Here is a 55750-nt window from a genome sequence, read left to right as displayed (position 1 = left end):
GCTCTGGCAGGCCGGGCGGGTCAGTGCCGGCGACGTCGCGGCGGCGATGGCGCTGCTGCTGCAGATCCACACCCTGTCGCGCATCGCGATGTTCAACCTCGGCGACCTGTTCGACGCCGTCGGCACGCTCGAGGACAGCGTGCAGGCGCTGTCGAAGCCGCAGACCGTGCTCGACCGGCCGGGGGCGCAGCCGCTCGCGGTGACCCGCGGCGAGATCGCCTTCGAGGCGGTGCGGTTCGACTACGGCCGGGAGCGCGGCGCCGGGCAGGACGGCGACGGGCAGGACGGCGACGGGCAGGACGGCGCCGGGCCGGCGGCGCTCAACGGCGTCGACCTGGTGGTCCGGCCGGGCGAAAGGATCGGGCTGGTCGGCCCGTCCGGCGCCGGCAAGTCGTCGCTGATGATGGTGCTGCTGCGGCTCTACGACCTGCGGTCGGGGCGGATCCTGATCGACGGCCAGGACATCGCCGCGGTCACCCAGGACTCGCTGCGCGACGCCGTCGCCGTGGTGACCCAGGACCCGTCGCTGATGCACCGCTCGATCCGCGACAACATCGGCTACGGCCGGCCCGACGCCACCGCGGCGGAGATCGTCGCGGCGGCCAGGATGGCGCGCGCCGACGACTTCATCACCGGCCTGGTCGACGCGCGCGGCCGGCGGGGCTACGACGCCTTCGTCGGCGAGCGCGGCGTCAAGCTGTCCGGCGGTCAGCGGCAGCGCCTCGCGGTGGCGCGGGCGCTGCTGAAGGACGCCCCGATCCTGGTGCTGGACGAGGCGACCTCGTCGCTCGACTCCGAGGCCGAGGCGGCGATCCAGGAGAGCCTGAAGACCTTGATGGCCGGCAAGACGGTGATCGTGATCGCCCACCGGCTGTCGACCATCGCCCGCATGGACAGGCTGGTGGTGATGGACCGGGGACGCGTCGTCGAGACCGGCACCCACGCCGAGCTGGTGGCGCGCGGCGGTCTGTACGCCCGGCTGTGGGAGCGCCAGTCGGACGGCTTCCTCGACCTGGACGCCCTGCGCGAGGACGCCGCCGACTGACGGGGAACGGTTCGCCTCAGTCGACCAGCGCCTGATAGACCAGGTTGCGCAGCTCGCGGCGGATTGGCCAGGACGAGGACGGCATCAGCTGGGTGACGATGATCGCCGAGATGCCCTCGGCGCGGTCGACCCAGAACCCGGTGCTGGCAAGGCCGCCCCAGGCGAACTCGCCCTCGCTGCCGAGCACCTGGGCCTTGGCCGGGTCGAGCAGGATCGAGCCGCCGAGCCCGAAACCGAGCCCGACCATCGGCATCTCCGAGAACGTCGCCACCCCCATCGACGCGATGTCGCCCGGCAGGTGGTTGGCCATCATCAGCTCGACGGTCTTGCGCCCGAGCACCCGGGTGCCGCCGAGCGCGCCGCCGCGGCGCAGCATTTCCAGGAACCGCAGGTAGTCGGGGATGGTCGAGACCAGCCCGCCGCCGCCGGAGAAGATCGCCGGGGTGCCGCTGAACCGGGAGTCGCCGCCGCCATCGACCCGCTTCATCAGCACCGAGGCGGTCTTCTCGTAGCAGGCGACCATGCGCCCGGCCTTGCCGGCCGGCACGCCGAAGGCGGTGTCGACCATGCCGAGAGGCCCGAGGATGCGTTCCTGGAACACCTGGTCGAGCGGCTTGCCGGCGACCACCTCGACGACCCGGCCGAGCACGTCGGTCGCCACCGAGTAGGTCCACTTGGTGCCGGGCTGGAAGCACAGCGGCACCGAGGCCGCGGCCACCGCCATCTCGGCCAGGCTGCCCTTGGACGCGCCGAAGTTGACCGGGGTCCGGCGGTAGGCCTCGCCGACCGGGCCCGGGTCGAACAGCCCGTAGGTCAGGCCCGCGGTGTGGGTCATCAGGTGCCGCACGGTCATCGGGCTCTGCTGCGGCTCGGTCTTCATGTCCGAGTACGGGCCCGAGACGTAGACCCGGGTGTCGGCGAACTCCGGGATGTACCTGGCCACCGGGTCGTCGAGCTGCAGCAGCCCCTCCTCGAGCAGGGTCATCGCCGCCACCGTCGTGATCGGCTTGGTCATCGAATAGAAGCGCGCGATGTGGTCGACCGGCGGGGTCGGCGCCTGGTTGTCCGGGTCACCGCTGCCGCAGGCGTCGAGGAACGCGATCTCGCCGTCGCGGGCGATCAGGGTCGTCAGGTACGGCACCTTGCCGGCGTCGACGTACCGCCGCATCCAGGCCGACAGCCGGGCCAGCCGGTCGGGCGCGAAGCCGAGCGCCAGCGGCTCGGCGGTGCGATCGGCGAACGGGGCGAGCGACGGATGCGAGGCGAGCGGGGTCATGGCTGATCCGGGAAGGTCGACGACGAGGATGGCGAACGGTAGCGCGGATCGCCGGACAGGGCGAGCAGCCGGTGCCGACCGGCCGCGGCGCCGGGCTCACCCCCCGGTTCCGGCGAATCCCTGGAGCCGGGTATACAGGTCGCTCGGTATCGCGATCCCGTCGCGCCGGGCCGCGGCGGCCTTATCGGCCCGCGACCGGCCCGGGACGTAGGCACCGTAGGCAGCCTCGATGCGCTCCAGATAGGCCGCCAGCCGCTCGGCGAAGCCGCCGCCGAACAGAGCGTCCGGGTCGAGCGCCTGGACGAATAGCCCGACGCCGGGGCTGCGGTCGCCCGCCAGGAACGACGGTGCGTCGAGCGACCAGTTGGCGCCGGTCAGTCCGGCGGCCAGCACCTCGACCATCAGCGCCACGTTGCCGCCGCGCGCACCGCCGAACGGTAGCAGCACGCCGGCCATCGCCGCCGCCGGGTCGGTGGTCGGGGCGCCGTCGCGGTCGAGCGCCCAGCCCTCGGGGATCGGCTCGCCGCGCGCCGCCGCCAGCGCGATGTTCACGAAGGCGGTGGCGCTGCTCGACTGGTCGATCAGCAGTGGCGGGCGGCCGGCGACGGGGGCTGCGAACGCCATCGGGTTGGTGCAGAACACCGGCCTGGTGCTGCCGGACGCCGCCAGCAGCGCCGGGCCGCCGTTGGTCGCGGCCATTGCGACGAGGCCGCGCTCGGCGAGCCGGGCGGCGAACCAGCCGAGAGCGGCGTTGGTGAAGCCGTTGCGGCAGGTGAACACCGCGACGCCACAGGTCCGAGCGGCGGCGGTCAGGTCGTCGAGCGACCGCCGGAACGCCAGGTGGCCGACTCCGCCGCGGGCGTCGGCGCGGAGCAGGGCCGGCGCGGGGCGTTCGACCGCCGGCTCGGCACGGCCGTCGATCCGGCCGTCACGCAACGCCTCGCAGTAGGTCACGAGATGGGCGAGGCCGACGCCGGCCAGGCCCTCCGCCTCGGCCTCGACCAGGGCCTCGGCGGTCACCTCGGCGGTCTCGTGGCCGGCACCGCTGGCGGCCAGGGCCTGCCGTGCGAGGGCGAGCGCATCGTCGAAGGCGAGAGTTACCGTCCCGGTCATCTCAGATCCCCAGGGCGATCTTGCGGCCGTCGTGGATGGCGTAGGCCGCCTGGCGCGGGGCGGCGGCGTCGCCGACCAGATGCACCGCGAAGCCGGAACCGTCGAGCTCCCGGGCCAGCCCGTCCTCGGCCCGGTTGGCGGTCGCCGTCACCAGGTCGTCCGCCGGCACCAGCGCCTCTTCGCCGGTCAGGAACGACACCACCCGCGCCCCTTCGGCGGTCCATTCCAGGATGCCGCTCTCGCACACGAACCGGACGCCGAGCTGCGCGAGGCGCCGACGCAGCGGGAAGTCGGCGGCGGTGCGCTGCAGCTCCTTGGCCACCAGCGGGTCGGGGGTGACGATCGTCACCGCCTTGCCGTCCTCGGCCAGCTTCCAGGCGGTGCCGCAGCCGCGCCAGTTGCCGCCCTCGTCGAGCACCACGACACGGTCGCCGAGCCCGGCCGCCCGGCCCATGACCTCCTCCGCCGACCATACCCGGCCACGCTCGATCCCGGGCAGTGCGAGAAGGTGTGGCAGCCCCCGCTGGAAGCCGTCGCCGGCCGGCTGCGAGCCGGTGGCGACCACCACGACCTCGGGCGCGAGCGCGCGAACCTCGTCGGCCTCGACATAGGCGTTCAGCCGGACCTCCACCCGCAGCCTGGCGAGCTGTCGCTCGTACCATTCGATCAGGTCGAGGATCTGGGCCCGGCGCGGCTGCAGGCCGGCCAGCCGGAACTGCCCGCCGAGCCGGCCGCTGGCCTCGGCCAGGGTGACGCTGTGGCCGCGCTCCGCCGCCACCCGCGCCGCCTCCAGCCCGGCCGGGCCGCCGCCGACCACCAGCACCCGCCTCGCCGCGCGGCTCGGCGTGAAGCGGTCGCCGCCCCATTCCCACTCGCGGCCGACCGACGGGTTGACCACGCAGGAGATCCAGTAGTCGCGCGACCGCCGGCCCCAGCACATCTGGTTGCAGGACAGGCAGCCGCGGACGTCCTCCGGCCGGCCGTCGCGGGCCTTGTTCGCCAGGTGCGGGTCGGCGATCTGGCCGCGCACGATCGACACCAGATCGGCCTGCCCGGCCGCCAGCACCGCCTCGGCGTTGTCCGGGGTGCGGATGTGGCTCTCGGCGGTCACCAGGGCGTGTCGGACCACGCCTTTCAGGGTCTCCGCCAGGTCGGCGCCGAGCCTCTCCGGATACAGGAAGGTCGGCATCAGCTTGGTGAAGTCGAAATAGCTGCCGGAGCCGCAGGTGATGTAGTCGACCAGGGCGTCCCGTTCGTGCCGCTCGACGATCTCGGCCAGCGACTCCCGCGAGAGCGCCACGTCGAAGTCCGGCTCGTCGTTGACCGCCAGCCCGACCACGAAGTCGTCGCCGCACAGCTTGCGGATGCGGGTGCAGATCTCCCGCGACATCCGGGTGCGGTTCTCCAGGCTGCCGCCCCAGCGGTCGTCGCGGCGGTTCGACCACGGCGTCCAGAACTGGTCGACCATGCCGTGATAGGCGGCCCACACCTCGACTCCGTCGAACCCGGTCTCTCGGCAGCGCCGCGCCGCCTGCACGAAGCCGTCGATGGTCTGCTCGATTTCGGCTTCGGTCATGGCGTGGCTGCCGTCGCTGTCGTGGTAGCTCGGCAGGCCGGAGGGCGACCAGTTCGGATGCCAGGAGTTGTCGGCATCGCCGTGCTGGCCGACGTGGTAGAGCTGCTGGAGCACCACCGCCCCGTGCTCGTGCACCGCGTCGGTGAGCCGGCGGAAGTGCGGGATCACCGCGTCGCTGGAGTGCCGGAAGTTGCCGCGGGTCAGCACCGCGGCGGCGTGCACCGGCATCGGCTCGACCACGATCATCGCCGCCCCGCCGAGCGCCCGCTCGCGGTAGTAGGCGACGTGCTGGTCGTCCGGCAGCCCGTCGCGCGCCATGTTGGCGGTGTGGGCGCCGAACACGATGCGGTTGCGCAGAGTGTGGCCGCGCAGGCTGGCGGGCGTGAACAGGCGGGGGTAGGCGCCGGTCGCGGTCATCGAGCGGCCAGGTGTCGGTAGTTCGCTCTCCCACCCCATCCCTCATCCCGGACGCGCGCAGCGCGAGCCGGGACCCAAGCGCCGCATCCGGCTAGCCGTCTCCCGAGCATCTGTCGCCCGCTGGGTCCCGGATCTCCGCGGCCTTGCCGCTCCGTCCGGGATGAGGTCTGGGGTGGGAGAGCAGCCCTCACCGCTACACCGCCACGCACAGCCGCAAGGCGTCGTAGATCGCTGCGTGCACGTTGCGCGAGGCGACGGCGTCGCCGATCCGGAACAGCTGGAACCGGCCGTCCGGGTTGCGGTCGACCGCCTGGGGCGCCACCGCGATCAGGGCGTCGTGGTCGACCTCGCCGAGGTTGCGGCTGTGCGGCTTCAGGTCGAAGTACAGCTCGTCCAGCGGCAGGGTGCCGTGCTCGACCACCACCAGGTCGGCCTCGCGCTCGTCGACCCGCTCGCTGTAGTCGGAGCCGAGGGTGGCGACCAGCCCGTTGCCGGCACGGCGCACGCCCAGCACCCGCTTGTTGATGGTGATGCGCACGCCGTGGCGGTCGAAGGCGGCGGCGTAGGGGACATGGTTCAGCCCGCCGATGTCGGCCGCGAAGAACCGCTCCGGGGTGACCAGCTCGAGCTCGCAGCCGGCGTCGGCGATCGCCTCGGCCGCCATCAGCCCGGGGTGCGAGGCGTTGTCGTCGTACACCAGCACCCGGCCGGCCGGCTTGACGTCGCCGGACAGGATGTCCCAGGAGCTGGCGACCAGCTCGGCGCCCTCGACGATGCCGGTATTCGGCAGGCCGCCGGTGGCGACGATCACCAGATCGGGCTCCAGCGCCAGCACGTCGGCGGCCTCGGCGTAGGTGTTGAAGCGCATGTCGACGCCGCGCCGCGCGCACATCTCGGCCCGCCAGTCGACGATGCCGATCAGCTCGCGCCGCCGCGGCAGGCGGGCGGCGAGCCGGACCTGCCCGCCCGGCCGGTCGGCCGCCTCGAACAGGGTGACCGCGTGGCCGCGCTCGGCCGAGACCCGCGCCGCCTCCAGCCCGGCCGGCCCGGCGCCGACCACCACCACCTTGCGGGCCGGGCCGTCGGTCCGGGTGACGACGTGGGGCATGCTGCGCTCGCGCCCGGTCGCCGGGTTGTGGATGCACAGCGCCTCGTGGCCCTCGTAGATCCGGTCGAGGCAGTAGGTGGCGCCGACGCAGGGCCGGATCTCGTCCTCGCGGCCCTCGGCGATCTTGCGCACGATGTGCGGGTCGGCGATGTGCGCCCGGGTCATCCCGACCATGTCGAGCTTGCCCTCGGCAATTGCGTGTCTCGCCGTAGCGACATCACTGATTCGGGCGGCGTGCAGGATCGGGAATTTCGTCTCGGCCCGGACCTCGCCGCAGAAGTCCAGGTGCGGACTGGCCGCCATGCCCTGGACCGGTATGACCTTCGAAAGCGCGGCGTCGGTGTCGATGTGGCCGCGGATCAGGTTCAGGAAGTCGACCTTGCCGGAGGCGACCAGCCGGCGGGCGATCTCCACGCCTTCCGCGCGGCTGAGGCCCTTGTCCCAGTCCTCGTCGGCGACCATGCGCAGGCCGACGATGAAGCCCGGCCCGACCCGCTCGCGGATCGCGTCCAGCACCCGCCAGGTGAAGCGCAGGCGGTTGTCCAGGCTGCCGTTGTAGTCGTCGTCCCGGGTGTTGGTGGCCGGCGACCAGAAGCCGTCCAGCAGGTGGCCGTAGGCCTCGATCTCGATGCCGTCGAGGCCGCCCGCGGCCATGCGCTCGGCGGTGGCGGCGTAGTCCCGCACGATCCGCTCGATGTCCCAGTCCTCGGCGGTCTTCGGGAACGAGCGGTGGGCCGGCTCGCGGATCGGCGAGGGCGCCAGCACCGGCAGCCAGTCGGCCTTGTTCCAGTTGGTGCGGCGGCCGAGGTGGGTGATCTGCATCATCACCGCGGTGCCGTGCTCGTGGCACGCGTCCGACAGCTCGCGCAGCCACGGCACGATCTCGTCCTTGTAGGCGTGCAAATTGCCGAACGCCGCCGGGCTGTCGCGCGACACGATGGCCGAGCCGGCGGTCATGGTCAGCGCGATGCCGCCCTTGGCCTTCTCGACGTGGTACAGGCGATAGCGCTCCTTCGGCAGCCCATCCTCGGAATAGGCCGGCTCGTGCGCGGTCGACATGATGCGGTTGCGCAGGGTCAGGTGCCTGAGCCGGTAGGGCTGGAGCAGCGGGTCGGTGGTCATGCGGTTCTCCCCCTGGTTCCGCGGTCGAAGGGCTCCCCGATCAGTACCACGCGTCCGGCATCGATCCCTTGCGCCGGGTCACGAAGTCTCGCAGCGCCTCGTCGACTGCGGGGTCGATCGGCGGGTCCTCGACCTCGGCCAGGATACGCTTCCAGCGCTTGTTGGCACGAACCATCGAGTCCTCGCCGCCGGCCTCGCTCCACTGCTCGAACGTAGTGTTGTCGGACAGCTCGGAGTCCCAGAACGCGGTCTCGTAGTTCGCCATGGTGTGGGCGCAGCCGAAGAAGTGGTTGCCCGGCCCGACCTCGCGGAAGGCGTCGAGCGCCAGCGTAGTGTCGTCGACCGTCACGCCGGCGAGATAGGTGTGCAGCGCCCCGCAGAAGTCGGCGTCGAGCACGAATTTCTCGTAGGACATCGACAGCAGGCCGTCGAGGAAGCCGGCGGCGTGCAGGATGTAGTTGGCGCCGCACTGCACGGCGGCGTGCATCGAGGTGACGCTCTCCATCATCGACTGGGCGTCGGGCAGCTTCGAGGTGGTGAAGGCGCCCGAGCAGCGCAGCGGCAGCCCGGCGCGGCGGGCGAGCTGGCCGACCACCAGCGAGCCGAGCGCGGGCTCCGGCGTGCCGAAGGTCGGCGAGCCCGAGCGCAGCGACATCGACGACAGGAAGTTGCCGTAGATGGTCGGCGCCCCCGGCCGCTCGAGCTGGCTCAGCGCGCAGCCGACCAGGGTCTCGGCATGCGCCTGGGCGATGGCGCCGGCATTGGTGACCGGCCCCATGGCGCCGCCCAGGATGAACGGCACGATGATGGTGCCCTGGTTGGCCCGGGCGTAGGCCCGGATGCCCTGGGTCATGGTGGCGTCCCAGACCAGCGGCGAGTTGACGTTGAAGTTGCCCATTATCGCGCAGTTCGACTCCAAGAACCCGGCCCCGAACAGGATCCGGGTCATCTCGACCGAGTCCTCGGCCCGTTCCTCGGCGGTGACCGAGCCCAGGTAGGCCTTATCGGAGTGCCGGATGTGGGCGTAGACCATGTCCAGGTGGCGCTTGTTCACCGCCACGTCGGTCGGCTCGCACACCGTGCCGCCGGAGTGGTGCAGCCAGGGCGAGGCGTAGGCGAGTTTCACGAAGTTCCGGAAGTCGTCCATGGTTCCGTAGCGCCGGCCCTGGTCCAGATCCATGACGAACGGCGAGCCGTAGGCCGGCGCGAACACCACCGCGTCGCCGCCGATCCTGACCGAGCGGGCCGGGTTGCGGGCGTGGTGGACGAACTCGGCCGGCGCCGTCGACAGCACCTGGCGGACCAGGCCGCGCGGGAACCGCACGCGCTCGTCGTCGACCTCGGCGCCGGCCTCGCGCCACAGCTCGATGGCGCGGTCGTCGCCGCCGCGGAAGTCGATGCCGATCTCCTCCAGGATCCGGTCGGCGGTGTCCTCGATGCGGGCGAGCGCCTCCTCGCCGAGCAACTCGTAGGTCGGGATCCGGCGGGTGATGTAGGCGGGGGCGGCGGCGCCGGCGCGGCGCTCCGGCCGGCGCTCGCGGCGGCGGCTCCGGGTGGGCGCGGCGGTAGTGTCTCCCATCGGCTCGGCAACGCTCATGGCGAACCTCCCTGTCGACCGTATCCTGCAGCGTAGGCGACGCCGGCGGTCGCCGTGACGACGGAAAATTCTGGCCCGTCAGATAATCAGGGCTTATGGCAACCCTGCGTTCACTGCTGCCCTCGGCGAACGCCCTGATCGTGTTCGAGGCGGCCGGCCGGCTCGGCAGCTTCACCCGCGCGGCCGAGGAGCTCGGCATCAGCCAGGCGGCGGTCAGCTTCGCGATCCGCAAGATCGAGGCGGAACTGCGCACTCCGCTGTTCCGCCGCCAGCACCGCTCGGTGGCGCTGACCGAGGCCGGCAAGCGGTTCCACGCCGACGTGGCGCTCGGCCTGACCTACATCCGCAAGTCGGCCGAGGACCTGACCGCCGGCGCCGACCGCCACGTGACCCTGTCGGCCTCGACCGCGTTCGCCAGCTTCTGGATGCTGCCGCGGCTGGCGCGGTTCCGGGCCGACCTGCCGGGCATCGACCTGCGCATCCAGACCTCCGACCGCGACCTCGACCTGGTGGCGGAGAGTCTGCCGCTCGGCATCCGGGTCGGCCCGGCGGGATCGTGGCCGGGTTGCGAGGACGCTGTGCTGGCCGAGGAGGAGATCACGCCGATCGTCGCCCCGGCCTATGTCGAGCAGTTCGGCTGCCCCGCCTCGGCCGCCGAGTTCGCGGAGCACCGCCTGATCCACCTGGAAGAGCCGTTCCGCCCGACCGCCGACTGGGACGACTGGTTCGCCGGCCAGGGGGTGCCGCCGCCGTCCGGCGACCGGGGCCTGCTGATCAACGACTACGTCCTGGTGGTGCAGGCGGTGCTTGGCGGCCAGGGCATCGCGCTCGGCTGGCGCCACCTGATCGACCCGATGGTCGAGACCGGCCTGCTCGAGCGGGTCTCCGACCACGTGCTGCAAACCGGGCTGGCGTTCCGCGTGGTCTGGCCGGCCGACCGCGACATCGGCGCGAACGCCCGAAGGGTGCGCGACTGGCTGCTGTCGGGGGTGGCGGCCTGAGGGTGTCGGCGGCTGTCGGCAGCGGCGGGTGGGTTCCGGCTCCGTGCCGCCCCGGCGCGGGCGAGCCGGAACCCACCCGCCACCCTACGCCGTGTCCTGCGCCACCAGCGCCTTGTACAGCCCCTGGATCCGCCGCGTGACCGGCCCCGTCTCGCCCTCGCCGATCGCCCGGCCGTCGATCTCCGCGACCCGGGTCTGGCCGCCGAAGGTGCCGGTGACGAACGCCTCGTCGGCGCCGTAGGTGTCGACCAGCGAGAAGTTGCGCTCGAACACCGGGATGCCGTCGGCGCGGCAGACTTCGATCACTTTCTTCCTTGTGATGCCGTTCATGCAGTAGTCGCCGGTCGAGGTCCATACCTCGCCCCGGCGGACGATGAAGAAGTTGCAGGAGTTGGTGGTGTTGACGAAGCCGTGCGGATCCAGCATCAGCGCCTCGTCGGCGCCGGCCTTGATGGCGTGGATGCCGGCCAGGATGCAGTTCAGCTTGGAGTGCGAGTTCAGCTTCGGGTCCTGGGTGACCGGCAGGCCGCGCACGATCGGCACGGTGTGCAGGCGCAGCCCGCGGTCGGCGGTCGCGGCGCTCGGCGTCGAATGCTCCATGATGATCACGACGGTCGGGCCGGAGCGCGACAGCCGCGGGTCCTGGAACGGCTTGGCCTTGACCCCGCGGGTCACCATCAGCCGGGCGTGGGCGTCGTCGCGCATGGCGTTGGCAGCGGCGGTTGCATCGAGCGCGTCCTTCAGCTCGGCCCGGGTCATGCCGATCTCCAGGTCGATCGCCTTGGCGGCCTCGAACAGCCGGTCCAGGTGCTCGCCCAGGAACGCCCAGTTGCCGTTGTACAGGCGCAGCCCCTCCCACACCCCGTCGCCCAGCATGAATCCGGCGTCGTAGACCGACACCACCGCTTCCGAGCGGTGCACGATGCGGCCGTTGACGTACAGGCGCAGGTCGTCGTTGCGCGGATCGGCCTCGGCGTCGTGGGCGGAATGGTGGCTGGGATCGGTCGGCATCGGACGGCCTCGTGGCGGTGGCGGGCTCGGAACGATACCGTAGCCGGATCCACGCGGAACGCGACCATGTCGGCGGCGGCGAGCGCAGGCAACACGGCGGATCGGGAATGGGCAGGAAGCACGAACCGGCCGGGATCGGCGGGCGGCTGGGCGACCGGGTCGGCGCCGCCCGCCAGTCGGTCCGAAATCTATACGCGGGCGGGTCGCGGCGGGCCCAGGCGTTCCGCTACGGCGTGCTGGCGCTCGACCTGGCGACCCTGCTGTACATCGTCGTCTCATCGTTCCTGGAGGCGGGCGCGGTCACCCGGGTGGTCGACCCGGTGCTGGGCACGGTCTTCCTCGCCGACCTGCTGGCCCGGCTGTGGATCGACCCTCGGCCGCTCGCCATGCTGGCCAACCCGATCGTGCTGGCCGAGCTGGCGGCGATCGTGTCGTTCCTGGCCCCGGCCCTGGGCGGCGCCGCCGGTTTCCTGCGGGTGCTGCGGACGCTGCGGTTGATGCACGCCTACCAGATGCTGCGGCGCCTGCGCGCCGACCTGCCGGTGTTCCGCCGGCACGAGGACCTGCTGATGGCGATCCTGCACCTGGTGGTGTTCCTGTTCGTCACCACCGGGCTGGTCTTCGAGACCCAGGCGGGGCGCAACGACGACATCAACAACTACGTCGACGCGCTGTACTTCACCGTCGCCGCGCTCACCACGACCGGTTTCGGCGACATCACCCTGGAGGGATCCGGCGGCCACCTGCTGGCCGTGGTCATCATGATCTTCGGCGTGACCCTGTTCCTGCGGTTGGCACAGGTGCTGTTCCGCCCGCACAAGGTCCGCCACGAGTGCGAGCATTGCGGCCTGAACCGGCACGAGCCCGATGCGGTGCACTGCAAGCACTGCGGCAACCTGATCCACCTCGATACCGAGGGCGAGGGATGAGCCGGCCGTTCAGGCCCGCCCGAGCGCCGGGATGATGTCCTCGGCCAGCATCGTCTTCAGGTCGCCGGCATAGCCCTCGGAACGGGCCGGCCGGGTCGGGTCGGAGGTCACCGCCACGGTCAGTCCGAGCGAGGGCACCACGTAGAGCATCTGGCCGCCGTAGCCGCGGGCGTAGCTGACGGCGTGCCCGCCCGCCTCGGTCAGGAACCAGCCGTAGCCGTAGTCGTCGCCGGAGAACACCGAGGTCGTGCGCGGCGTCCATGAGGCCTCGACCCAGGCCCGGCTCAGCACGCGCCTGTCGTTCCAGAGCCCGCCCGAGCGCCACATCTCGCCGAACCGGTACAGGGCGAGCGGCGACAGCGCCATGTTGTTGCCGCCCATGTAGCGGCCCTGCGGGTCGCGGGTCCACGGCGGCACGGCGATGCCCAGCGGGCCGCCCAGCCAGTCGCGGGCGAGCGAGAGCAGGTCCCGCCCGGTCGCCTCGGCGAGTGCCGCGCCCAGCAGGTGGTAGCTGCCGGTGGAGTACAGCATGCCGGCGCCGGGCTCTGCCACGAACGGCCGGGTCAGCGCGTGCGACACCCAGTTCCGGCTCCGCACCCAGCGGCCGTAGTTCGGGCCGGAGGTGCGCTCCAGCCCGGCCTGCATGGTCAGCAGGTCGGCGACCGTGATCCGGCGCACCCGCGGGTCGGCGCCCGCGGGGATCAGGTCGGGCGCCATTGCCGCGAACGGGACGTCGACGCCGTCCAGCAGGCCGCGATCGAGCGCGCAGCCGACCAGGCTGGCGACCACGGTCTTCGACACCGACTTGACGTTGACCGGCCGGTCGACCGGCGGGCCGCGGAACGCCTCGGCCAGCAGGATTTCGCCGCCGCGGCCGACCACCAGGGCGTGAAGCTGCTCGAACGCCGCCGCCCGGCGCCGAACGCTCTCGACGGCGGCCGTGGCGGCTGCCGTGGCCGGGCGGAGGCCGGTCGCGCCGGTGGCCGCGAGCCCGGCGAGCACCGCCCGCCGGCTGGGCGCGGGACGGATGGCGGGGAGGGAGGCGAGGCGTCCGGTCATCGGCCCCGATATAGGGGCGCGGTCCGGCCGCCGCCAGCCCGGCTCAGCGCACCAGCACGTTGCGGAACTGCCAGGGATCGGTCGGGTCCATGTCCTCGGGGAACAGGCCCGGCCGGTCGGTCAGCGGCGTCCAGTCGGTGTAGTAGCCCTTGACCGGGCCGAGATACCGGGTCTGGACCTCGAGGCAGCGCGCGAAGTCCATCTCGTCGGCCTCGACGATGCCGGCCTCCGGATTCTCCAGCGCCCACACCATGCCGGCCAGCACCGCCGAGGTGACCTGCAGGCCGGTGGCGTTCTGGTACGGCGCCAGCCCGCGGGTCTCGTCGATCGACAGCTGCGAGCCGTACCAGTAGGCGTTCTTGGCGTGGCCGTAGAGCAGCACGCCGAGCTCGTCCTCGCCGTCGATGATCTCGTCCTCGTTCAGCACGTGCAGCACCGGCTGGACCTTGCCGGCCCGCCCGAACAGTTCGTGCAGCGACAGCACCGCGTCGTTGCACGGGTGGTAGGCGTAGTGGCAGGTCGGCCGGAATTCCGGCGCCTCGGGGTCGCCGACGGTGAAGTAGTCGGCGATCGAGATCGACTCGTTGTGGGTCACCAGGAAGCCGTATTGCGGCCCCGGGGTCGGGCACCAGGTGCGCACCCTTGTGTTGGCGCCCGGCTGCAGCAGGTAGATCGCTGCCCGGCAGCCGTCGAGGTGGCGGCGGCCGTTCTCCGGCATCCACTTCTCGTGGGTGCCGAAGCCGAGCTCGGCCGGCTGGAAGCCCTCGGACAGGAAGCCCTCGACCGACCAGGTGTTCCAGAACACGTCCATCGGCTTCGGCCGCTTGGCGCGCTGGGTGTCGCGCTCGGCGATGTGCACGCCCTTGACGCCCAGCGACTGCATCAGCCGGCCCCAGCCCTCGCGGGTGGTCGGCACGGCGGTGTCGGCGCCGGTGTCGCGGGCGATGTCCAGCAGCGCCTGCTTGACCAGCCAGGACACCATGCCGGGGTTGGCGCCGCAGCACGACACCGCGGTGGTGCCGCCCGGGCTGGCCGCCTTCTCGGCCCGGATGGTCTCGCGCAGCGCGTAGTTCGAGCGGTCGGCCGGGCCGGCGTTCTCGTCGAAATAGAAGCCGAGCCACGGCTCGACCACGGTGTCGATGTACAGCACGCCGAGCTCGCGGCAGAACTTCATGAGGTCGAGCGAGGAGGTGTCGACCGACAGGTTCACGCAGAAGCCCCGGCCCTCGCCGGCGGTCAGCAGCGGCTCCAGCAGCTTGCGGTAGTTGTCGCGGGTGACCGACTGGTGGATGAAGCGGATGCCGCGCTCGTCCAGGATGGCGCGGTCGGAATCGTCCGGGTCGACGACCACGAACCGGCTGCGGTCGAAGCGGAAATGCCGTTCGATCAGCGGCAGGGTGCCCTTGCCGATGGAGCCGAAGCCGATCATCACGATCGGGCCGTCGATGGTGCCGTGCACGGGCCAGTGGGTCGAGGCGGTCATCAACGATCTCCCTCGCGACCGGCGCGGGTGGCGCCGTCGTACTGCGATGTGGTTGCCGGGGCGTGCGACCCGACGACCGGAGCTCACCCCGTGCCGTCGAACGGGCCGTCAATGATACGGGTCGCCGCTCAAATCAAGTCTCCAGTTGACGGGGCTACTGCCGTCGCCCAGCCGTCGCTTCGTGGGTTCCGGCTCCGTCCCGCCGTCGGCGGCCCGGTCCGGAATGACGACGGTATGGGACGACCATCGCTCCATCCCTCGCCCCCTTATCGTCATTCCGGACGGGCGCGCCGCTCTCGGCGCGGCCGAGCCGGAACCCACGAAGCGACGGGCCATCCCGTCAGGCCGCGATCAGCTCGAAGCGGTCGACGTCGACCAGCCCCCTGTCGGTGATCTTCAGGTGCGGGATCACCGGCAGCGGCAGAAACGCGACCTGCAGGAACGGCTCGGCCAGCGTGGTGCCGAGCGCCTTGGCCGCGCGGCGCAACGGGATCAGGGCATCGCGCACCTGCTCGTGGCTCATCAGGCTCATCAGGCCGGCGACCGGCAGGGCGATCTCGGCCAGCACGCGACCGCCCTCGGCCACCACGAAGCCGCCCTCGATCTCGGCGAGCCGGTTGACCGCCACCGCCATGTCGCCGTCGTCGGCGCCGACCACGCAGATGTTGTGGCTGTCGTGGCCGACCGTCGAGGCGATGGCGCCGCGCTGCAGCCCGAAGCCGTGGACGAAGCCGACGCCGATGTTGCCGTTCCTGCCGTGGCGTTCGACTACCGCGACCTTGATCACGTCCTGGCCGGTGTCGGCCCGGCGCGTGCCGTCGGCGAACGGCAGGGTGGCCTGCCGGCGCTCGGTGATGATCCTTCCGGGCACCACGCCGATCACCGGGGTCGAGGGACCGCCGCCGCGTGCCGCGAAGTCGGCGGCCGACACCCGCCGCGCCTTGACGCTGGCCAGCCCGACCGGGGAGACCGGCCGCCGGTCCGCGAACAGGGCGTCCTCGACCGGCCGGCCGCCGCAGATCACGCTGGCGACGCGGCATTCCGCCAGGTCGTCGAGGATCGCCAGGTCGGCCCGCCAGCCGGGGGCGACCAGGCCACGGTCGGCAAGCCGGAACGCCCGCGCCGCCGAGATGCTGGCGGCCCGGTAGGCGGCGAGCGGCGGCGCGCCGGCGGCGATCGCCGTGCGGATCATGTAGTCGAGATGGCCTTCCTCGGCGATGTCCAGCGGGTTGCGGTCGTCGGTGCACAGCGCGATGAACGGCGAGTGCCGTTCGGTGATGATCGGGATCAGGGCGTGCAGGTCCTTGGAGACCGAGCCCTCGCGGATCAGCACGTGCATGCCCTTGCGCAGCTTCTCCAGCGCCTCGTCGGCGGTCGTGATCTCGTGGTCGGTGCGGATGCCGGCGGCCAGGTAGCCGTTCAGGTCCAGACCGCGCAGCAGCGGGGCGTGACCGTCGATGTGCCGGCCCTCGAACGCCGCCAGCTTGGCCAGGCAGGCCGGGTCCTTGGCCAGGACCCCCGGGAAGTTCATGAACTCGGCGAGGCCGAGGACCCTGGGATGGTCCATGAACGGCACCAGGTCGCCGGCCTCGAGCCGGGCACCGGAGGTCTCCAGGTGGGTCGCCGGCACGCAGCTCGACAGCTGCACCCGCACGTCCATCACCAGTTCCTCGGCGGAGTCGAGGAAGTACCGCAGGCCGTCGGCCCCGAGGACGTTGGAGATCTCGTGCGGGTCGCAGATCGCCGTGGTCACGCCGTAGCGCAGGACGCAGCGGTCGAACTCGTGCGGGGTCAGCAGCGACGACTCGATGTGCAGGTGGGTGTCGATGAAACCCGGGACGACGGTCTTGCCGTTCAGGTCGATCTCCCGGACCCCGCGGTAGTCGCCGCCGGTGCCGACGATGCGGTCGCCGGCGATGGCGACGTCGGTGTCGACCAGTTCGCCGGTGACCAGGTCGAACACTCTCGCCCGCTTCAGGACGAGGTCGGCGGCCGTCGTCCCCCGGCCCTGGTCGATAGCCTGCGCCAGAGAGTCGATGGTCATCGTCTCCGTCCTCGATCGTCGCGTTCTGCGCTCGATATCCTATCCCCGCTGCCGGTCGCCGCCAAACCCCGCCCGGAACGACCGGTTGCACACCCGCGATGTCGGTCTACGCATGATGGGAATCGGTCGATTTCGGCCGTGACTCTCGCGCGGAGGCCTTGCACCGGCTTTTGACGAGAAGCGATCTGCGCTACCGGATGTTTGTCGGCAATTTCATTGAATTTGCTAAACAAAGGGTGGAGATCACTCATTTGTCTTACATTTCATCTGGTAATTGTCGCTTCCGAGTAATGAAAGTGTCTTGACATATGGTGGGCCTCAGCCAATTTTGCGGCATGGGGGTCGAACGACGCCGTAAACTTGGGAATTGAAAATGTCTGATGAAGCATCGCGAGAGAACGCCGGGTCGTCCGACCTTCTGCGCATGACGACAGAGGTGGTCGCCGCCTATCTCGGTAACAACAGCGTCCCTTCCACGCAGATCTCCGAAGTGATCAGCACGGTTCACGACGCGCTGAAGGGGCTGTCGGAAGGCGGCCGCGAGCCCGAGCCGGAGCCGCTGAAGCCGGCAGTGCCGATCAAGAAGTCGGTGACGCCCGAATACATCGTCTGTCTCGAGGACGGCAAGCAGTTGAAGATGCTGAAGCGGCATCTCCGGACCACCTACGACATGACGCCCGAGGAGTACCGGGCGAAGTGGGGGCTGCCGGCCAACTACCCGATGGTCGCCCCGAACTACGCCAAGCAGCGTTCGGAGTTCGCCAAGAAGATCGGGCTCGGCAAGGTCTCGGCGAAGCCGGCCGGCCGCCGCAAGAAGAGCGCCTGACCGGCAGCTCCGGCATCCTGCGACAAGAAAGGGGCGCCGCGACCGGGTTGCGGCGCCTCTCTTCTTTGCGCAGGCCGGTCGAGGGGCGGGGTGGAAACCGGCCGGCAAGTCGCCATGTATCGGGCCGCCGCGAATTGGTGCGGCCGCGCCGACCGTGTGCTAACCCGGGCGGCAGTCGCCGATCCGAGGAGAGAGAGCGCCCGCTCAATGCCGACCGTTCCCCCGCATCGCTTCTCCGTCGCGCCGATGATGGACTGGACCGACCGGCACTGCCGGGCCTTCCACCGTCATCTGACGGGTCGCGCGCTGCTGTACACCGAGATGGTGACGGCCGACGCCGTGCGCCTGGGAGATCGCGCGCGGCTGCTGGGGTTCTCGGCCGACGAGCACCCGGTCGCGCTGCAGCTCGGCGGCTCGGATCCGGCGGCGATGGCGGAAGCGGCCCGGATCGCCGAGGGTTTCGGCTACGACGAGGTCAACGTCAACGTCGGCTGCCCCTCCGACCGGGTGCAGTCAGGCCGGTTCGGCGCCTGCCTGATGCGCGAGCCGGAGCTGGTCGGCCGGGTGGTGGCGGCGATGCGCGCGGCGGTCTCGATCCCGGTGACCGTCAAGTGTCGGATTGGGGTCGACGACCAGGATCCGGGACCGGCCCTCGACGCCCTGGTGGACGCGGTCGCCGGTGCCGGCTGCGATTCCGTGATCGTGCATGCCCGCAAGGCCTGGCTGCAGGGGTTGTCGCCGAAGGAGAACCGGGACGTGCCGCCGCTGGACTACGGCCGGGTCGACGCGTTGAAGGCGGCGCGGCCGGATCTGGTCGTCGTCCTGAACGGCGGGCTGCAGGATCTCGACGCGGCCGAGGCGGCCCTCGACCGGGGACTCGACGGCGTCATGCTCGGCCGTGTCGCGTACCAGACTCCGTGGCTCCTGGCCGACGTCGACCGCCGCTTCTTCGGCGCGCCGGCGTCGCACCCGGACCGCCACACCGTGGTCGAGGCGATGGCCGACTACGCCGCCCGCATGCGGCGCGACCACGGTACCCCGGTCAAGTCGATCGCCCGCCACATGCTGGGCCTGTTCCAGGGCCTGCCGGGCGCGCGGGCGTGGCGGCGCCATCTCGCCGAGACCATGCCGGACCCCGATGCCGGGCCGGAGATCCTGGTCGATGCCGCCGCCCGGGTGGCGCCGCAACGCCGCGCCGCGGCCTGAGAGGACCGGCCGTGACCCGAACCCGCGCATTGACCGAGTACGGACCGCTGGTCCTGTTCTTCCTGAGCAACCTGGCGTTCGGCATCATGCCGGCGACGGCGGTGCTGATCGCGGCGACCGTCGTGGCGGTCGCCTGGGCGATGCTGCGCGAGCGCCGGGTGCCGTGGCTGGCGGTCGTCGGCGCCGTCCTGGTTTCGGTGTTCGGTGGCCTGACCCTGGTCTTCGACGACACCTTCTTCATCAAGATCAAGCCGACGGTCGCCACCCTGCTGTCGGCCTCGGCGCTCGGAATCGGGCTCCTGCTGCGGCGTAACCTCCTGAAGGCGCTGCTCGGCTCGATGCTTCAGCTCGACGACCGCAGCTGGCGTCACCTGACGCTGTACTGGATGGGCGTGTTCGTGGTCATGGCCGCCGCCAACGAGGTCGCCTGGCGGTCGCTGTCGACCGACGGCTGGGTGACGTTCAAGCTGGTCGGCCTGACCGCGATCGCGGTCGTCGGCTCGGTCGGCGCCGCCCCGATCATGCGGCGGGCTCAGAAGAGCGGCTGAGCTGCGAGCCGTCGCCACCGCCGAACCGTGCCAGCAGGGCCGCGGCTGCCAGGGTGACGAGCCCGAGCGCGCCCATGGCATGGTAGGCGCCCATGCCGACGGCGTCGTACAGCAGCCCGGCCGCCGGCATGCAGGCGCCCATCAGGACGCCGGTCACCAGGGCGTAGTACAGCGCCTGGGCGGTGGCCTCCAGGCCGGGCGGGGCGTTGTCCTGCAGGAACCGCATGGCGCCCAGATGCGCCGCTCCGAAGGTCAGCGCGTGCAGTACCTGCAGCGGTGCGGCCAGCGCGACGGCGTCGGCCACCGCGGTCAGCGGCCAGCGCACCAGGACCCCGACGCCGGCAACCGCCAGCAGCACCGGCGCGCTTCCGAAGCGCCCGAGCCGCCCGGCCACCCAGAACAGCACGATCTCGGCGAGAACGCCGATGGTCCAGAGCATGCCGATGACGGTGTCGTCGAAGCCGATCCGGCGCCAGGCGATGGTGCCGAAGCCGTAGAACACGCAGTGGCTGGCCTGGGCGGCTCCGGCCGCGATCACGAAGGTCACGAACCGCCGGTCGGCCACCAGCCGCCCGACCGCCAGCCACGACCATGAGCGTGCCGCCCGGGCCTTCCGGCGCGGCATGAGGGCGGCCGCCAGGACCAGGGCCGCCAGCGCGGCCAGCGCCATCGGCAGCACCGCCTCGGTCTGGAACACGTCGATCGTCCAGCCGCCGAGCCCCGCAGCCGCGATGAACGCGACCGATCCCCAGATCCGGATCCGGCCGTAGTCGAGCCCGCGGTCGCGGATCTCGGCCAGCGACAGCGCCTCGCCGAGCGGCATGATGGTCTGGAAGGTGACCCCGACCAGGGCGGCGAGCGCGAGGTAGTGCCAGGGTTCCTGCGCCCATGCGAAGCCGGCGTAGACCGCCAGGGCGGCGACCGACAGAAGGATCACCAGGCCGCGCAGCGCCCCGCTGGCGTCGGCCGCCGCCGCCATCGCCGGCTGGGCCGCCAGCTTGATCCAGAAGCCGACCGCCAGGACCGCCCCGATGGTCACCGGATCGAGGCCGCGACCTTCCAGCCAGGCCGGCCAGTAGGGCAGCAGGACGCCTGCAACCGCGAAGTAGGCGGTGTAGAACAGGGCCAGGCGGACCGCGACCGGGTCCGCGATACCATGGACGATCGCCATGCCCCTCGGTGCCTTCTCGAGCCGTTCCGGGTCGTTGCCGGCCGACACACTGGCCGAGTCGCGCCCGTTGTGCATCCTTGGAATCGTGCGGGCATGACGGCGCGGGTGTTCGACGCTTCGCTGTACCGCTACGGCGAACTCGAGCCGTCGTACTGGGAGGCCACGGTCGAGCGGCCGTCGGTCGCCAGGCTCGGCCGCGACGAGACCGCGGAGGTCGCGATCATCGGCGGCGGGTTCACCGGCCTGTCCTGCGCCTTGCACCTGGCGCGCGATCACGGCATCGGCTCGGTGGTGCTGGATGCCGGCGAGCCGGGCTGGGGGGCGTCGGGCCGCAACGGCGGGCTGGTGTGCATACCGCCGGCCAAGGCCTCGATCCCCGAGCTCGTGTCCCGCTGGGGCCGCGACGAGACCGCCCGGTTCTACCGCTGGGCCATCGACGGCTGCGAGCTCGCCCGGACGCTGCCGGCCGCGGAAGGGTTCGACGTGCGGGCCCAGGGCGACGGCAACCTGGAGGTCGCCGACCATCCGGCACGCCTGGCCGGGCTGATCGAGCATGCCCGCCACCTGGCCGAGCTGACCGGCGTTCCGGTCCGGACCCTCGACCGGGCCGGGTTCGCCGCGGTCGGGCATGGCGGTACCGAGCAGTTCGGCGGGGTCCACCTCGGCGTCGGGTTCGCCCTGCATCCGCTGGCCTACGCCCTCGGGCTGCTGGAGGCCGCCGTGCGGCGGGGTGTGCGGGTGTACGGCCGCAGCCCGGTGGTGGCCTGGGAGCGCGACCGCGGCGGCCACCGGCTGGTGACCGCTGACGGGGCGGCGGTGCGGGCCCGGCAGGTGGTGGTGGCGACCAACGGCTGGACGCCCGACGGGCTGCATCCGGGGTTCGATGCCCGGGTGCTGCCGGCGATCTCGAACATCCTGGTGACGCGGCCGCTGACCGCCGACGAACTCGCGGCAGAGTCCTGGAACACCGAGACCGGCGTGGTGAACGCCCGGACCCTGCTGTTCTACTACCGCCTGCTGCCGGACCGCCGGTTGCTGTTCGGCGCGCGCGGCGACACCACCGGCTCGCCCGATGCCGCCGGCCGGGTTCAGGCCTGGATGCACCGCCGGCTCGGGGAGCTGTTCCCGAGCTGGGCCGGTGTCGGAGTGGACTATCGCTGGCGCGGCCTGGTGGCGATGTCGCGCAAGCTGGTGCCGTCGATCGGCACGCTGGCCGACGAGCCCGGCGTGCACTACGCCTTCGGCTTTCATGCGGCCGGGGTGGCGGCGGCGCCGATGGCCGGCAAGACCCTGGCCGACGCGATCGCCCTCGGCGACGCCGGCGACCGGATCCCGGCGGTCCTGCGCGGGCTGCCGCCGCGCTTCCCGGTCTCCGGCCTGCGTCGGCTCGCGCTGGCGGGCGCCTATCTATGGTACGGTGCGTGCGACCGCCTTCAGGAGCTGCGCAACCGGACGGACTAGTGAGCGGACGATGTCGACACGGGTCGATCAGGACGACCACAAGGGAGCACGCCGGAACCGCCGGCTGGACGCCGTCATCGTCCTGCTGTTCGGCGTCATGATCCTCGGCGGCCTCGCGGTGTTCCCGCTCAGCGTCACCGCCAACAAGCTGTCGGGGCTGTGGATCACGCTCTGCGCGTCGCTGGGGATCGACTGACCGTCAGCCGCCGCCCAGTGACTCCCGGTGGACGCGCTCGACCGCCCGGTTCAGGCGCTCGGCCAGGGCGTCGGTTTCGGAACTGCGTCCGGTGATGCCCTGGTCGAGCACGAGCGCGAGGGCCTCGACATGCGTCTCGGCCGCGCGCAGCCGGCGCGCGACGCAACGCTCCAGGGTCTCCGGTGCCTGGACGCCCGGCCGGACCAGCCGTTCGAGACTGCCGGCGATCTCGGCCGCGGCCACGTGACCGAAGGTCGGCGCCTGGCCCTTCAGGTCGTGCGCGATGCGGTGCACCAGCCGCCAGGGCTCCAGCGCGGCCGCGGGCTCGCCGCGCAGGTCGACGAGGGCGGCGCGAAGACGACCGATCTCGCCGCGGAGTACGCTGGGATAGTTCTTGGCCGCGTTGATCCACTCGGCGTCCGGCTCGACATCCTGGTCCTGCAGCGCGTCGCTGAAGCGCCGGCGCATCCCCTGATAGCCGGCATCGGCCCGCCGGCGGCGGTCCGGGCCGATGTAGCTGTCGGAGACCACGAAGGGACGGGGGCGCGTCAGCGCCGCAACCAGACGGGCCTTCAGCTTGCCGGCCGAGACCGGCTTGACCAGATATTCGGTCACCCCGACGTCGCGCGCCGCCGCGACCTTGTCGTGCCGGGCGACCGCGGTGAGCATGACGACCGGGACGCTGCGCACGGTAGCGATGTCGTGCTGCCGCAGCGATCGCACGAAGGCGTAGCCGTCGACCGGCTCCATCATCCAGTCGCAGACCACCACGTCGTAGATCCGGTCGGCGACCAGCCTGAGCGCCTGGGAGCCGTCCGAGGCCTCGTCGACGACCTCGAAGCCGAACTGCCGCAGCAGCGAGCGGACGAGCCGCCGCATGTAGGCGCTGTCGTCGATCAGCAGCGCCGAGCGCCCCGCGAATGTCTGTCGGCTGGCCGGGTCGTTCATGCGTCCGCCTCCGGCTCGTCGTCGAGGGCGGATACGAGATCGAGGACGGCCCGGCGTTGACCCTCGGTCAAGGTCGACCGGCCAGCGTCCCGGGCCGGACCCGTTGCGCCGGCCCGGTCCGCCACGTAGCCCGGCCGGCCGAGCACCCGGTCCAGGGTCTGCAGCAGGTCGGCCTCGTCGATCGGCTTGGTGACGCAGGCGATCATGCCGGCGGCCAGGAACCGCTCCCGGTCGTCGGCCAAGGCATCGGCGGTCAGCGCGATCACCGGCGGGGCCGACGGGCCGGCCTTCCGGCGGATCTCCGCCAGGGCCTGCAGGCCGTCCTTGACCGGCATGTTGATGTCCATCAGCACCGCGTCGTAGCGGGACGACAGCGCCATCGCGACCGCCTGCTCACCGTTGCTGGCGAAGGCGAACTCGGCGCCGTGTCGCTCCAGGAGCAGGCGCACGACCTGGCGGTTCGTCGCGTTGTCCTCGGCGACCAGCAGGCGGACCCCGTCCAGGCGGTCGAACAGTCGCGGGGCGGACAGCGGCACCGCCGGCTCGGCGGTGAGCGTCACCGGGACGTCGAACCAGAAGGTGCTGCCTCTGCGCAGGGCGCTGTCGACTCCGATCGTGCCGCCCAGCCGTTCGACGATCTCGCGGGCTATCGTCAGCCCCAGCCCGAGGCCGTCGTTGCTCCCGGCCTGGAAGAAGCGCCCGAAGATCTTGTCGTGCAGGTGCGGGGCGATCCCGATCCCGGTGTCCGTTACGCTGACCCGCAGTCTGACGGTGTCGTCGCTGCCGGGGGCCAGGGTGGCGCGCAGCGTGATCGTGCCGTCGCCGGTGTACTTGATGGCGTTGCCGACGAGGTTGACGAGGACCTGCTTGAGGCGCGCCCGGTCGCACACCACGAACCGCCCGGTCAGTCCCTCGGTGTCGGTCACGATCCGGTCGTTGCGGTCCTCGGCCCGGCTGGACAGCACCGATGTCACTTCCTCGACGAGGGCGGCGGGGTCGAAGGCGGTGAACTGGAACTGGAACTTCCCGGTCTCGATGCGCGTGGTGTCGAGCACGTCGTCGACCAGTCCGCACAACATGTCGGCGGAGGCGTGCGCGGTCTCGCTCAGCTTGCGGATGCCCGGGTCGGGAGTGCGATACCCGATCTCCCGAAGCATTCCGATGACCGCGTTCAGCGGCGTCCGCATCTCGTGACTCATGCCGGCGAGGAAGGTGCTCTTGGCGCGGTTCGACGCCTCGGCGCGCCAGAGCGCGGCGGCAAGGTCCCGCCGGGCGGTTTCGATCGCTGCGAACTGCTTCATGGCGACCGCGGCCAGTCCGATGCTGACGGCGACGATGAGGACCAGGGTGATCGCAAGGTAGGAGACGGTGTTCCGGACTTCCAGCTGCCGTGCCGTCTGGTCCTGACTGGCCGCGCCGACCGACTGCAGGGCGATCTGCTGGAACTCGACGCCCATGCCCTCCAGGTGGCGCGTCAAGGTGGCGGCGTATGCGGTGGCGTCCAGACCGCCGCCGGCGAGTTCGCCGTCGATCACCGGTACCGCGGCGAGCGCGCGGGACAACGTGACGCCGAAGTCGGGGATCAGTCGCATGGCGGCGTAGGACCCGCCGTCGCGCAGGACCAGGAGCCGGCTGACGAAGATCTCATAGCGCTCGGCGAGGTCGTCGAGGTCGATCTGGCCGAGTTCGGCCTCGTGCGCGGCCAGCATCAGCTTCAGATGCTCGGCCTGAACCTGGTAGGCGGCCCACTGGATGTTCTCGCGCGGCGTGTTCGCCGCCTCGTCCAGATCCAGGTACAGCGAGGTCGCCACCGCCGCCGCCCCGATCGCGACGGCCAGCACCGCGACGGCGACAAGCTTCAGGGGCGTCCAGCGCCGGTGGGCCGCCTTCGAGATCATCTCACTCGACGATCAGCGCTTTGAGCTGCCAGACGGACCGGTTGAGATAGGTGTCGGTCGTCAGGCGGGAGTCGGCGTCGTACGGGAACACGATCCAGAGGGGGCCGCGCTCGCGGACCGACATCCGCTCGCCATTGGCCCGGACCGCGACGAAGGCGCCGGCAGCGACGGAGTCGTCGATCGGAACGACGGCCGAGTAGTCGTTCAGGGCGACCGCCTTGAGGCTGGTGCCGGTGGCTCCGACGATTTCGAGCAGGGCGGCCAGCGGGAACCCTTCGAAGGTCTGGACGCCCTTCGTCCACGGGGTCGAGGTCGACAGCGTCGTCGTGGCGATGGCTTCCAGGGCTTCCCGGTCGAAGCGGGCCTTGCCGGGGGCGTTGGTGTTGGCGATCGTGCCGGAAACCTCGAGGATCACGCGGCCGTTCGGCGCGGGCAGCGTCTCGCCCGCCGCCGGCAGGGCGAGCAGGGACAGCGCGAGGGCGGTCATCAGGGCGCGCACGGCGCCCCGTACGGTCGACAGCATGCCGAACCTCCGGTCTTGTCGGGTGTGAGCGAGAGGAGTGCACGCGCGGTGCACTACACGGCCCGTAAATGACACCGGGCAGGGCTGCGATCTATTGGGGAATACCGAAACCCGCGACCCTTCCAAGTCGCGGCGCGGACGAGCCGGCGCCGCCGCGGGCCGGGTTCAGGTGCCGTCGCGCTTCCGGCCCGGCCTCGCCGCGCCGACGCTGCGGGCCAGCAGCAGGACCGGCAGGATGCCGGCGGCCACGATCGCCAGCGCCGCCGGGGCGCAGGCCTCCAGCCGCTCGTCCGAGGCGTACTGGTAGACGAAGGTCGCCAGCGTGTCGAAGTTGAACGGCCGCAGCACCAGGGTCGCCGGCAGTTCCTTCATGGTGTCGACGAACACCAGCAGGCCGCCGGTCAGCAGGCTGCCGCGGATCATCGGCAGGTGCAGCCGCCGCAGGGTGGCGCCCGGGCTGTGACCGAGGGTTCGCGCCGCCATCTCCATGCTCGGCGTCACCCGGCCGAGCCCGGCCTCGACCGCCCCGAGGGAGACCGCGAGGAACCGGACGGTGTAGGCGAACACCAGGGCCGCCACGGTCCCGCTCAGCAGCAGGCCGGTCGAGACGCCCAGGGTCTGGCGCAGGAAGGCGTCGACCGCGTTGTCGAAGGCCGCGAACGGGATCAGCACGCCGATCGCCAGCACCGCACCCGGAATGGCGTAGCCGACCGAGGCCAGCCGGATGGCGCCATGCACCAGCCCGCCGGCGCGCTGGCGCGCGGCATAGGCGAGCAGGGTGGCGAGGCCGACCGCCGCCAGGGCGGCGGCCGCCGACAGGCCGAGACTGTTCAGCGCGTGCCGCACGAAGTCGGGCGACCACTCGGCCGCCGTGCTGGTGAACGCATAGTCGGCGAGGGTCGCAGCCGGCACCACGAAGCCGAGCGCGACCGGCAGGGCGCAGGCCAGGGTCGCTGCCCAGGCCTTGCGGCCGTGCAGCCGGATGCCCTCGATCGGCCGCAGTTTCGACGAGGTGTGGTGAAAGCGCTGACGGGCGCGCGACCGACGCTCGGCCCAGATCAGCAGGACCACGAACGCCAGCATGACCAGGGCGATCTGCGCGGCACCGCCGGCGTTGCCCATGCGCAGCCAGACGTCGAACACGCCGGCGGTCAGGGTCCGGACCGCGAAGAAATCGACGGTGCCGAAATCGTTCAGGCATTCCATCAGCGCCAGTGTCACGCCGACCGCGATCGCCGGCCGGGCGAGCGGCAGGGCGACGTCGATCAGCGAGCGCCAAGTGCTGCGGCCGAGCGTCCGGCTGACCTCCAGCACGCAGATCGACTGCTCCAGGAAAGTGGCGCGCGCCAGGGCGTAGACATACGGATAGAGAACCAGGGTCAGCATGGCGATGGCGCCGCCAAGCGAGCGGATCTCCGGGAACCAGTAGTCCCGCCGCGTGGTCCAGCCGAACACCGCGCGCAGGGTCGATTGCAGCGGGCCGGCGAACTCCAGCAGATCGGTATAGACATAGGCGATCAGGTAGCCGGGCATCGCCAGCGGCAGCAGCAGGGCCCACTCGAAGAGGCGACGCCCCGGGAACCGGCACATGGCGACCAGCCAGGCGGTGCCGGTGCCGATCACGAACACGCCCACGCCGACGCCCAGCATCAGCAGCAGGGTCGTGACGACGTAGCCCGGCAGCACCGTCGACGCCAGGTGCGGCCAGATGTTCTCGGTCGGGAACAGGGCCTTCCAGACGATCGCCAGCACCGGCAACGCCACCAGGCCGGCGGTCGTCAGGGCGGCCACATGCCAACGGCGGCGCCCGTCTCCGGGCACCGCCGCGAACTGCTCGGGCGCCGGTGCGGCGCCCCGGTAGGCATCGGCCTCCGCCGTCATCCGTCGTAGCCGACCCGGTCGACCATCTTGACGGCGGTGCTCCGCAGCTCGGCGATCGCCGACAGCGGCAGGTCGTCCGGCGTGAACCGCCCCCATGACTCGACCACCGGCGACCACTTGACGTGCGGGTTCACCGGGTACTCGAAGTTGGCGGTCGCGTAGATCTCCTGGGCTTCGTCGCCCGACAGGAACTCCATCAGCTTGAGGGCGTTGTCGCGGTTCGGCGCCGACTTCGACATGGCGATACCCGAGACGTTGACGTGCGTGCCCTTGGTGCCGCCGATGGTCGGGAACACCGGGTTCACGGCGTCGGCCCAGGCCTTCTGCTCCGGGTTCGCCAGCATGGCGCCGTAGTAGTAGTTGTTGCCGAGCGCCAGGTCGCACTCGCCTTCCTTGATGGCCTTGACCTGGGCCCGGTCGTTGCCCTGCGGCTTGCGGGCGAGGTTGGCCTTCAGCCCGGCCAGCCAGGCCTCGGCCTTGGCCTCGCCGTGGTGCGCGATCATGCCGGCCAGCAGGGCGATGTTGTAGTCGTGCTTGCCGCTGCGGGTGCAGATCCGGCCCGCCCACTTCGGGTCGGCCAACTCCTCGTAGGAGGTGATCTCGCCCGGCTTCACGCGGTCCTTGGAGGCGTAGATCAGGCGGGCCCGCTGGGTGAGGGCGAACCAGCGGCCTTCCGGATCCCGGAAGCTCGCCGGAACGTTGGCCGCGAGGACCGGGCTTTCGACCGCCTGAACCACGCCGGCCTCGACCGCGTCGTTCAGCCGGCCGATGTCGACGGTGAGGATGACGTCGGCCGGGCTGTTCACGCCCTCGGCCTTCATGCGCTCGACCACGCCTTCCTTGGCGAACACCACGTTGGTCTTGATGCCGGTCTTCGCCGTGAACGCCTCGAGCAGGGGCTCGATCAGGAACGGCTGGCGCAGCGAGTAGATGTTCACTTCGCCATCGGCCTTGGCCGCGGTCGTCACGGCGGCAAGGGCGATCACGGATCCGAGCACGGCGCCGGTCAGGCTGCGGGTCATGGAGTTTCCCTCGAGATGAGAATGCTTCGCATGACGGCTCTTGTTGCAAATGGGTCTCATTCTGTCAATCGAGATCAACCCCGTTTCGCCGGCCGGGTCACTGATGTGGATCAAGTCGGGGCACTTTCCGTCGGCCCGGTGTTGATCCGTGTCGGCCCTCCGCATAGCCTGTCGCCCGGGATTTGTGGCAGTCGATTCAACAATAGCGGGATCAATGGAAGCACGGGGTCGTCGGCGACCGGGACCGGTCGACGACAGCGGGCGCCGGATGCAGGGCGTCGACAAGGACGGGACGTGAGCGAGGGACTGAACAGGCCACCCTGGTACTTCGTCGATTTCGACATGCAGGTCGCAAACCGTAGGCTGGTCGATATTTACAATCATTGGAGGTCTATCCGCGATGGAGGTGACGTGCCTCCCGCGGACCGGTGGGACCCGTTGGATCTGGTGCAGCACCTGGGACACTTGTTCGTCGTCCGGGTGGAAGCCGCCTCGTCGGGCGACCCGGCGCCCGATCTCCGATACACGCTGATCGGCACCTATCTGGTGGACGCCCTGGGACGCGACACCACCGGCCGGCTCGTCGGCGACACGTTTCCCGAAGGCCATCCGGTCGTCTCGGTCTATCACCGGGCGATCGCGCGGCGGGCGCCGGTCCGGACGCACGGCCGGCTCGACTGGGTCGACAAGAAGTACCGCAGCTTCGAGAGCGTCCTGCTGCCGCTTGCCGGGGCCGACGGCCGGATCGCCAAGTTCGCGGGGGCCGCCGTCTACGAAACGTCGGAGCGTCCCGTTGTCGGCTGACCGACGCCGGCGTAGCCTTGCCGCCGGCATCCCGGACCGGAGCGAGGCTCACATGGCCGACCAGTCGATCTTCGCCGAAGGCTTCAAGACCGACCCCTACTGGTGGGACGCCGCGCCGCCGGACACCGAGGGCGACGCGCCGCCGCCGGACCGGGCCGACGTGGTCGTGGTCGGCAGCGGCTATACCGGCCTGTCGGCGGCGCTGGAGCTTGCGCGCGGCGGCGTGGACGTGGCCGTGCTCGAGGCTCACCGCTTCGGGGAGGGGGCCAGCACCCGGAGCGGCGGCATGCTGTCGGGCGGGGTCAACGTCGGCAAGGGCGGCGACATCGAGCGCCTGTACGGCGCCGACCGCGTGCAGGCGATGATCGAGGAGGCCGCCGAGTCCTACGGCCACTTCGAACGCATCATCGAGCGCGAGAACATCGACTGCCAGTACCGCCGGTCCGGCCGGTTCGTCGGCGCCCACACGCCGGCGGCATTCGCGGCGATGGCGGCACGGGTGGAGACCCTCAACGCACACGCCGGCGCCGAGGCCCGGCTGGTCCCCCGGGACCGGCAGCGCGAGGAGCTCGGCTCCGACTTCTACTACGGCGGCATGGTCGTCGAGCGGGCCGGCGGGGCACACCCCTCGCTGTACCACAAGGGCCTGCGACGGGCCTGCCGGGAAGCGGGGGTCAGGCTGTCGGCCAATACCGCGGTCGAGGGCATCGACGGCAAGGCCGGCGACCTGACGGTGCGGACCTCGCGCGGGCCGGTGCGGGCCCGCGAGGTGGTGCTCGGCACCAACGGCCATACCGGGGCCGCGACGCCGTGGTTCCGCCGGCGGGTGATCCCGGTCGGCAGCTACATCATCGCCACCGAGCCGCTCGGCGAGGCGCGGATCCGCGAGCTGTTCCCGAGCATGCGGGTGGTCGCCGACACCAAGCGGGTGCTGTTCTATTTCCGGCCGTCGCCGGACGGCACCCGTGTGGTGTTCGGCGGGCGGGCCAGCTTCCGGACCAAGACCGCGCTGGAGACCGCGCCGGTGCTGTACGACTACATGCTCGGCGTGTTTCCGCAGCTGCAAGGCGTGAAGATCTCGCATGCCTGGACCGGCAACGTCGCCTTCACCTTCGACCGGGTGCCGCATATGGGCGAACGCGACGGCGTGCACTACGCGCTGGGCTGCAACGGCAGCGGTGTCGTGATGATGAGCCACCTGGGCCACCGGACCGCGCTGAAGATCCTCGGCAAGACCAACCGGCCGAGCGCCTTCGAGGGACTGCCGTTCGAGACCCGTCCGCTGTACGACGGCCGGCCGTGGTTCCTGCCGGCGGTCGGCGCCTGGTACAAGCTGCGCGACTGGCTCGACCGGCGGCTGGCGGCGTGACCGGCGAATGCCGGCCGGCTCAGAGCGGGCCGGAGCCCGGGGGCGGCAAGGAGACCTTGTCCTCGGCGTACCGCATCGCCCACCAGGCGAAGAACCCCCACAGCGCCAGGTTGACCAGGATCAGCGCAGAGAGCTGGAGGACGAACGCCCCGAGATGGCCCCGTCCCGCCCAGGACGGCCGGTGATCGTTGGCCGGAACCCGCTTGGTGACCGGCGGGCGGTGGCGGTCCCGGATTTCGGTCGGCAACGGCGGCATCGTCCTACCCGCCGCTGCCGCCGAGCGGCCGCGGCTCGGGCGGGCCCGGGTCGAACGGCGAGACCAGCGTACGTTCCCGGGGCTGCGGGGCGGCATACAGTTCGTCGCGGCGCTTCGACAGCACGCCGGCAATGTACTTCATGTCGGTTTCCAGCATGTGGAACTCGTGATTCAGCATCTGCTGCCACATGTCGTGGATCTTCTCGATGCCGGCCTGCCCCGGTTTCAGGGCCTTGGCTTCCTGTTCGGTCCGCTTGATCCAGTCGATGGTGTCCCGGCGCACCGCCTTGGCGTCCTCGATCAGGCTCTTCAGGCGGTCCGCGATCTTGCCGGTGGTAGCCGAGTCGTAGGTATCGCAGATCCGCCACAGCGACCGCAGGTAGTCGAAATCCTCGTCGGTGTACTCGAACAGCGGCTTGCCGTTGTAGGTGAGGTCCAGGTTGCGGACCGAGAGCCCGCCTTCCAGCCTGACCAGCCGGTTGATCGGCGCGTTGCCGCCGGGAAGCTTCTGGCAGTCGTCCTTGCGCGCGACCGGCGGCTTGGACGACGTCCCCTCCGAGTCGCGCCCGGTGGATTCCTGGGCTGTCGCCGGCAGCGCCGTGATCCAGGCGATCAGGCACATGGCGAGGCTGGACAAGCGGATTCGAGCCGCCATACCGTTGTCTCCGTCTCATCCCTCCGCCGGTGGGTAGTTCTAGCACGCCGGCCCCGCCGTCCGCACCCGTCCAGGAGAGCGTCATGCCCGCCGTCAGTTATCCGGAATCCGCCCCGATCGAGGCCTGGACCGTCAGCAAGCCGGCGGTCGCCGGCGAGCGCGGCGTTGTCGCCTCGCAGAACGTCGAGGCGAGCCAGGTCGGCGCCGCCGTGCTGCAGGCCGGCGGCAACGCCGTCGACGCGGCGATCGCGACCGCCCTCGCGCTGTGCGTGGCGGAGCCCTGGATGAGCGGCCTCGGCGGCGGGGGCTTCGCGGTGGTGCACGAGGCCAAGTCGGGGACCACCAAGGTGGTGGACTTCGGGATGATCGCGCCGCGCGGCCTGGATCCGGCGACCTACCCGCTCGACGCCGGCCGGGACGCGGCCGCCGACCTGTTCGCCTGGCCGGCGGTGGTCGAGGACCGCAACCTGCAGGGCTATCACTCGATCGCGGTCCCCGGCTCCTGCGCCGGCTATGCGACGCTGCTGGAGAGCTTCGGCAGCTGGTCGTGGGCCGATGCCATCGGCCCGGCGCTCGGGATGGCGCGGCGCGGGCACCGCCTGACCTGGTGGACGACCCTGCAGGTCGCGGCCGAGGCGGGCTGGCTTGGCCAGTACGAGGAATCGCGGCGGGTCTGGCTGCCGGGCGGCCTGGTGCCGTCGGCGCCGGCCGAGGCGCCGTACGGCCTGCTGTCGATGGGCGCGCTCGCCGACACCTTCGAGCGGCTGCAGAAGGCCGGTCCGGCGGACTTCTACACCGGCGAGACCGGCAGACGGCTGGTCGCCGACCTGCAGGCCGGCGGCTCGACGATCTCGGCCGATGACCTGGCCGCCTACCGGGCCCGCATCGTCGACCCGATCGTGCGCGAGCGGGCCGGTCACACCCTCAACCTGGTGCCCGGCTACTCGGCCGGCCCGACCTTCGCCGGCGCGCTGGCGCGCCTGCCCGAGGCGTTCGCCGGATCGGCGCCGGATGCCGCGGTCTACGCGGCCTACGCAAGCTCGCTGATCGAGGCCTACAAGGTCCGTCTCGAGACCATGGGGCATGCCGGCGACGTCGGCGACCGCAGCTGCACCACCCACCTGTCGGCGGTCGACGCCGAGGGCAACATGGTGGTGATCACCACCACCCTGCTGTCGCGCTTCGGGTCGCGCGTGGTGCTGCCGGGGACCGGCGTGCTGATGAACAACGGCATCAACTGGTTCGACCCGCGGCCGGGGCGGCCGAACTCGATGGCCGCCGGCCAGCGTCCGCTGTCGAACATGTGCCCGGTGCTGGCCACCAAGGACGGCAGGGCGGCGTTCGGCCTCGGGGCCTCGGGCGGCCGCAAGATCATGCCGGCGATCTTCCAGCTCAGCTCGTTCATCGGCGAGTTCGGCCTGGGGCTGGAGCAGGCCCTGCTGCAGCCGCGCATCGACGTCAGCCTGATCGACACCATCATCGCCGACGACCGGCTCGATGCCGCGACCATGGCGGCGCTGCAGAAGGTCGCCCCGGTGCGGCCCGCCCCGGCGGTGGCCTATCCGTCGCAGTGGGCGATCCCGAACGCCGTCGCCTTCGGCCCGGAGGGCCCGCGCGGTGCGGCGCATGTGTTCGGGCCGCTGCCGGCGGCGGTGGGGGCCTAAGGGGCGACGTCGGGCCCGCTGTCCCGGGGAGGCGACGCTCAGCCGACCTTCTCGGCGTACAGCAGCATCAGCAGGTGGTCGACCTCGGTACCGTCGTCGCTGAGCGGCAGGACCAGCTTGTCCCATTTCACCGATCCGCCGTCGGGCGACGGGATGGTGTCGTGGAACTCGACCGGGCCGCGGGTCCGTACCGCGGCGTCGTAGTGCCCGACGATCGCCCAAAGCTGGGTCGGCGGCAGGGCCTGGTGCATGAGCTTGCCGGTGAAGTCGCCGCCGTCGATGGCGGCGACGCCCTTGCCAACCTTCTCGAACCGGTAGACGTACTGGTCGTCGAGCCGTTCGGCCTTGTACAGGACGAGGTTGTCGGCCCATGGCCGCAGTTCCAGCTCGTCGAAGAACCGGTAGGCCGGCAGGGCCCCGCGGCCCGGCCGCTTGAGCGACCACAGATCCCTGAGCTGGCGGGTGTTCTCGAGGGCGAAGTCCACGCCGGTCGCGACCGGCCGGCGCGGCTTCGGGGCCGGCGCGTAGGCGGTCGGCGGCGGCGGCGAATCGAACGGCGGAGGGGACTTCGCCATGCCTATGCGACCTCCCGGAACGCGGCCCCGAAGCTTTCGGTGGTGTAACGGAACACCCGCAATGTCTCGGACCAGTGGTCGGTCGGCAGCCCGGCCTTGCGCTTCAGCTGGGTGAGGAAGGTCTCGGCCTTCGGCAGGCCGGACCAGACGCTCGGCAGGAAGATTCCGCGGCGGTCGGCGTCGTGCATGATCAGGCCGTCGATGTCCGGGCGCAGCTGCCGGACCAGGTCCGCCTCGTCGGCGAACGACATCGGACGCGGCGTCGACAGGATCGACACCGAGACCTCGATCCGGTCGAGCTCCTCGGCCGTCAGGGGCGGGAACCGGGGGTCGCCGAACGCCGCCTTCCAGGCGTTGTCGATCACGTCGGGCAGCAGCGGCCGGTGCGGGGCCATGCTGCCGATGCAGCCGCGAAGCCGGCCGTCGAGGGTCAGCGTGACGAAGCAGGCACGCCGGGTGGTGAGCGTCGGCGACAGCCCGCCCCCGAGGCCGACCTTCGGGGTGCGGCCGTGCTCGATGCCGAACTTCACGCCGAACCGTGCGGCCTCGATCAGCTGCCGCCGGTCGGCTTCCGGCAACCGGGCGGCGTGGGCGTACTCGAGCGCGAAGGCCCCGTAGCCGACCACCCGGTCCGGATTGCCCCGGGTGTCGCCGGAGGTGCGCAGGTCGAAGGTCGTGGCCCTGAGGTCGCGGCTCCGGGCCTGGTCGAGCACGCCGGCGAGCGCACGGTGCCCGCAGGCGCCGCGGCCGTTCAGGTTCTCCGGCCGCAGCGTCTCGATCAGGCCGGCGGTCTCGGCGTCGAGCCGGCGCGCGGTCGCCTGGTCGTGGAAGTGCGACAGGTCCGAGGACACCAGGATCAGGGTCTCCGGCCCGCCCCAGAGCCGGCCGACGACTTCCGACACCAGCGCCATCGGGGCGTCGCCGACCAGCAGCGGCACGATCGCCGCCCGCGGGAACACGCGCTGGATGAACGGCGCATGGACCTCCAGGCTGTGCTCCTCGGCGAAGGCGGCGTCGGCGACCGCCACGCCCGGGACGGCCAGGGCCTCGGTCAACGCTTTCCAATCGACCGCGAGGGTGCCGAGCGGCGTGGCCCAGGCGTCGACGCTGGTGGTCGCGATGCCGCGGAACGCGACCCGGTGTGCCGGTCCCAGCAGAACGACCCGCCGGATGGCGTCGGCCCTGCGCCGCAGCGAGGCGTAGGCGGTCCCGGCGATCGGGCCGGAGAACACCCAGCCGGCGTGGGGGGCGACAAGGATCTTGGCGTCGACGCCGCCGCTCGGACGGGCGGCTGCCAGACAACGCTCCAGCAGGTCGACGCAGGCGTTGTGGCTGTCCGGATAGAAGCGCCCGGCGACTTCCGGGGGCCGGACCGAGACGTTGGCAGACGGTGTCATGGTAACCATTTGATTAACACACGGCGCGCGGGTGTGACAGCGTCGTCGGTCGAGGCGAAAGGAGAATTGGGTGCAGAGCGAGCAGGGGTCGTCGAGTCCTCGGGAAACCGCCGTGCCCGGCCTCGCCGAGACCGCGCCGCCGCCGGTCCGGGGCAAGGGGCCGATCGTCCCGACCGAGTTCTGGCGGATGCTGGACGACGGCCGTGTCCAGTGCGAGATGTGCCCGCGCTACTGCCGTCTCAAGGAAGGTGCGCGCGGGCTCTGCTTCGTGCGGGCGCGGCAGGACGACGCCATCGTGCTCACGACCTACGGCCGTTCCAGCGGTTTCTGCGTCGACCCGATCGAGAAGAAGCCGCTGAACCACTTCCTGCCGGGTACCCCGGTGCTGTCGTTCGGGACCGCCGGCTGCAACCTGGCGTGCAATTTCTGCCAGAACCACGACATCTCGAAGAGCCGCGAGATGGATCGGATGCAGGCCGAGGCGCAGCCCGAGACCATCGCCGAAACCGCGCGCCGCCTGGGCTGCCGCTCGGTGGCCTTCACCTACAACGACCCGGTGATCTTCCACGAGTACGCCCGCGACATTTCGATCGCGTGCCACGAGATCGGCGTGAAGACCGTCGCGGTCACGGCCGGTTACATCACCGACCGGGCACGCCCGGACTTCTTCCGGCACATCGACGCCGCCAACGTCGACCTCAAGGGGTTCACCGACCGGTTCTACCGCGACGTCACCAAGAGCCAGCTCCAGCCGGTGCTCGACACCCTGGTCTACCTGGTTCGGGAGACCGGGGTTTGGGTCGAGATCACCAACCTGATCATCCCCGGCGAGAACGACGACGAGGCGGAGATCGACGCCATGACGAGCTGGGTGGTGGAGCATCTGGGGCCGGACGTCCCGATCCACTTCTCCGCGTTCCACCCCGACTACCGCATGCTCGACGCGCAGCACACGCCGTTCGCCACCCTGGCGACGGCCCGGCGAATCGCCCGCCGGAACGGCGTGAGGCACGCCTATATCGGGAACGTGCACGACATCGGGCGGCAGTCGAGCTACTGCCACGCCTGCGGCAGCCGTACGATCGGCCGCGACTGGTACGAGCTGTCCGACTGGAACCTGACCTCGGACGGGCGCTGCACCTCCTGCGGCACCCGGATGGCCGGCGTCTTCGACGGCCCGCCGGGAAACTGGGGGCGCCGGCGTCGCCCCGTGGACGTCGCCTCGTTCGCCACGTGAGCCCCGTGTGCGGAGCATGCGTGTCCGGAGCATGCGTGTCCGGGGCATGCGTTCCCGGCTCGCCGGTATCGCCCGTGGCGGGCAAGGATCGGCGGCGCGAGTGCCCCGGCACGCGCAGCGGTCGGGCGGATCTGGGCGATCGGACGCTGCGGCGTTAACGATTCGTTAAGGGCTGGGGGCCGTGAATACCGCCGCACAGTAGGAATACGATGCGGATGATACGTGCAATGCACGAAACCAAGGGGCGGGTACTTGTAGTCGGCGAAGACATCGGCGTGATGCGGGAGCTGACCCGTGTTGCCGTTGGATCGGAAGGCCCGACGGTGGAATGGGTGGCGGGCGCTGCGGAGGCCGTCGAGCTTCTGGGGCGCGCGACCCACGACTTCGTTCTGGTCCTGGTCGACAAGCAGCTGAAGGACGGAACGCCGTTCGACGTGTTCCGGTTCGTGCGCCGCGACCCGGACGCCCCGTATCCGGGTCTCGCGCTCGGCCTCGTCGGGGAGGCCCTGACCGAGGCCGACATCCGGAAGTCCGCGGTGCTCGGCTGCCTGCATTTCCTCGGCCGGCCCCTGCAGGCCGAGCCGGTGGCGCAGGCGTTGAGCCAATGGCCGGCGGACCGTACCGACTTCATCGTGTCGGGCTCCTACACCGGGCCGGACCGGCGGCGCGCCAACCGCCAGCAGATGGTCGACCGTCGCACGGTCACCGGGCCGGCAGAGCAGACCGTGGCGTCGACCAGCCTGGGCTTCGAGATCAAGCCGTCGACCACCGTGTTCAGGTTCCGCCGGATGCCGACGGCCGAGCCGGACCTCGCGCTGGCGCTGCGCAACGGCCTGAGCAGCGAGACCATCGAGCCGGCGCGTGCGCATATCAGGCTGAAGAAGGAGCAGGCGCTGGCGATGCTCGGGCTGACCCGCCATCGCATGGACGAGGCCTTTGCCGAACTCGCTGGCAAGCCCGACCGCGAGGCGCTCAAGCGCCTGAACGCGGTCGCCCGCGAGGCCGCCGCCCTGACCGAGACGCGCGGGCTTCTCCTGGTCGGGATGATCGTTCGCGGCCTGGTCGGCCATACCGCCGACACCGGCCGGCCGGTGCGCGGCGTGCTGGCGCTCCTGCGAGCCTATCTGGACGCGCTGCGCGACGCGCTGGCGCGCGAGATCATCGACGACGGCGGCCCCGTCGGGCGCCAGATCCTGGCCACCCTGAAGGCGGCGGAGGAAAGCGTCGAGGCCGCCGCCCCCGGGGCCGGCGGCGGGACCGCCGCATCTTCCGGCTGAGCCCCGAGCCGGCGGGTCCTCGACTCATGTCGCGCGACCGACATGATCGGTCGCGGCGGTGGCAGCGATGCCGCCGATTCCCGTGTCTCTTCCGGCGAGGTTGACCAGGAGCCGTCAGGAGGGTTGGCATGGCCGAGGACGACGACATCGTTCTTTCCGAGCTCGACGACGAAGAACTCGTCCAGCAGATGCATGACGACCTCTACGACGGTCTCAAGGACGAGATCGTCGAGGCCGTCAACATTCTGCTCGAGCGCGGCTGGGCGCCCTACGATGTCCTGACCAAGGCGCTGGTCGAGGGCATGCGGATCGTCGGCATCGACTTCCGCGACGGCATCCTGTTCGTGCCGGAAGTGCTGATGGCGGCCAACGCCATGAAGGCCGGCATGGCCATCCTGCGGCCGCTGCTGATCGAGACTGGCGCGCCGCGGGTCGGCAAGATGGTGATCGGCACGGTCAAGGGCGACATCCACGACATCGGCAAGAACCTGGTGTCGATGATGATGGAGGGCGCCGGCTTCGAGGTCATCGACCTGGGCATCAACAACCCGGTCGAGAACTACCTGGCGGCGATCGAGGAGCACCAGCCCGACATCCTCGGCATGTCGGCGCTGCTGACGACCACCATGCCGTACATGAAGGTCGTGATCGACGCGATGCAGGAGAAGGGCATCCGCGACGACTACATCGTCCTGGTCGGCGGCGCGCCGCTGAACGAGGCGTTTGCGGAGAGCGTCGGGGCCGACGCCTACTGCCGGGATGCCGCGGTCGCCGTCGAGACCGCCAAAGCGCTGATCGCCGAGCGACGGAAGTCCAACTCGGAGGCGGCCGAGGGCTGAGGAGATCGAGCCGATGCGGCCCGCGGGGCGGGCCGGAGGAAGGACACGCGATGGACGACCTGCAACCCGATGCGACCTGGGGGGACGATGCCGCCTCGCCGATGGAGCGGATCGTGCGGCCGACCACCCTGTTCATCGCCTGCGGCGCGCTGGCCCGGGAACTGGTGGCACTGAAGCGGGCGACCGGCTGGGCCGAGCTGACCATCACCTGCCTGCCGGCGCACTGGCACAACGTTCCGCAGAAGATCACGCCCGGCGTGCTGCGCAAGATCAGGTCGGCGCGTGGCGCCTACGACCGGATCTGCGTGATCTACGGTGACTGCGGCACCGGCGGAGAGCTCGACCGGGCGCTCGCCGCCGAGGGCGTCGAGCGGATCCCCGGGCCGCACTGCTACCAGTTCTTCATGGGCACGGCCGGGTTCGAGGCGCTCACCGAGGACGAGCCCGGCTGCTTCTTCCTCACCGACTACCTGGTCCGGCACTTCGACCGCCTGATCATCAAGGGCCTCGGCCTGGACCGGCATCCTGAGCTGCTGCCGGACTATTTCGGCAACTACAGCAAGGTCGTGTACCTGGCCCAGCTCGCAGATTCCTCCCTGAAGGCGCGGGCCGCCAAGGCTGCGGCCCGGCTCGGGCTGGCGTTCGAGTACCGGATGGTCGGCTACGGGGAACTCGCGGATTTCGTCGCCCGGGCCGCCGGCACGCCGGTGCCGGCCGACGCCTGAAGACAGGAGGTGCCGGTGGCCAGCCTGATCGTCATGTACTGGCGCGACATTCCGGCCCAGGTGGTGGTCGAGAAGGGCCGCGGCCGCCGGCGCGACAGCGCCAAGGTCGAGCTGCCCAACCGGTTCATCGCGGCGATCGACGCGGCGGCGATGCGCGGCGGCGCCGAGCAGTCCGACGACTACCTGGAGGAGTGGCGGCGCTCCGATCCGGTCGAGGTGCCCGACGACGACATGGAGGACACCGCCCGCTCCAAGGCCGAGGCGCTCGAGGCCGACTGGCCGGCCGAACGACTGCGGGCCGCGATCGCCGGCGGCGGCTGGGAGAACGGCTGAGCAGCCCGGCCGACCGCGCGCGGTCAGACGACGCGGAGGGCGACGGGTCGGTGGTTTCGCCGCCCGCTCGCGAGGAACAGGGTCATCCCGAGGACCTGGTCGGGCATCCGATGGTCGGTGGCCAGCGGCAGGATGAGGCTCTCCAGCCACAGATCGGTGGCGTCGTGCACCAGCAGCGGCGGGCCCTGCCGCCAGCGCGGCCGCGCGTCGTCCATCATGTCCAGCAACGGGCGGACGGCCCGGCTGTGGAGGCGGGCGTCGCCGTGGACTTCGGCGAGCGTGCGGCCGGTGCAGTCGCGACCCACCCCGTCGACGACGGCGGGGCCGATCAGGCGACACCTGAAGTCCCGCGTGCCGCGGTCGAAGTCGAGCAGCCAGACGAAAGGCAGGAGCGGCTCGATGTGCTCCGTCCTGATGTCGTCTCGGCTCGGTACCCGGTCCGTTCCGCCGCGGCGGGCATGCCAGTAGTCGTGCAGCTGCCCGATCAGCTCCGACGGCCCCTCCTCGGGATACGGTCGCCAGTCGTCCGATTGTCCTGCAGCGATAGTCACGGTGATTCCCAAAGCTCTCTCGCTCGACATCGGATCGGAGCCGGGAAACTATCAGCCGGCCGCCCGGCGGCCCATTTCGGACATCCCGTAGCGAAGCCGTCGTGGTCAGGTCGCCCGGATCACCCCGGGGCGGTAGAGCCGGTTCTCACTGTCGAAGAACAGGGTCAGGCCCAGGATCCGGTCGGCCGTCCGCCGGTCGGAGGCCAGCGGCAGGGCGAGGTTCTCCAGCCGCAGGGCCTCGGTCTCATGGTGGAACATCGGCACCCCGCGGCGCCACAGCGGCTGCCGGTCCTCCAGAATCCGCGTCAGTGCCCGGGTCGCGAACTCGTAGGCGCCGGCATTCGGATGGCACTCCTTGAGGGTGCGCCCGGTGTAGTCCCGGCCGACCCCTTCCACCACCGCGGTGCCGATCAGCCGGTACCGGAAAGTCCGCGTCTGTCGCTCGAAATCCATGATCCACACGAACGGCAGCAGCGGCTTGATCTCTTCGGGCCGGATGTCGTCTCGGCTCGGCACCATGTCCGGCGCGGCGCGCTTGGAGGCCCAGTAGTCGTGCAGGCGAACCGCCGCCTCGGAAGCGTGCTCCGGCGAATAGGGCACCCAGTTCTCCGGTCGGAGCGGATCGATGGTCATGGACCTCCCAGGGCGCGAGAGGGGCGGGCGGGGACGAGGCACGGCCCGATGCAACCATACCGAACCGTCGCCGGTGGTTCCACGGTACTTTGGCAGGCCGGGGGGCAGGCCGGGGAGCAGGCGGGGGGCAGGCGGGGGGCAGGCGGGGGGCAGGCCCGGGAACAGGTCCGGAGCCGGGATCAGGCCTGAACCGGCTCGACTCCGCACCACTCCGCGATGAACAGCGCGATCGCCTTGGTGGCCTCGCGGATCGACGGGATGTTCACGCGTTCGTCGAAGCCGTGGGCATCCTCGCAGATCGGCCCGTAGACCATGCAGGGCATGTCGGCGTAGAGCACGAACACCCGGCTGTCGATGTAGGCGGTGGCGACGTAGTCCACCGGCTTCGCGCCGGAGATCCGCTCGTGGCAGCGGCTCAGCACGGTCTCGGCATCGCTCCCCGGTTCCAGGTCGTAGCCCTCGGTGAAGAAGCCGTTCCAGACGATCTCGGGCGGGTTGTTCGAGAGGAACGGATGGCCCGATGCCGCCTTGCGCACCGCGTCCTCGATATCGCGCTGCATCTCCTCCGGCTTGAAGCCCGGGAAGATCGAGATCCGGCAGTCCATGGTGCACCACGCCGGCACCGACGACGCCCAGTCGCCGCCGGCGATCTTGCCGACGTTCATGTTCACCGGGTGGGCGTGCACGTCGTAGTGCTTGGTGCCGGCCTTGCGGGCGTTCCACTTCGCCTCGACCGCCTTCAGGGCCGGGACCAGGTCCATGGCCGCCTGGATGGCGTTCGAGCCGGTGCCGGCCTGGGCGACGTGCACCGGGTGGCCGCGGACCTTCACCTGGAACCACTGCACGCCCATGGTGGCGCGAGTCATCTTGCCGCCCGACGGCTCGCTGATCAGGGCGGCGTCGGCCCTGTAGCCGCGTACCAGGGTGGCGAGCGCGCCGTTGCCGGTGCTCTCCTCCTCGCACACCGTCTCCATATGGACGGTGGCGGCCGGCTGCAGGCCGGCGCGGCGCAGCGCGTCCATGGCGAACAGGTTTGCGACCACGCCGGCCTTCATGTCCCCGGCACCTCGGCCGTACATCCAGTCGCCCTTGATCACGGCGGCGAACGGCGGGTCGGTCCACATGTCGAGCGGGCCGGTCGGGACCACGTCGACATGGCCGTTCAGGACCAGCGAGCGGCCGGTCTCGTTGCGCGGCCGGTGGGTGCCGACCACGTTCCAGGCGTGCGCGTAGTCGACCGCGACCGGCGAGAAGCCGGGATGGTGCTCGATGTCCTTGGGGTCGACCTTCCAGCGGTCCATCTCGTAGCCGCGCTCGTTCATGGCCTGGAACATCAGGTCCTGGGCGAGGTGCTCCTGGCCGCGTACCGACGGGCGGCGCACCAGTTCCTGCAGGAACGCGATCTGGTCGTCGAATCCGGCATCCACCGCGTCGCAGATCCGACGCACGAGATCCTCGCCGAGAGCCGCCTTCGGGTCCGCGTTCATGTCAGCCGCCTTGTGGTCCGGTTGCGTTCAGGAACCGGTATCCTGCGCCGACGCGGCGGCGGGCGGCAAGTGGGAGCGCGTTAGGCCGGCGCGCCCGCCGCCTGCTCCATGGATCCCGGAGCCGCTCGCGTTGCGAGCTCACCGGGATGACGAAGGGAAGGAGGCCGTCCCGCTCTACCCACTGTCGTCATTCCGGAGCCGCGTAGCGGACTCCGGAAGCCATGGGGCGTTCCGGCTTGACGGGGGTGAGCTACGCCGAGGTCTGCTTGAACACGTAGCGGCCGTCCTCGAGGCGGTCGAACAGCTCGGGGATCTTCGGGTGGCCCACCGGGCCGTTCGCGGCGTCCTCGACCAGGTTCTGTTCGGAGACGTAGGCCACGTAGTAGCTCTCCGGGTTCTCGGCGAGCAGGTGGTAGAACGGCTGGTCCTTGCGCGGCCGCAGGTGCTCGGGAATCGCCTCGTACCACTCCTCGGTGTTGCCGAACTCGGCATCGATGTCGAACACGACCCCGCGGAAGTCGTACAGGCGGTGCCTGACGATGGCCCCCAGGGAAAAGTTCGGCGCGACGATCTTCATTCGTTCCATCCGGTGATCGGACCCAGCGACAACCTCTCATATTTGATCTTTTCCGCGGAACGAACAAGATTGCCGCCGTCGCGTCCCAGGGAGTCCCCCAGCATGTTCGGCCCGCTCAATCACCTCCGCGTCGTCGAGGGCTCGGCCTTCGTCGCAGCCCCGCTCGCCGGGCTGACCCTGGCCCAGGCCGGCGCCGACGTGATCAGGTTCGACCCCCCGGGCGGCGGGCTCGACTACGGGCGCTGGCCGCTGGCGCCGGGGACCGGGCGCAGCCTGTTCTGGACCGGCTTGAACAAGGGCAAGCGTTCGCTCTGCGTCGACATCCGCCGGCCCGAGGGCCGCGAGCTGGTGCAGGACCTGATCGCCGCTCCCGGCGAGGGCGGCGGCCTGCTGCTGACCAACTTCGCCGGCATGCCGTGGCTCGCGGACGAGGTGCTGCGGGCGCGCCGGGCCGACGTCATCAAGCTGGAGATCGCCGGCAATTTCGACGGCAGCAACGCCGTCGACTACACGGTCAACCCCGCCGTGGGCCTGCCGGCGATGACCGGGACCGGCGGCCCCAATGCCCCGACCAACCACGTGCTGCCGGCCTGGGACGTCGCCTGCGGCCTGACCGCGGCGTTCGGGCTGGTGTCGGCGGTGCTGGAGCGGGCCCGGACCGGCCAGGGCAGGAGCATCAGCCTCGCGCTGTCCGACGTCGCGTTCGCGACGGTCGGGCACCTCGGGATGCTGGCCGAGGCGGCGCTCGGCGGCGTCGACCGGCCGCCGTCCGGCAACGACCTGTACGGCGCCTTCGGCCGCGACTTCCCGACGGCCGACGGCCGTCGGGTGATGATCGTGGCGCTGACCCGCAAGCAGTGGTCGGGGCTGGTCAAGGTCTGCGGGATCGCCGACGCCGTGACGCTGCTGGAGGAACGGCTGGGCGCCGACCTGTCGGAGGAGGGCGCGCGCTACCTCCACCGCGACGCCATCGCCGCGCTGGTCGCCCCCTGGGTGGCGGCCCGGCCGCTGGCCGAGGTGGCGGCGGCGTTCGACGCGGCGGGCGTGTCCTGGGGGCCGTACCAGACCATGACCGAGGCGCTGGCCCGCGACCCGCGCGTCTCAACCGCCAACCCGCTGTTCACGGCGATCGAGCAGCCGGGGGTCGGCTCGGTGCTGGCGGCCGGCTCGCCGCTGGCCGCCGCCGGCGAGGCGCGCTCGGAGGCCCGGTCGGCGCCGTCGCTCGGGGCCGACAACGACGCCATCCTCGGCGACGTCCTCGGCCTGTCGTCGGGCGCCATCGGCAAGCTGTACGACGCCGGGATCGTGGCGCGGGAGGGAGAGTAGCTCAGCGCCGCCGGGCGGTCGCGGCGGTGACCGCCGCCAGAATCGCCAGGCAACCGCCGAGCAGTACCGCCCCGCCGATCAGCGGGGCGGCGTGGCCGACATCCAGCAGCAGTGCCACCGCGCCGACCAGAATCAGCACGGCGACGCTCAGCCGGGCGTCGGCGACGAACATTTTCACCAGTTCGGCGACGACTTCCTTCAGGATTTCCATCACGCGGCCTCCCCCGCCGGGCGGCGCAGCAGCGTCGCCAGCCCGGCGCCGGCGACCAGGAACACCGCGGCGAACACGAGGAGCGCCAGGTCGGCGCCCGGCCATTCGATGCCCAGCCCCTCGCCGGTCCAGAACACGCCGAACGACGACAGCATGACGCCGACGCCGAACTTCAGGGTGTTCTCGGGCACCTTCGAGAGCGGCTTGTGCACGATCGCGCCGACCGTCAGCACCGCGGCGCAGGCGGCGGCGGCGCCGAGGGCGGCGGCCCCGAGCATGCCGCGGCCGGCACCGACCGCGATGACGATGAAGATCACCTCGAGCCCTTCGAGCAGCACCGCCTTGAAGGCGCCGAGCCCGGCGATCCAGTCGAGCGATGCCGGGTTCCTGCGGCCCTCCTCGGTCAGCGCCTCGGTCTCGGCCGCGAACGCCGCCTCCTCGTCGTGCAGGGCCAGCACCCCGGCCGAGCGCAGCACCGCCTTGCGCAGCCAGCCCATGCCGAACAGCAGCAGCAGCACGCCGATCACCAGCTGCAGCGCCTCCAGCGGCACCCGCCCGAGCAGCGGCCCGAGACCGAGGACCAGCAACGCCAGCACCGCCAGCGCGGCGGCGGTGCCGGCGACCGCCGGACGCCAGCCGCGCAGGGTGGCGACCGCCAGAACGATCGTGAAGGCCTCGACCACCTCGACGACCGAGGCGGTGAACGCCGCCCCGACCGCCGGCGCGGCGACGGTCCAGGTCATGCCGTCCATGGTTGGCTCCCACGTGTGTGTAGTATATACGACAGGAATATTCGAATCTGTAGTGAGCGCGACGTCGATGTCAAGCCATGGGATCGAAACCACCTTCGCCGAGCGGGTCCGCGCGGCGGTCGAGCGCCTGACCCTGGCCGAGCGCCGGGTCGCGCGGTACTTCGCCGATCACCGGGAAGAGGTGCTGGTGGCGTCGGCCGCCGAACTCGCCCGCAAGGCGGAGACCAGCGACGCCACCGTGGTGCGGACGGCGAAGGCGCTCGGCTACGAGGGGCTGGACGCCCTGCGCCGGGAACTGGCGGAGGAACTGCGCCGGGACCTGAGCCCGGCCGGCCGGGTCGCCCGCACCCTGCAGTCCGTCGGCGGCGACCCCGACGCGGCGTTCGCCGCCACCCTCGACCTGCATGCGGAGTCGATCGCCTCGCTCAGGCGCAGCGTCACGGCGCCGCAGTTCCGGGCGGCCGTCGAGCATGTGGTGCAGGCCGGCCGGGTGGCGGTCTTCGGCCTCGGTCCGTCGAGCGCGATGGCCGAGTATCTCGCGGTCCAGCTCGGCAGGTTCGGCCTGGACACGCTCGCCCTGACCGAGAGCGGCCTGCTACTGGCCGACCGGCTGCTGCGCCTGCGGCCCGGCGACCTGCTGGTCGTCATGGCCTACGGCCGGATCTATCCGGAGCTTCGGGCGGTGTTCGACCGGGCCGACGCGCTCGGCGTGCCGCGGATCCTGATGACCGACACGCTGGGCGCCGAGATCGGCGGCCGCGCCGACCTGGTGCTCGACATTCCGCGTGGCCGGGCCGACACCGTCAGCCTGCACACCGCCACCCTGGCGTTCATCGAGGCCCTGCTGGTCGGCGTCGCCGCGCGTCGCCCGGAGCAGACGCTGGAGGCGCTGCGCGAGCTGAATCGGCTGCGGGCCGAGGTCGCCGGGCCGGACCTGGCGCTCTGATAGCTAGGGGTTGCCTGCCTCGGCCTCCGCCACCTCGGCGATCGAGCCGCCGGGATTGGTCGGCTTGCCGGTGACCTGCCGCTCGCGGTGCCAGACATAGACGCCGGCGGCGACCAGCACGCCGGCCCCGATCAGGGTCGCGGCGTCGGGAAAGGAGCCGAAGGCGAAGGCGCCGATCAGCATCGCCCACAGCAGGGTGCTGTAGGAGAACGGCGCGATCAGCGAGGCCGAGGCCAGCATGAAGGCGCGGATCGTCAGGTACTGGCCGGCCACGTGGCAGGCGGCGATGGCGGCGAAGAACCCCCAGTCGCGCACCGTCGGCGTCCGCCAGTCGGCCAGCCCGAGCGGGGCGATCGCGACCAGCCCGGCGGCGGTCGACCAGATCAGGATGGTCAGCGGCTTCTCGGTGCCGCGCATCTGCCGGGTGATGATCAGGCCGCCGGCCCAGCACAGCGACGACACCAGCGGGATCAGCATGGCCGGCTGGAACACGTCGGTACCCGGCCGCAGGATCAGCATCACCCCGAGGAAGCCGGCCCCGACCGCCGCCCAGCGCCGGATCCCGACCTTCTCGCCGAGGAACGGGATCGACAGTGCGGTCACGTACAGCGGCGAGACGAAGCCGATGGCGGTCGCGGTCTCCAGCGGCAGGTGGGTCATGGCGTGCACGAACAGGGTCGCCGAGCCGATCAGCAGCACGCCGCGCACCACGTGGGCGACCGGGCGGCCGGTCCGCCAGGGCCGGGCGCCCCAGTGCCGCAGCACCGCCGGCACCAACAGGGCGGTGACCAGCAGGTAGCGGATCAGGATGATCTGCTCGGCCGCCATGCCGGTGCCAGCCAGGCCCTTGGCGAATCCGTCCATGGCGGTGAACACGAAGTTGGCGCCGAGCAGCAGGCCGATCGCCAGCAGCGGCCGGTCGGGCGGTGCGGTATCGGCTGCTGGGGCGGCGGCGGGCGCCGCCGTTTGGGATGCCATCGGACTCGGCTCGGCTGACGGGCAGGACGCCCTCTCGACATTCGGGACCAACACGGTCCCTGGCGCAAGCGGATTGCGGCAAGAACCGCTGTCCCGTATGGCCGGCTCCACGGCGCGAAGCCGGTCCGCGCGGCGGCTCGATCACGATCGCCGCGGCCGCCACCTTCCGGCGATATAGGCCGCCCGGCCGCCGACGGCGTTCTTCAGGCGGCCGTCAGGTCGTCGACCGCCTTGCGGATGAAGCGCATGTCCTCCGGGTTCAGCGCCGGGTTGCCGGCTCGGTGGCCCCAGATCGATTCGATCGGGCGGAACTCGGCGTTCGGCATCTTCGCGGTCTCGGCCTCGCTGTCCTCGGGCGTGAAGTACAGGTCGGTGCGCGACGGCATGATCATCGACCTGGCGGTGATCGCGCCCAGCGCCTTGTCCAGGTCGCCTTGGTAGATCTCGTTGTCGCTGATGTCCGACAGCTCCCAGGTCTTGAAGCTGGCCACCAGGTCGTCGGCGTTGCGGCGCAGGAAATTGCCCTCCCAGCTCCGCACCAGCCAGTCCTCCAGGTCGCTGAACCCGGCCTGCAGGTACAGCTTCTCCCGGTAGAATGCCTGGCTCATCGCCCAGCCGGCGTAGACCCGTCCCATGGCGCGCAGGCCGGCGACCGGCCGGCCGTCGAAGTACGAGCCGCGCCAGGCCGGGTCGGCGGTCAGCGCCGCGCGGGTGCCATCGATGAACACCTTGTTGTGGACCGAGGTGCGAGCCGAGGTGCAGACCGCGCAGATCCGTTCGACCCGGTCCGGGAAGATCGCGCCCCAGTGCAGCGCCTGCTGGCCGCCCATGGACCAGCCATAGGCCAGCGCGATCCGCTCGATCCCGAACACCTCCTCGAGCAGCCGCTTCTGGGCGTGCACGTTGTCCCAGTGGGTGAACTCCGGGAACCGGCCGTGGCCGAACGGCTCGGCCATGTTGCCGGGCGAGGTCGACAGCCCGTTGGTGAACATGTTGGGGATCACCACGAACCAGCGGCCGGGGTCGAGGATGCGGTCGGGCGCGATCAGCCACTCGGTGTCGTGGTGCTGGGCACCGTAGGAGGTCGGGTACAGCACGACGTTCGACTTGTCCGGCGCCAGGGTGCCGTAGGTCTGGTAGACGATCCGGGCGTTCGGCACGGTCATGCCGCGCTGCAGCTTCATGGAGCCGAGTTCGAAGACCTGCGCGTCGGGCATCCCCGCATCCTTTCCTGAATCGCCGATCAGTTTTGCGCCGGTTACGGTAGGCCGTGCCCGCCGGCCGCGCTAGCGTTCCACGGGCAGGAGACGCGAGAAGGGATTCGCCATGCTTCAGAACAGCATCGCCGTCAGTCCGGTCGCAGGCGCGATCGGCGCCGAGATCGCCGGGGTCGACCTGTCGCAGGATCTCTCGGACGAGACCGTCGGTGCGATCCGCCGGGCGCTGCTGGATCACCTGGTGGTGTTCTTCCGCGACCAGGAGCTGTCGCCCGACCGCTTCATGGCGTTCGCCGGGCGGTTCGGCGAGCCGGTGGCCTATCCGTTCGTGAAGGGGCTGGACGGCTACCCGGAGATCACGCCGATCCTCAAGCGCGAGGAGGACCGCAACAACTTCGGCGGCATCTGGCACTCGGACACGACCTACCAGCAGGTCCCGCCGATGGGCACGATCCTGTACGGCATCGACATCCCGCCCTATGGCGGCGACACCGAGTTCGCCAACCAGTACCTGGCCTACGAGGCCCTGTCGGAGCCGATGCGGCGGTTCCTGGACGGGCTGACAGCGGTCAACATCTCCGGCAAGGGCCGGGTCCAGCAGACCCGCACCGACATGCTGAAGCACTCCTCGGTCGGCATGAAGGGCGACGAGCTGGTGTCGCGCCACCCGGTGGTGCGCACCCATCCGGAGACCGGCCGCAAGGCGCTGTACGTGAACGTCGCCCACACCACCCACTTCGAGGGCATGACCGAGGACGAGAGCCAGCCGATCCTGGAGTTCCTGTTCCGGCACCAGATCAAGGCCGAGTTCACCTGCCGGTTCCGCTGGACCCCGGGTGCCGTGGCGTTCTGGGACAACCGCTGCACCCAGCACAACCCGATCAACGACTACCACGGCTTCCGCCGGCTCATGCACCGCATCACGCTCGGCGGCGACAAGCCGGTGTAAGGCGGGCGTCGGCGCGGCGGGTGGATTCCGGAGCCCGCTGCGCGTCTCCGGAATGACGAAGGAGAGAGGCTTCTCCGGGGCAGCTGTTCTCCCTCGCATCGTCATCCCGGAGGGGACGCGCATGCGTCCGGCTCCGGGACCCACGTCGCGACGGGCATCTACGCGACGGCCACGAACGGCGGCTTGCCGCTGGCATGCGGGCCGGGAACCGGAGTATGGATTCCCTCTCCAGCCCTCATCCCGGACGGGACCGCCGAAGGCGGACCCGATCCGGGATCCATGACCACACGGAGCATCAGATGTCAGGTAGCACCCGCATCGTCGCCGTCGGGGCCGCCCAGCTCGGCCCGATCGCCAAGGACGAGACCCGCGCCCAGGTGGTCGAGCGGCTGATCGCCCTGCTGCGCCGGGCGCATGCCCGCGGCTGCAAGCTGGTGGTGTTCCCGGAGCTGGCGCTGACCACCTTCTATCCGCGCTGGTACATCGAGGACGAGGCCGAGCTCGACCGCTGGTACGAGACCGAGATGCCGGGGCCGGAGACCGCGCCGCTGTTCGACGAGGCGAAGCGCCTCGGCATCGGCTTCTACCTCGGCTACGCGGAACTGACCCACGAGGACGGCGCCAGGCGCCGCTTCAACACCGCGATCCTGGTCGACGGCGACGGCCGGATCGTCTCGAAATACCGCAAGGTTCACCTGCCCGGCCACGCCGAGCACGAGCCGTGGCGGGCTTTCCAGCACCTCGAGAAGCGCTATTTCGAGCCCGGCAACCTGGGCTTTCGGGTGGCCGACGCGTTCGGCGGCCGGATCGGCATGGCGATCTGCAACGACCGGCGCTGGCCGGAGACCTACCGGGTCATGGGCCTGCAGGGCGTCGAGATGGTGCTGCTCGGCTACAACACGCCGATCCACAACCCGCCGGCGCCCGAGCACGACGCCCTGTCCTGGCACCACAACACCCTGGTGATGCAGTCCGGTGCCTACCAGAACGGCACCTGGGTGGTCGGCGTCGCCAAGGCCGGGGTCGAGGAGGGGGTGCACCAGATGGGCGGCACCCAGATCATCGCGCCGTCCGGCGAGACCGTGGCGCTGGCCGTCACCGAGGGCGACGAGCTGATCACCGCCGACTGCGACCTGGACCTGTGCCGGTCCTACAAGGAGACGGTGTTCGCCTTCCACAAGCACCGCCAGCCGCACGCCTACGGGCTGATCACCGGCACCGCCGGCGTGGTGTCGCCGGAAGACGCGGTGAAGATCGACCCGGCGCTGGGGCGGAAGGCCTAGGTTGGTTGGGGTGGGTCCCGGATCGGTCGCGCTGTCGCGCGTCCGTCGGGGATGAGGAATGTTGTGAAGCGCCTTCCCCAATCCTCATCCCGGGCAAGCGTAGCGCGACCCGGGACCCATCCGCCGACAAGCAGCGCTTCATGCCTTGCACCGCGGAACGAACCGCATTAGGTTCCGCCGTCTGACGCACCCGTAGCTCAGCTGGATAGAGTGCTGCCCTCCGAAGGCAGAGGTCACAGGTTCGAATCCTGTCGGGTGCGCCATTCCCTTTCGGACATTCTCGGCGAGTATGGCGGCGGCGGTGCTGCCGGCCGTTCGCGTGCGCCCGTGACGGCCGAGGTCAGCCGCGGGCGGTCCGTCGCACCCCGACCGGCCGCTCCATCCAGGCATGGGCCGTCGCGATGATGTCGGCCATCTCGAGGAACCGCGGCCGCCAGCCCAGCAGCGTGCCGGCCCTGCCGGGATCGGCGACCAGGATAGGCGGGTCGCCGACGCGGCGCGGCTGCAGGCGGTGGGGCACCGGCCGGCCGGTCGTCCGCTCGACCGCCTCGATCAGCTGCAGCACCGACGTACCCCGTCCCGTTCCGAGGTTGACCACGGCACTGCCGCCGCCCCTCAGCAGATGGTCGAGGGCGCAAACGTGCGCGTCGGCAAGGTCGCTTACGTGGACGTAGTCACGGATCGCACTGCCGTCCGGCGTCGGATAGTCGGAGCCGAATATGTCGAACCGTGGAAGCCGGCCGGTGGCCGCCATCAGCAGCAGCGGAACCGCATGGGTCTCGGGATCGTGGATCTCACCGGTCTCGCCGTCCGGGTCGGCGCCGGCGGCGTTGAAGTAGCGCAGGGACAGGGACCGGAGTCCCCTCGTCTGGCCGAAGTCGGACAGAATGCGCTCGACCATCAGCTTGCTGGCGCCGTACGGGGTGACGGGGGCCAGCCGGTGGTCTTCGGATACCGGTACGGCGTCCGGGGCGCCGTAGACGGCGCAGCTGCTGGAGAACACCAGGACGTCGACCCGATGGCGCTCCATCGCCTCGAGCAGGGTCACCGTGCCGTCGACATTGGTTCGGAAGTAGAGATCCGGGTTCTCGACCGACTCGCCGACATTCGTGACCGCCGCAAAGTGCATGACGGCTTCCGGGCTGTACCGGCGGAACACGGCGTCCAGGCCGGCCGGATCGGTGATGTCGCCGACCTCGAACGGCCCCCAGCGCACCAGGGAGCGGTCGCCCTGCGCCAGGTTGTCCAGCGCCACCGGCTCGTGCCCGGCGCGGGCAAGGGCCTTGCAGGCATGCGAGCCGACATAGCCGGCCCCGCCGGTGACGAGTATGCGTGCCATCGACGTTCCTCGAGGACGGGCGAGGCCGCACCGGCCCCGGGCGGCCGATACTAGCGTCCCGGAACGGTCCGGTGCCACCGCTCCGGTCGCCGCATCGGGGAGCGTTCACAATTCCGTTATCGCGACCGCGCCGGGACCGCCATCGTCCGCGATATCCACCTGCCTTCAGGGGGATTCGCGCATTGCCGGAACAGGCCTGGTTCCCGCTTTACCATGCCGAATTGCATTGACCGGTCATCGTATGAGTCGACTACCATACCAGTGGCCGGGTCGACCGGCCCGGTGCCGGCCCGCGCGGGCGCCGCTGCCTACCTCGCGGCTTCTCTCCCCGTGGCATCCGGCGCACGCAACCGGGAGGAGAGGCAATCATGGTCAAGCTCAGGATCAACGGCGTCGAGCAGAGCTTCGACGGCGATCCGGATACCCCGCTGCTGTGGTTCGTCCGCGACGAGCTGGGCCTCAACGGGACCAAGTACGGCTGCGGCGTCGGGCTGTGCGGCGCCTGCACGGTGCACCTGGACGGCGTCGCGGTGCGCGGCTGCCTGACCACGGTCGCGGAGGCGGCCGGCAAGTCGGTCACCACGATCGAAGGGCTTTCGCCCGACGGGAGCCACCGGGTCCAGATCGCCTGGCGCGAACTCAATGTCCCGCAATGCGGATTCTGCCAGTCCGGGCAGATCATGCAGGCGGCGGCGATGCTGGAGGCCAACCCGAATCCGACCGACCAGGAGATCCTGGAGGGCATGCAGGGCAACGTCTGCCGCTGCGGCTGCTACCAGCGGATCGTGTCGGCCGTCCGCCATGCCTCGACGGGAGCGTGAGCCATGCTGCACCACATCGAGAAGACCCTGTCGCCACGCCCGCTGCCCTCCGGGGGGACCGGACGGACGGTGATCGAGAACGTCAGCCGCCGCGGCTTCCTGGCCGGGGCCGCCGGCTTCGCCGTCGCCCTGCAGGTGTTCCCGGCGGACGCCTACGTCGCCTACAAGCACGGCGGTCTGACCATGCCGAACGGCGTGGTCGACGACCCGCACGTGTTCGTCGCGATCGCCCCGGACGGCACCGTGACGATCGTCGCGCACCGCTCGGAGATGGGCACCGGCTCGCGCACCAGCATCCCGATGGTCATCGCCGACGAGATGGAGGCGGACTGGGGGCGGGTGAAGATCGTCCAGGCGGTCGGCGACGAGAAAAAGTACGGCAACCAGGACACCGACGGCTCCCGCAGCCTGCGTCACCACATCCAGCCGGCCCGCGACATCGGCGCCGCGGTCAGGCACATGCTCGAACAGGCGGCAGCGGCGAAGTGGAACGCAGACCCCGACGACGTCGAGGCGATCGGCCACGAGGTCGTGCACAAGTCGCTCGGCCTGCGGGCCGGCTACGGCGAGCTGGCGGAAGCCGCGATGGCGCTGCCGACGCCGCCGCGCGACCGGCTCAGATACAAGGACGAGAAGGCGTTCCGCTACATCGGCAAGGGGGCGGTGCAGATCGTCGACCTGCACGACATCACCACCGGCAAGGCGGTGTACGGCGCCGACGTGGCGCTGCCCGGCATGCTGTTCGCGGTGGTGGCGCGGCCGCCGGTGGTCGGCGGCACCGTGAAGTCGGTCGACGCTTCCGCCGCGCTGAAGGTCCCGGGCGTGGTCCGGGTCGAGCAGATCCCGGGCACGCCGCTCGGCTCGAAGTTCAAGCCGCTGGGCGGGGTCGCGGTGCTGGCCCGCAACACCTGGGCCGCCCTCAAGGGCCGCGACGCCCTCAAGATCGCCTGGGACGACGGGCCGCACGCCGGTTTCGACACCGTCGCCTACGAGAAGGAGCTGCGCGCCTCGGCCGCGGCCCCGGGCAACCCGGTGCGCGATCAGGGCGACCCGGAGAAGGCGCTGGCCGGCGCCGCCAGGGTGTTCGTGCGCGAGTACTACCAGAAGCACATGGTGCACGCGCCGATGGAGCCGCCGGTCGCACTCGCCAACGTCGCCGACGGCAAGTGCGAGGTCTGGGGGCCGCTGCAGAGCCCGTACGGCGCCCGCCTCGACATCGCCGACTATCTCGGCATGAAGGAGGAGGACGTCACGGTCCACGTGACCCTGCTCGGCGGTGGCTTCGGGCGGAAGTCGAAATGCGACTTCGCGATCGAGGCGGCGTACCTGTCGAAGCTGGCCGGCACCCCGGTGCGGGTGCAGTGGACCCGCGACGACGACATCCGGCACAGCTACCACCACACCACCAGCGTCGAGCGGATCGAGATCGGCCTCGACAAGGACAACAGGCCGGTGGCTTGGCGGCACCGCAGTGCGGCACCGTCGTTCCTGTCGACCTTCGCGCCGGACGAGGGCGTGCAGCACCCGATCGAGGTCGGCATGGGGCTGGAGGACATGCCCTACGAGATCCCGAACGTGCGGGCCGAGCAGTGCAAGGCGATGGCCCACACAAGGGTCGGCTGGTTCCGCTCGGTGTCCAACATCCCGCGGGCCTTCGCCGTGCAGTCGATCACGGCCGAGCTGGCCGACGAGCTCGGGCGCGACCAGAAGGACTTCCTGCTGGAGATGATCGGCAGTCCGCGCAAGCTCGACTGGCAGGCCATGGGGCTGGCCCAGCCGATGTGGAACAACGGCGAGCCGGCCGAGGAATTCCCGTTCGACACCGGGCGGTTGCGCGGCGTCGTCGAACTGGCCGCCGCCAAGGCCGGCTGGGGCCGGCAGCTGCCGAAGGGCGAAGGGCTCGGCATCGCCGTGCACCGCAGCTTCGTGTCCTACATCGCCACGGCGGTCCGGGTGACGCTGGGGGCCGACGGCACGGTGCGGGTACCGGAGGTGCACGTCGCCATCGACTGCGGCTTCGTCGCCAACCCGGAGCGGGTGCGTTCGCAGATGCAGGGGGCGTGCGTGTTCGCGATGACGGCGGCGATGCACGGCGGCGTCAACTTCGAGAACGGCGCGGTCCAGGAGAGCAACTTCCACGACTACCGGATGGTGCGCTCCGACAATTTCCCGGAGGTGGTGCATGCCCACATCGTGCCGCATCCGTTCGCGGTGCACGCGACCGGGGTCGGCGAGCCGGCGGTGCCGCCGTTCCTGCCGGCGCTGACCAACGCCATCGCCAACGCCGGCGGCAAGCGCATCCGCGACCTGCCGATCGGCGACCAGACCAAGGCGTGACGACCGCCCGAGGGCTGGCGGGGGCGCACGATGCGCGTTCCCGCCGGTCCGTCCGCTTGCCTGCGTGCCGAGCCGGAAATTGACGTCAAGGTTGCAGTCGCCTTAGCCTGGCCGCGCGGATCGCGGCGGGGCGGGATCGTTGTCGAAGGGCGTGTTCACGACCAAGGTCGAGCCGGACTACGACGACCTGCCGGAGGAGCGGTACCACTTTCCGCGCACCTATCTCCGGCAGGTCGAAGCCGTGGTCGGCGATTGGATCGTCTACTACGAGCCGCGGCGGACGTCCGGGCGGGCGAACAGCCGCGGCGGCCGGCAGGCCTATTTCGCGACGGCGCGAGTCACTCGCATCGAGCGAGATCCTGACCGCGAGGATCACTTCTTCGCCTATGTGGCCGACTTCCTCGAGTTCGATCATCCGGTCCCGTTCCGCGAAGGAACCCACTACTACGAGCGGGCCCTTCGGCGCCCCGACGGCGGCACCAGCAAGGGGATGTTCGGCCGGGCCGTGCGGGTCATGTCCGAGCTCGAATACGATCTCGTCCTGAAGGCGGGCTTTGCGACGACCCTGTTCGAGACGGCGGCCTCGACGGTGACCGCCGTTCCCGCCGGCGAGGCCAGGGGCGGGCTGTCCGAAGCCGACCAGACGCCCTTCGAGCGGCCGATCGTCGAGCGCGTCGTGCGGCGCCCGTTCCGGGACGCAGCCTTCGCCGTCGCGGTCAAGTCTGCCTACGGGAATACCTGTGCGATGACC

51 protein-coding genes and 1 tRNA gene (2 of these 52 only partly in view) are annotated in these 55750 nt (G+C 71.0%); 24 read left to right on the top strand and 28 right to left on the bottom strand.

What is annotated here, in order from left to right; all coding sequences use genetic code 11:
• A protein-coding gene (locus IE246_RS14685; protein WP_229837139.1) for an ABC transporter ATP-binding protein crosses the window boundary here: on the top strand, positions 1-1045 show its 3' portion. 884 nt of this gene lie to the left of the window's left edge; only the last 1045 of its 1929 coding nucleotides appear in the window; its start codon lies off the left edge, out of view; it ends in the stop codon at positions 1043-1045.
• Positions 1046-1061: 16 nt separating this feature from the next.
• Here IE246_RS14685 and IE246_RS14680 read toward each other — a convergent pair whose 3' ends face one another.
• The 5 genes from IE246_RS14680 to IE246_RS14660 form a co-directional block, all read right to left on the bottom strand.
• Positions 1062-2321 (bottom strand): serine hydrolase domain-containing protein, encoded by a 1260-nt coding sequence (locus IE246_RS14680; protein WP_189990877.1) that lies wholly within the window; start codon positions 2319-2321, stop codon positions 1062-1064.
• A gap of 96 nt (positions 2322-2417) precedes the next feature.
• Positions 2418-3434: an Ldh family oxidoreductase gene (locus tag IE246_RS14675; protein ID WP_189990875.1), complete on the bottom strand. Its 1017-nt coding sequence runs from the start codon at positions 3432-3434 to the stop codon at positions 2418-2420.
• Between the two features lies 1 nt (position 3435).
• Complete coding sequence (locus tag IE246_RS14670; RefSeq protein WP_189990873.1) at positions 3436-5427, bottom strand: oxidoreductase; 1992 nt, start codon at positions 5425-5427, stop codon at positions 3436-3438.
• Positions 5428-5620: 193 nt separating this feature from the next.
• Complete coding sequence (locus tag IE246_RS14665) at positions 5621-7657, bottom strand: NADH:flavin oxidoreductase (protein WP_189990871.1); 2037 nt, start codon at positions 7655-7657, stop codon at positions 5621-5623.
• A gap of 40 nt (positions 7658-7697) precedes the next feature.
• On the bottom strand, positions 7698-9254 hold the full coding sequence (locus tag IE246_RS14660; protein WP_189990870.1) for a trimethylamine methyltransferase family protein: 1557 nt from the start codon (positions 9252-9254) through the stop codon (positions 7698-7700).
• 95 nt (positions 9255-9349) lie between these two features.
• Between IE246_RS14660 and IE246_RS14655 the strand changes: the two genes are divergently transcribed.
• On the top strand, positions 9350-10255 hold the full coding sequence (locus IE246_RS14655; RefSeq protein WP_189990868.1) for a LysR substrate-binding domain-containing protein: 906 nt from the start codon (positions 9350-9352) through the stop codon (positions 10253-10255).
• Between the two features lie 84 nt (positions 10256-10339).
• Here IE246_RS14655 and IE246_RS14650 read toward each other — a convergent pair whose 3' ends face one another.
• The gene (locus IE246_RS14650) at positions 10340-11266 is read right to left on the bottom strand and encodes an aminotransferase class IV (protein ID WP_189990866.1); all 927 of its coding nucleotides are present in this window, start codon (positions 11264-11266) and stop codon (positions 10340-10342) included.
• A 107-nt stretch (positions 11267-11373) separates the two neighbouring features.
• Between IE246_RS14650 and IE246_RS14645 the strand changes: the two genes are divergently transcribed.
• Positions 11374-12195, top strand: coding sequence for a potassium channel family protein (locus IE246_RS14645; protein WP_189990864.1), 822 nt, complete (start codon positions 11374-11376; stop codon positions 12193-12195).
• Between the two features lie 9 nt (positions 12196-12204).
• Here the strand turns inward: IE246_RS14645 and IE246_RS14640 are convergent, their stop codons facing one another.
• The 3 genes from IE246_RS14640 to ade all read right to left on the bottom strand — a co-directional run bounded on the left by IE246_RS14640 (position 12205) and on the right by ade (position 16781).
• A complete protein-coding gene (locus IE246_RS14640; RefSeq protein WP_189990862.1) occupies positions 12205-13254 on the bottom strand; it encodes a serine hydrolase domain-containing protein in 1050 nt (349 codons plus the stop codon).
• A 43-nt stretch (positions 13255-13297) separates the two neighbouring features.
• Entirely contained in the window at positions 13298-14737 is a 1440-nt protein-coding gene (locus IE246_RS14635; protein ID WP_189990860.1) for a homospermidine synthase, read from the bottom strand.
• A gap of 340 nt (positions 14738-15077) precedes the next feature.
• A complete protein-coding gene (gene ade / locus IE246_RS14630) occupies positions 15078-16781 on the bottom strand; it encodes an adenine deaminase (RefSeq protein WP_189990858.1) in 1704 nt (567 codons plus the stop codon).
• A 373-nt stretch (positions 16782-17154) separates the two neighbouring features.
• On the opposite strand from ade, the gene IE246_RS14625 reads away from it, so the two are divergent.
• From IE246_RS14625 to IE246_RS14615, 3 genes are all read left to right on the top strand, one after another.
• Positions 17155-17607 carry a Ros/MucR family transcriptional regulator gene (locus IE246_RS14625; protein ID WP_189990856.1) on the top strand — a complete coding sequence of 151 codons (453 nt, stop codon included), beginning with the start codon at positions 17155-17157 and terminating at the stop codon, positions 17605-17607.
• A gap of 207 nt (positions 17608-17814) precedes the next feature.
• A complete protein-coding gene (gene dusA / locus IE246_RS14620; protein WP_189990854.1) occupies positions 17815-18813 on the top strand; it encodes a tRNA dihydrouridine(20/20a) synthase DusA in 999 nt (332 codons plus the stop codon).
• A gap of 11 nt (positions 18814-18824) precedes the next feature.
• Entirely contained in the window at positions 18825-19361 is a 537-nt protein-coding gene (locus tag IE246_RS14615; protein WP_189990852.1) for an inner membrane-spanning protein YciB, read from the top strand.
• Here the strand turns inward: IE246_RS14615 and IE246_RS14610 are convergent.
• A complete protein-coding gene (locus tag IE246_RS14610) occupies positions 19333-20607 on the bottom strand; it encodes an MFS transporter (protein ID WP_189990850.1) in 1275 nt (424 codons plus the stop codon). The two genes, IE246_RS14615 and IE246_RS14610, sit on opposite strands and share 29 nt — an antisense overlap.
• Before the next feature lie 18 nt (positions 20608-20625).
• Between IE246_RS14610 and IE246_RS14605 the strand changes: the two genes are divergently transcribed.
• Both IE246_RS14605 and IE246_RS14600 read left to right on the top strand, forming a co-directional pair.
• Positions 20626-21993 (top strand): NAD(P)/FAD-dependent oxidoreductase, encoded by a 1368-nt coding sequence (locus IE246_RS14605; RefSeq protein ID WP_189990848.1) that lies wholly within the window; start codon positions 20626-20628, stop codon positions 21991-21993.
• 10 nt (positions 21994-22003) lie between these two features.
• Positions 22004-22189 (top strand): hypothetical protein, encoded by a 186-nt coding sequence (locus IE246_RS14600; RefSeq protein WP_189990846.1) that lies wholly within the window; start codon positions 22004-22006, stop codon positions 22187-22189.
• 3 nt (positions 22190-22192) lie between these two features.
• Here the strand turns inward: IE246_RS14600 and IE246_RS14595 are convergent, their stop codons facing one another.
• The 5 genes from IE246_RS14595 to IE246_RS14575 all read right to left on the bottom strand — a co-directional run bounded on the left by IE246_RS14595 (position 22193) and on the right by IE246_RS14575 (position 28461).
• Complete coding sequence (locus IE246_RS14595; RefSeq protein ID WP_189990844.1) at positions 22193-23137, bottom strand: response regulator transcription factor; 945 nt, start codon at positions 23135-23137, stop codon at positions 22193-22195.
• The gene (locus IE246_RS14590; protein ID WP_189990842.1) at positions 23134-25035 is read right to left on the bottom strand and encodes an ATP-binding protein; all 1902 of its coding nucleotides are present in this window, start codon (positions 25033-25035) and stop codon (positions 23134-23136) included. Before IE246_RS14590 ends, IE246_RS14595 begins: the two co-directional genes overlap by 4 nt.
• Position 25036: 1 nt before the next feature.
• The gene (locus IE246_RS14585) at positions 25037-25558 is read right to left on the bottom strand and encodes a putative pterin-binding protein (RefSeq protein ID WP_189990840.1); all 522 of its coding nucleotides are present in this window, start codon (positions 25556-25558) and stop codon (positions 25037-25039) included.
• 165 nt (positions 25559-25723) lie between these two features.
• Positions 25724-27439 carry an ABC transporter permease gene (locus IE246_RS14580; protein WP_189990837.1) on the bottom strand — a complete coding sequence of 572 codons (1716 nt, stop codon included), beginning with the start codon at positions 27437-27439 and terminating at the stop codon, positions 25724-25726.
• Positions 27436-28461, bottom strand: coding sequence for a Fe(3+) ABC transporter substrate-binding protein (locus tag IE246_RS14575; RefSeq protein ID WP_189990836.1), 1026 nt, complete (start codon positions 28459-28461; stop codon positions 27436-27438). The genes IE246_RS14580 and IE246_RS14575 overlap by 4 nt, the downstream gene beginning before the upstream one ends.
• A 294-nt stretch (positions 28462-28755) precedes the next feature.
• On the opposite strand from IE246_RS14575, the gene IE246_RS14570 reads away from it, so the two are divergent.
• Both IE246_RS14570 and IE246_RS14565 read left to right on the top strand, forming a co-directional pair.
• Positions 28756-29265: a PAS domain-containing protein gene (locus IE246_RS14570; RefSeq protein ID WP_189990834.1), complete on the top strand. Its 510-nt coding sequence runs from the start codon at positions 28756-28758 to the stop codon at positions 29263-29265.
• Positions 29266-29317: 52 nt separating this feature from the next.
• Positions 29318-30634 (top strand): NAD(P)/FAD-dependent oxidoreductase, encoded by a 1317-nt coding sequence (locus tag IE246_RS14565; protein WP_189990833.1) that lies wholly within the window; start codon positions 29318-29320, stop codon positions 30632-30634.
• 19 nt (positions 30635-30653) lie between these two features.
• Here the strand turns inward: IE246_RS14565 and IE246_RS14560 are convergent, their stop codons facing one another.
• Both IE246_RS14560 and IE246_RS14555 read right to left on the bottom strand, forming a co-directional pair.
• Positions 30654-30881, bottom strand: coding sequence for a hypothetical protein (locus IE246_RS14560; RefSeq protein WP_189990831.1), 228 nt, complete (start codon positions 30879-30881; stop codon positions 30654-30656).
• Positions 30882-30894: 13 nt separating this feature from the next.
• Positions 30895-31545 carry a hypothetical protein gene (locus tag IE246_RS14555; RefSeq protein WP_189990829.1) on the bottom strand — a complete coding sequence of 217 codons (651 nt, stop codon included), beginning with the start codon at positions 31543-31545 and terminating at the stop codon, positions 30895-30897.
• Positions 31546-31628: 83 nt separating this feature from the next.
• On the opposite strand from IE246_RS14555, the gene IE246_RS14550 reads away from it, so the two are divergent.
• Complete coding sequence (locus IE246_RS14550) at positions 31629-33209, top strand: gamma-glutamyltransferase (RefSeq protein WP_189990827.1); 1581 nt, start codon at positions 31629-31631, stop codon at positions 33207-33209.
• A gap of 38 nt (positions 33210-33247) precedes the next feature.
• On the opposite strand, the gene IE246_RS14545 is transcribed toward IE246_RS14550, so the two are convergent.
• Positions 33248-33784 carry a hypothetical protein gene (locus tag IE246_RS14545; protein WP_189990825.1) on the bottom strand — a complete coding sequence of 179 codons (537 nt, stop codon included), beginning with the start codon at positions 33782-33784 and terminating at the stop codon, positions 33248-33250.
• Positions 33785-33786: 2 nt separating this feature from the next.
• Complete coding sequence (gene amrB / locus IE246_RS14540) at positions 33787-35181, bottom strand: AmmeMemoRadiSam system protein B (protein ID WP_189990823.1); 1395 nt, start codon at positions 35179-35181, stop codon at positions 33787-33789.
• Between the two features lie 70 nt (positions 35182-35251).
• On the opposite strand from amrB, the gene amrS reads away from it, so the two are divergent.
• The 5 genes from amrS (at position 35252) to IE246_RS14515 (ending at position 39592) form a co-directional block, all read left to right on the top strand.
• Positions 35252-36418, top strand: a complete 1167-nt coding sequence (amrS, locus tag IE246_RS14535) for an AmmeMemoRadiSam system radical SAM enzyme (RefSeq protein ID WP_308434491.1) — start codon at positions 35252-35254, stop codon at positions 36416-36418.
• A gap of 227 nt (positions 36419-36645) precedes the next feature.
• Positions 36646-37695: a response regulator gene (locus IE246_RS14530; protein ID WP_189990821.1), complete on the top strand. Its 1050-nt coding sequence runs from the start codon at positions 36646-36648 to the stop codon at positions 37693-37695.
• Between the two features lie 128 nt (positions 37696-37823).
• Positions 37824-38534, top strand: coding sequence for a cobalamin B12-binding domain-containing protein (locus IE246_RS14525; RefSeq protein WP_189990819.1), 711 nt, complete (start codon positions 37824-37826; stop codon positions 38532-38534).
• A gap of 50 nt (positions 38535-38584) precedes the next feature.
• On the top strand, positions 38585-39259 hold the full coding sequence (locus IE246_RS14520) for a DUF1638 domain-containing protein (protein ID WP_229837137.1): 675 nt from the start codon (positions 38585-38587) through the stop codon (positions 39257-39259).
• Positions 39260-39274: 15 nt separating this feature from the next.
• Positions 39275-39592: a virulence factor gene (locus tag IE246_RS14515; protein WP_189990817.1), complete on the top strand. Its 318-nt coding sequence runs from the start codon at positions 39275-39277 to the stop codon at positions 39590-39592.
• Positions 39593-39615: 23 nt separating this feature from the next.
• Here the strand turns inward: IE246_RS14515 and IE246_RS14510 are convergent, their stop codons facing one another.
• The 4 genes from IE246_RS14510 to hspQ all read right to left on the bottom strand — a co-directional run bounded on the left by IE246_RS14510 (position 39616) and on the right by hspQ (position 42840).
• Positions 39616-40155: a PAS domain-containing protein gene (locus IE246_RS14510; RefSeq protein ID WP_189990814.1), complete on the bottom strand. Its 540-nt coding sequence runs from the start codon at positions 40153-40155 to the stop codon at positions 39616-39618.
• Between the two features lie 93 nt (positions 40156-40248).
• Positions 40249-40776: a PAS domain-containing protein gene (locus IE246_RS14505; RefSeq protein ID WP_189990813.1), complete on the bottom strand. Its 528-nt coding sequence runs from the start codon at positions 40774-40776 to the stop codon at positions 40249-40251.
• Positions 40777-40955: 179 nt separating this feature from the next.
• Entirely contained in the window at positions 40956-42263 is a 1308-nt protein-coding gene (locus IE246_RS14500) for an ArgE/DapE family deacylase (protein WP_189990811.1), read from the bottom strand.
• A 250-nt stretch (positions 42264-42513) separates the two neighbouring features.
• Positions 42514-42840: a heat shock protein HspQ gene (gene hspQ, locus IE246_RS14495; RefSeq protein ID WP_189990809.1), complete on the bottom strand. Its 327-nt coding sequence runs from the start codon at positions 42838-42840 to the stop codon at positions 42514-42516.
• 102 nt (positions 42841-42942) lie between these two features.
• On the opposite strand from hspQ, the gene IE246_RS14490 reads away from it, so the two are divergent.
• Positions 42943-44166 (top strand): CoA transferase, encoded by a 1224-nt coding sequence (locus IE246_RS14490; RefSeq protein WP_189990807.1) that lies wholly within the window; start codon positions 42943-42945, stop codon positions 44164-44166.
• Between the two features lies 1 nt (position 44167).
• Here IE246_RS14490 and IE246_RS14485 read toward each other — a convergent pair whose 3' ends face one another.
• On the bottom strand, positions 44168-44377 hold the full coding sequence (locus IE246_RS14485; protein WP_189990805.1) for a hypothetical protein: 210 nt from the start codon (positions 44375-44377) through the stop codon (positions 44168-44170).
• On the bottom strand, positions 44377-45129 hold the full coding sequence (locus tag IE246_RS14480) for a COG4280 domain-containing protein (RefSeq protein ID WP_189990803.1): 753 nt from the start codon (positions 45127-45129) through the stop codon (positions 44377-44379). Before IE246_RS14480 ends, IE246_RS14485 begins: the two co-directional genes overlap by 1 nt.
• A 67-nt stretch (positions 45130-45196) precedes the next feature.
• Here IE246_RS14480 and IE246_RS14475 point away from each other — a divergent pair, with 67 nt between their 5' ends.
• The gene (locus IE246_RS14475) at positions 45197-46075 is read left to right on the top strand and encodes a MurR/RpiR family transcriptional regulator (protein WP_189990801.1); all 879 of its coding nucleotides are present in this window, start codon (positions 45197-45199) and stop codon (positions 46073-46075) included.
• A gap of 3 nt (positions 46076-46078) precedes the next feature.
• On the opposite strand, the gene IE246_RS14470 is transcribed toward IE246_RS14475, so the two are convergent.
• Both IE246_RS14470 and IE246_RS14465 read right to left on the bottom strand, forming a co-directional pair.
• A complete protein-coding gene (locus IE246_RS14470) occupies positions 46079-47053 on the bottom strand; it encodes a DMT family transporter (RefSeq protein WP_189990799.1) in 975 nt (324 codons plus the stop codon).
• A 203-nt stretch (positions 47054-47256) separates the two neighbouring features.
• Positions 47257-48270, bottom strand: a complete 1014-nt coding sequence (locus IE246_RS14465; RefSeq protein WP_189990797.1) for an alpha/beta fold hydrolase — start codon at positions 48268-48270, stop codon at positions 47257-47259.
• Positions 48271-48379: 109 nt separating this feature from the next.
• Here IE246_RS14465 and IE246_RS14460 point away from each other — a divergent pair, with 109 nt between their 5' ends.
• From IE246_RS14460 to IE246_RS14450, 3 genes are all read left to right on the top strand, one after another.
• Positions 48380-49219, top strand: a complete 840-nt coding sequence (locus IE246_RS14460) for a TauD/TfdA dioxygenase family protein (protein WP_189990795.1) — start codon at positions 48380-48382, stop codon at positions 49217-49219.
• 299 nt (positions 49220-49518) lie between these two features.
• On the top strand, positions 49519-50502 hold the full coding sequence (locus IE246_RS14455) for an N-carbamoyl-D-amino-acid hydrolase (protein WP_189990793.1): 984 nt from the start codon (positions 49519-49521) through the stop codon (positions 50500-50502).
• A gap of 186 nt (positions 50503-50688) precedes the next feature.
• A tRNA-Arg gene (locus tag IE246_RS14450) sits at positions 50689-50765 on the top strand.
• A gap of 77 nt (positions 50766-50842) precedes the next feature.
• On the opposite strand, the gene galE is transcribed toward IE246_RS14450, so the two are convergent.
• Positions 50843-51841 (bottom strand): UDP-glucose 4-epimerase GalE, encoded by a 999-nt coding sequence (gene galE / locus IE246_RS14445; RefSeq protein WP_189990791.1) that lies wholly within the window; start codon positions 51839-51841, stop codon positions 50843-50845.
• A 368-nt stretch (positions 51842-52209) separates the two neighbouring features.
• Here galE and IE246_RS14440 point away from each other — a divergent pair, with 368 nt between their 5' ends.
• The 3 genes from IE246_RS14440 to IE246_RS14430 all read left to right on the top strand — a co-directional run.
• Positions 52210-52662: a (2Fe-2S)-binding protein gene (locus IE246_RS14440; protein ID WP_189990789.1), complete on the top strand. Its 453-nt coding sequence runs from the start codon at positions 52210-52212 to the stop codon at positions 52660-52662.
• Positions 52663-52665: 3 nt separating this feature from the next.
• Positions 52666-54999 (top strand): xanthine dehydrogenase family protein molybdopterin-binding subunit, encoded by a 2334-nt coding sequence (locus tag IE246_RS14435; protein ID WP_189990787.1) that lies wholly within the window; start codon positions 52666-52668, stop codon positions 54997-54999.
• Positions 55000-55138: 139 nt separating this feature from the next.
• A protein-coding gene (locus tag IE246_RS14430; protein WP_189990785.1) for an HNH endonuclease crosses the window boundary here: on the top strand, positions 55139-55750 show its 5' portion. 309 nt of this gene lie beyond the right edge of the window; 612 of the gene's 921 nt are visible here — the first part of the coding sequence; its start codon is at positions 55139-55141; the stop codon falls past the right edge of the window.

This window comes from Thalassobaculum fulvum (assembly GCF_014652915.1).
GTDB classification, from domain to species: domain Bacteria; phylum Pseudomonadota; class Alphaproteobacteria; order Thalassobaculales; family Thalassobaculaceae; genus Thalassobaculum_A; species Thalassobaculum_A fulvum.
Note: the sequence above shows the minus strand (reverse complement) of the source record. Positions and strands in the feature narration are given on the sequence as shown.

What these genes read in the sequence shown, in the direction of transcription:
- IE246_RS14505 (WP_189990813.1), bottom strand. Translation starts at nt 40,776, where the DNA reads ATGACCATCGATCCGCTCCGACCGGAGAACTGGGTGCCCTATTCGCCG.
- IE246_RS14665 (WP_189990871.1), bottom strand. Translation starts at nt 7,657, where the DNA reads ATGACCACCGACCCGCTGCTCCAGCCCTACCGGCTCAGGCACCTGACC.
- IE246_RS14545 (WP_189990825.1), bottom strand. Translation starts at nt 33,784, where the DNA reads ATGGCGAAGTCCCCTCCGCCGTTCGATTCGCCGCCGCCGCCGACCGCC.
- IE246_RS14605 (WP_189990848.1), top strand. Translation starts at nt 20,626, where the DNA reads ATGACGGCGCGGGTGTTCGACGCTTCGCTGTACCGCTACGGCGAACTC.
- IE246_RS14670 (WP_189990873.1), bottom strand. Translation starts at nt 5,427, where the DNA reads ATGACCGCGACCGGCGCCTACCCCCGCCTGTTCACGCCCGCCAGCCTG.
- IE246_RS14675 (WP_189990875.1), bottom strand. Translation starts at nt 3,434, where the DNA reads ATGACCGGGACGGTAACTCTCGCCTTCGACGATGCGCTCGCCCTCGCA.
- IE246_RS14485 (WP_189990805.1), bottom strand. Translation starts at nt 44,377, where the DNA reads ATGGAAATCCTGAAGGAAGTCGTCGCCGAACTGGTGAAAATGTTCGTC.
- IE246_RS14435 (WP_189990787.1), top strand. Translation starts at nt 52,666, where the DNA reads ATGCTGCACCACATCGAGAAGACCCTGTCGCCACGCCCGCTGCCCTCC.
- IE246_RS14465 (WP_189990797.1), bottom strand. Translation starts at nt 48,270, where the DNA reads ATGCCCGACGCGCAGGTCTTCGAACTCGGCTCCATGAAGCTGCAGCGC.
- IE246_RS14635 (WP_189990860.1), bottom strand. Translation starts at nt 14,737, where the DNA reads ATGACCGCCTCGACCCACTGGCCCGTGCACGGCACCATCGACGGCCCG.
- IE246_RS14475 (WP_189990801.1), top strand. Translation starts at nt 45,197, where the DNA reads ATGTCAAGCCATGGGATCGAAACCACCTTCGCCGAGCGGGTCCGCGCG.
- IE246_RS14645 (WP_189990864.1), top strand. Translation starts at nt 11,374, where the DNA reads ATGGGCAGGAAGCACGAACCGGCCGGGATCGGCGGGCGGCTGGGCGAC.
- IE246_RS14470 (WP_189990799.1), bottom strand. Translation starts at nt 47,053, where the DNA reads ATGGCATCCCAAACGGCGGCGCCCGCCGCCGCCCCAGCAGCCGATACC.
- IE246_RS14490 (WP_189990807.1), top strand. Translation starts at nt 42,943, where the DNA reads ATGTTCGGCCCGCTCAATCACCTCCGCGTCGTCGAGGGCTCGGCCTTC.
- IE246_RS14530 (WP_189990821.1), top strand. Translation starts at nt 36,646, where the DNA reads ATGCACGAAACCAAGGGGCGGGTACTTGTAGTCGGCGAAGACATCGGC.
- IE246_RS14655 (WP_189990868.1), top strand. Translation starts at nt 9,350, where the DNA reads ATGGCAACCCTGCGTTCACTGCTGCCCTCGGCGAACGCCCTGATCGTG.
- IE246_RS14600 (WP_189990846.1), top strand. Translation starts at nt 22,004, where the DNA reads ATGTCGACACGGGTCGATCAGGACGACCACAAGGGAGCACGCCGGAAC.
- hspQ (WP_189990809.1), bottom strand. Translation starts at nt 42,840, where the DNA reads ATGAAGATCGTCGCGCCGAACTTTTCCCTGGGGGCCATCGTCAGGCAC.
- IE246_RS14640 (WP_189990862.1), bottom strand. Translation starts at nt 13,254, where the DNA reads ATGACCGGACGCCTCGCCTCCCTCCCCGCCATCCGTCCCGCGCCCAGC.
- IE246_RS14585 (WP_189990840.1), bottom strand. Translation starts at nt 25,558, where the DNA reads ATGCTGTCGACCGTACGGGGCGCCGTGCGCGCCCTGATGACCGCCCTC.
- IE246_RS14660 (WP_189990870.1), bottom strand. Translation starts at nt 9,254, where the DNA reads ATGAGCGTTGCCGAGCCGATGGGAGACACTACCGCCGCGCCCACCCGG.
- IE246_RS14480 (WP_189990803.1), bottom strand. Translation starts at nt 45,129, where the DNA reads ATGGACGGCATGACCTGGACCGTCGCCGCGCCGGCGGTCGGGGCGGCG.
- IE246_RS14650 (WP_189990866.1), bottom strand. Translation starts at nt 11,266, where the DNA reads ATGCCGACCGATCCCAGCCACCATTCCGCCCACGACGCCGAGGCCGAT.
- IE246_RS14625 (WP_189990856.1), top strand. Translation starts at nt 17,155, where the DNA reads ATGTCTGATGAAGCATCGCGAGAGAACGCCGGGTCGTCCGACCTTCTG.
- IE246_RS14575 (WP_189990836.1), bottom strand. Translation starts at nt 28,461, where the DNA reads ATGACCCGCAGCCTGACCGGCGCCGTGCTCGGATCCGTGATCGCCCTT.
- IE246_RS14455 (WP_189990793.1), top strand. Translation starts at nt 49,519, where the DNA reads ATGTCAGGTAGCACCCGCATCGTCGCCGTCGGGGCCGCCCAGCTCGGC.
- IE246_RS14680 (WP_189990877.1), bottom strand. Translation starts at nt 2,321, where the DNA reads ATGACCCCGCTCGCCTCGCATCCGTCGCTCGCCCCGTTCGCCGATCGC.
- IE246_RS14590 (WP_189990842.1), bottom strand. Translation starts at nt 25,035, where the DNA reads ATGATCTCGAAGGCGGCCCACCGGCGCTGGACGCCCCTGAAGCTTGTC.
- ade (WP_189990858.1), bottom strand. Translation starts at nt 16,781, where the DNA reads ATGACCATCGACTCTCTGGCGCAGGCTATCGACCAGGGCCGGGGGACG.
- IE246_RS14580 (WP_189990837.1), bottom strand. Translation starts at nt 27,439, where the DNA reads ATGACGGCGGAGGCCGATGCCTACCGGGGCGCCGCACCGGCGCCCGAG.
- IE246_RS14610 (WP_189990850.1), bottom strand. Translation starts at nt 20,607, where the DNA reads ATGCACAACGGGCGCGACTCGGCCAGTGTGTCGGCCGGCAACGACCCG.
- IE246_RS14440 (WP_189990789.1), top strand. Translation starts at nt 52,210, where the DNA reads ATGGTCAAGCTCAGGATCAACGGCGTCGAGCAGAGCTTCGACGGCGAT.
- IE246_RS14565 (WP_189990833.1), top strand. Translation starts at nt 29,318, where the DNA reads ATGGCCGACCAGTCGATCTTCGCCGAAGGCTTCAAGACCGACCCCTAC.
- galE (WP_189990791.1), bottom strand. Translation starts at nt 51,841, where the DNA reads ATGGCACGCATACTCGTCACCGGCGGGGCCGGCTATGTCGGCTCGCAT.
- IE246_RS14500 (WP_189990811.1), bottom strand. Translation starts at nt 42,263, where the DNA reads ATGAACGCGGACCCGAAGGCGGCTCTCGGCGAGGATCTCGTGCGTCGG.
- IE246_RS14555 (WP_189990829.1), bottom strand. Translation starts at nt 31,545, where the DNA reads ATGGCGGCTCGAATCCGCTTGTCCAGCCTCGCCATGTGCCTGATCGCC.
- amrB (WP_189990823.1), bottom strand. Translation starts at nt 35,181, where the DNA reads ATGACACCGTCTGCCAACGTCTCGGTCCGGCCCCCGGAAGTCGCCGGG.
- IE246_RS14460 (WP_189990795.1), top strand. Translation starts at nt 48,380, where the DNA reads ATGCTTCAGAACAGCATCGCCGTCAGTCCGGTCGCAGGCGCGATCGGC.
- IE246_RS14595 (WP_189990844.1), bottom strand. Translation starts at nt 23,137, where the DNA reads ATGAACGACCCGGCCAGCCGACAGACATTCGCGGGGCGCTCGGCGCTG.
- IE246_RS14525 (WP_189990819.1), top strand. Translation starts at nt 37,824, where the DNA reads ATGGCCGAGGACGACGACATCGTTCTTTCCGAGCTCGACGACGAAGAA.
- dusA (WP_189990854.1), top strand. Translation starts at nt 17,815, where the DNA reads ATGCCGACCGTTCCCCCGCATCGCTTCTCCGTCGCGCCGATGATGGAC.
- IE246_RS14550 (WP_189990827.1), top strand. Translation starts at nt 31,629, where the DNA reads ATGCCCGCCGTCAGTTATCCGGAATCCGCCCCGATCGAGGCCTGGACC.
- IE246_RS14520 (WP_229837137.1), top strand. Translation starts at nt 38,585, where the DNA reads ATGGACGACCTGCAACCCGATGCGACCTGGGGGGACGATGCCGCCTCG.